Origin of the sequence: Acinetobacter sp. UBA2581, from assembly GCF_002339435.1 — a bacterium.
Taxonomy (GTDB): Bacteria; Pseudomonadota; Gammaproteobacteria; order Pseudomonadales; family Moraxellaceae; genus Acinetobacter; species Acinetobacter variabilis.
In genome coordinates this window covers 36,875-94,545 of sequence record NZ_DDLD01000119.1, presented here as the reverse complement: position 1 = coordinate 94,545, position 57,671 = coordinate 36,875, and the positions used below count along the sequence as shown (strand labels likewise).

General features: G+C 43.0%; 51 protein-coding genes (1 of these 51 cut by a window edge). 23 read left to right on the top strand and 28 right to left on the bottom strand.

Annotated elements, in window-relative coordinates:
• The 3 genes from rbtA to cxpE form a co-directional block, all read right to left on the bottom strand.
• On the bottom strand, positions 1-871 hold the beginning of the coding sequence (gene rbtA, locus B3Q46_RS15390; RefSeq protein WP_004784622.1) for a rhombotarget A. It extends 929 nt beyond the left edge of the window; 871 of the gene's 1,800 nt are visible here — the first part of the coding sequence; its start codon is at positions 869-871; its stop codon lies off the left edge, out of view.
• A 121-nt stretch (positions 872-992) separates the two neighbouring features.
• Entirely contained in the window at positions 993-1,697 is a 705-nt protein-coding gene (gene hda / locus B3Q46_RS15385) for a DnaA regulatory inactivator Hda (RefSeq protein WP_004784623.1), read from the bottom strand.
• Positions 1,698-1,712: 15 nt separating this feature from the next.
• Positions 1,713-2,933, bottom strand: a complete 1,221-nt coding sequence (gene cxpE, locus B3Q46_RS15380; protein WP_004784626.1) for a chloramphenicol efflux transporter CxpE — start codon at positions 2,931-2,933, stop codon at positions 1,713-1,715.
• A gap of 135 nt (positions 2,934-3,068) precedes the next feature.
• Here cxpE and purM point away from each other — a divergent pair, with 135 nt between their 5' ends.
• Positions 3,069-4,139 (top strand): phosphoribosylformylglycinamidine cyclo-ligase, encoded by a 1,071-nt coding sequence (gene purM / locus B3Q46_RS15375; protein ID WP_286716587.1) that lies wholly within the window; start codon positions 3,069-3,071, stop codon positions 4,137-4,139.
• A 6-nt stretch (positions 4,140-4,145) separates the two neighbouring features.
• Positions 4,146-4,775, top strand: a complete 630-nt coding sequence (gene purN / locus B3Q46_RS15370; protein WP_005236703.1) for a phosphoribosylglycinamide formyltransferase — start codon at positions 4,146-4,148, stop codon at positions 4,773-4,775.
• 64 nt (positions 4,776-4,839) lie between these two features.
• Here the strand turns inward: purN and B3Q46_RS15365 are convergent, their stop codons facing one another.
• On the bottom strand, positions 4,840-5,643 hold the full coding sequence (locus tag B3Q46_RS15365; RefSeq protein WP_005236704.1) for an alpha/beta fold hydrolase: 804 nt from the start codon (positions 5,641-5,643) through the stop codon (positions 4,840-4,842).
• On the bottom strand, positions 5,640-6,662 hold the full coding sequence (gene sppA / locus B3Q46_RS15360; protein ID WP_005236706.1) for a signal peptide peptidase SppA: 1,023 nt from the start codon (positions 6,660-6,662) through the stop codon (positions 5,640-5,642). Before sppA ends, B3Q46_RS15365 begins: the two co-directional genes overlap by 4 nt.
• A gap of 127 nt (positions 6,663-6,789) precedes the next feature.
• Between sppA and B3Q46_RS15355 the strand changes: the two genes are divergently transcribed.
• Positions 6,790-7,764 carry a lysophospholipid acyltransferase family protein gene (locus B3Q46_RS15355; protein WP_005236707.1) on the top strand — a complete coding sequence of 325 codons (975 nt, stop codon included), beginning with the start codon at positions 6,790-6,792 and terminating at the stop codon, positions 7,762-7,764.
• Here the strand turns inward: B3Q46_RS15355 and B3Q46_RS15350 are convergent.
• From B3Q46_RS15350 to B3Q46_RS15340, 3 genes are all read right to left on the bottom strand, one after another.
• Positions 7,753-10,215: a DNA internalization-related competence protein ComEC/Rec2 gene (locus B3Q46_RS15350; RefSeq protein ID WP_104425884.1), complete on the bottom strand. Its 2,463-nt coding sequence runs from the start codon at positions 10,213-10,215 to the stop codon at positions 7,753-7,755. The two genes, B3Q46_RS15355 and B3Q46_RS15350, sit on opposite strands and share 12 nt — an antisense overlap.
• Before the next feature lie 84 nt (positions 10,216-10,299).
• Positions 10,300-10,983: a lipoprotein-releasing ABC transporter ATP-binding protein LolD gene (gene lolD, locus B3Q46_RS15345; protein WP_004784640.1), complete on the bottom strand. Its 684-nt coding sequence runs from the start codon at positions 10,981-10,983 to the stop codon at positions 10,300-10,302.
• The gene (locus B3Q46_RS15340) at positions 10,976-12,211 is read right to left on the bottom strand and encodes a lipoprotein-releasing ABC transporter permease subunit (RefSeq protein WP_004784642.1); all 1,236 of its coding nucleotides are present in this window, start codon (positions 12,209-12,211) and stop codon (positions 10,976-10,978) included. Before B3Q46_RS15340 ends, lolD begins: the two co-directional genes overlap by 8 nt.
• A 26-nt stretch (positions 12,212-12,237) precedes the next feature.
• Between B3Q46_RS15340 and B3Q46_RS15335 the strand changes: the two genes are divergently transcribed.
• Positions 12,238-12,801 carry a PilZ domain-containing protein gene (locus tag B3Q46_RS15335; protein WP_004784643.1) on the top strand — a complete coding sequence of 188 codons (564 nt, stop codon included), beginning with the start codon at positions 12,238-12,240 and terminating at the stop codon, positions 12,799-12,801.
• Positions 12,802-12,821: 20 nt separating this feature from the next.
• Here B3Q46_RS15335 and B3Q46_RS15330 read toward each other — a convergent pair whose 3' ends face one another.
• Positions 12,822-13,715 carry a DMT family transporter gene (locus B3Q46_RS15330; RefSeq protein WP_004784646.1) on the bottom strand — a complete coding sequence of 298 codons (894 nt, stop codon included), beginning with the start codon at positions 13,713-13,715 and terminating at the stop codon, positions 12,822-12,824.
• Positions 13,716-13,730: 15 nt separating this feature from the next.
• Entirely contained in the window at positions 13,731-14,216 is a 486-nt protein-coding gene (locus B3Q46_RS15325) for a YaiI/YqxD family protein (protein ID WP_004784649.1), read from the bottom strand.
• Positions 14,217-14,464: 248 nt separating this feature from the next.
• On the opposite strand from B3Q46_RS15325, the gene B3Q46_RS15320 reads away from it, so the two are divergent.
• Together B3Q46_RS15320 and B3Q46_RS15315 are read left to right on the top strand one after the other, a co-directional pair.
• Complete coding sequence (locus B3Q46_RS15320) at positions 14,465-15,397, top strand: hypothetical protein (RefSeq protein ID WP_004784650.1); 933 nt, start codon at positions 14,465-14,467, stop codon at positions 15,395-15,397.
• Positions 15,398-15,798: 401 nt separating this feature from the next.
• Entirely contained in the window at positions 15,799-15,939 is a 141-nt protein-coding gene (locus B3Q46_RS15315; protein ID WP_004784652.1) for a hypothetical protein, read from the top strand.
• Between the two features lie 57 nt (positions 15,940-15,996).
• On the opposite strand, the gene serC is transcribed toward B3Q46_RS15315, so the two are convergent.
• A complete protein-coding gene (serC, locus tag B3Q46_RS15310; RefSeq protein ID WP_004784653.1) occupies positions 15,997-17,079 on the bottom strand; it encodes a 3-phosphoserine/phosphohydroxythreonine transaminase in 1,083 nt (360 codons plus the stop codon).
• Between the two features lie 358 nt (positions 17,080-17,437).
• On the opposite strand from serC, the gene B3Q46_RS15305 reads away from it, so the two are divergent.
• From B3Q46_RS15305 to B3Q46_RS15290, 4 genes are read left to right on the top strand one after another with little or no spacing between them, the layout of a single operon-like run.
• Positions 17,438-18,919, top strand: a complete 1,482-nt coding sequence (locus B3Q46_RS15305; protein ID WP_004784655.1) for a TolC family protein — start codon at positions 17,438-17,440, stop codon at positions 18,917-18,919.
• 11 nt (positions 18,920-18,930) lie between these two features.
• On the top strand, positions 18,931-20,010 hold the full coding sequence (locus tag B3Q46_RS15300) for an HlyD family secretion protein (protein WP_004784656.1): 1,080 nt from the start codon (positions 18,931-18,933) through the stop codon (positions 20,008-20,010).
• Positions 20,011-21,153 carry an ABC transporter permease gene (locus B3Q46_RS15295; RefSeq protein ID WP_004784659.1) on the top strand — a complete coding sequence of 381 codons (1,143 nt, stop codon included), beginning with the start codon at positions 20,011-20,013 and terminating at the stop codon, positions 21,151-21,153. It begins immediately after the preceding gene.
• Positions 21,150-22,241: an ABC transporter permease gene (locus B3Q46_RS15290; protein WP_286716581.1), complete on the top strand. Its 1,092-nt coding sequence runs from the start codon at positions 21,150-21,152 to the stop codon at positions 22,239-22,241. The genes B3Q46_RS15295 and B3Q46_RS15290 overlap by 4 nt, the downstream gene beginning before the upstream one ends.
• Positions 22,242-22,274: 33 nt before the next feature.
• Here the strand turns inward: B3Q46_RS15290 and B3Q46_RS15285 are convergent, their stop codons facing one another.
• The 6 genes from B3Q46_RS15285 to B3Q46_RS15260 form a co-directional block, all read right to left on the bottom strand.
• Positions 22,275-22,694, bottom strand: a complete 420-nt coding sequence (locus B3Q46_RS15285; RefSeq protein ID WP_004784665.1) for a hypothetical protein — start codon at positions 22,692-22,694, stop codon at positions 22,275-22,277.
• A gap of 69 nt (positions 22,695-22,763) precedes the next feature.
• On the bottom strand, positions 22,764-25,727 hold the full coding sequence (gene gyrA, locus B3Q46_RS15280) for a DNA gyrase subunit A (protein WP_004784667.1): 2,964 nt from the start codon (positions 25,725-25,727) through the stop codon (positions 22,764-22,766).
• Between the two features lie 256 nt (positions 25,728-25,983).
• Complete coding sequence (locus B3Q46_RS15275) at positions 25,984-26,649, bottom strand: hypothetical protein (RefSeq protein ID WP_004784669.1); 666 nt, start codon at positions 26,647-26,649, stop codon at positions 25,984-25,986.
• Between the two features lie 169 nt (positions 26,650-26,818).
• Positions 26,819-27,751, bottom strand: a complete 933-nt coding sequence (locus B3Q46_RS15270) for an electron transfer flavoprotein subunit alpha/FixB family protein (RefSeq protein ID WP_004784671.1) — start codon at positions 27,749-27,751, stop codon at positions 26,819-26,821.
• 18 nt (positions 27,752-27,769) lie between these two features.
• On the bottom strand, positions 27,770-28,522 hold the full coding sequence (locus B3Q46_RS15265) for an electron transfer flavoprotein subunit beta/FixA family protein (RefSeq protein ID WP_004784673.1): 753 nt from the start codon (positions 28,520-28,522) through the stop codon (positions 27,770-27,772).
• A 513-nt stretch (positions 28,523-29,035) separates the two neighbouring features.
• Positions 29,036-29,641, bottom strand: a complete 606-nt coding sequence (locus B3Q46_RS15260) for a LysE family translocator (RefSeq protein WP_004784676.1) — start codon at positions 29,639-29,641, stop codon at positions 29,036-29,038.
• Positions 29,642-29,753: 112 nt separating this feature from the next.
• Here B3Q46_RS15260 and B3Q46_RS15255 point away from each other — a divergent pair, with 112 nt between their 5' ends.
• A complete protein-coding gene (locus B3Q46_RS15255) occupies positions 29,754-30,248 on the top strand; it encodes an Lrp/AsnC family transcriptional regulator (protein ID WP_004784677.1) in 495 nt (164 codons plus the stop codon).
• Positions 30,249-30,296: 48 nt separating this feature from the next.
• Here the strand turns inward: B3Q46_RS15255 and B3Q46_RS15250 are convergent, their stop codons facing one another.
• From B3Q46_RS15250 to B3Q46_RS15220, 7 genes are all read right to left on the bottom strand, one after another.
• The gene (locus tag B3Q46_RS15250) at positions 30,297-30,671 is read right to left on the bottom strand and encodes a hypothetical protein (protein ID WP_004784679.1); all 375 of its coding nucleotides are present in this window, start codon (positions 30,669-30,671) and stop codon (positions 30,297-30,299) included.
• Between the two features lie 207 nt (positions 30,672-30,878).
• Positions 30,879-31,769, bottom strand: coding sequence for a site-specific tyrosine recombinase/integron integrase (gene xerA / locus B3Q46_RS15245; RefSeq protein ID WP_376745110.1), 891 nt, complete (start codon positions 31,767-31,769; stop codon positions 30,879-30,881).
• A gap of 26 nt (positions 31,770-31,795) precedes the next feature.
• Positions 31,796-32,413 (bottom strand): alpha/beta fold hydrolase, encoded by a 618-nt coding sequence (locus B3Q46_RS15240; protein ID WP_004784683.1) that lies wholly within the window; start codon positions 32,411-32,413, stop codon positions 31,796-31,798.
• 95 nt (positions 32,414-32,508) lie between these two features.
• Positions 32,509-33,354, bottom strand: coding sequence for a diaminopimelate epimerase (gene dapF / locus B3Q46_RS15235; protein ID WP_004784684.1), 846 nt, complete (start codon positions 33,352-33,354; stop codon positions 32,509-32,511).
• Positions 33,355-33,366: 12 nt separating this feature from the next.
• Complete coding sequence (lysA, locus tag B3Q46_RS15230; protein WP_004784686.1) at positions 33,367-34,611, bottom strand: diaminopimelate decarboxylase; 1,245 nt, start codon at positions 34,609-34,611, stop codon at positions 33,367-33,369.
• A 24-nt stretch (positions 34,612-34,635) separates the two neighbouring features.
• Positions 34,636-34,869, bottom strand: coding sequence for an LPS translocon maturation chaperone LptM (gene lptM, locus B3Q46_RS15225; protein ID WP_004784687.1), 234 nt, complete (start codon positions 34,867-34,869; stop codon positions 34,636-34,638).
• 131 nt (positions 34,870-35,000) lie between these two features.
• A complete protein-coding gene (locus B3Q46_RS15220; RefSeq protein ID WP_004784690.1) occupies positions 35,001-36,404 on the bottom strand; it encodes an amino acid permease in 1,404 nt (467 codons plus the stop codon).
• Positions 36,405-36,725: 321 nt separating this feature from the next.
• Here B3Q46_RS15220 and B3Q46_RS15215 point away from each other — a divergent pair, with 321 nt between their 5' ends.
• Positions 36,726-38,072, top strand: coding sequence for an alanine/glycine:cation symporter family protein (locus B3Q46_RS15215; RefSeq protein ID WP_004784691.1), 1,347 nt, complete (start codon positions 36,726-36,728; stop codon positions 38,070-38,072).
• Between the two features lie 72 nt (positions 38,073-38,144).
• Here the strand turns inward: B3Q46_RS15215 and B3Q46_RS15210 are convergent, their stop codons facing one another.
• A complete protein-coding gene (locus B3Q46_RS15210; protein ID WP_004784695.1) occupies positions 38,145-38,576 on the bottom strand; it encodes a hypothetical protein in 432 nt (143 codons plus the stop codon).
• 188 nt (positions 38,577-38,764) lie between these two features.
• Between B3Q46_RS15210 and radA the strand changes: the two genes are divergently transcribed.
• The 10 genes from radA to B3Q46_RS15160 all read left to right on the top strand — a co-directional run bounded on the left by radA (position 38,765) and on the right by B3Q46_RS15160 (position 52,921).
• On the top strand, positions 38,765-40,153 hold the full coding sequence (gene radA / locus B3Q46_RS15205) for a DNA repair protein RadA (protein WP_004784697.1): 1,389 nt from the start codon (positions 38,765-38,767) through the stop codon (positions 40,151-40,153).
• Positions 40,154-40,270: 117 nt separating this feature from the next.
• Positions 40,271-41,275 (top strand): Tim44 domain-containing protein, encoded by a 1,005-nt coding sequence (locus tag B3Q46_RS15200; protein WP_104425880.1) that lies wholly within the window; start codon positions 40,271-40,273, stop codon positions 41,273-41,275.
• A gap of 249 nt (positions 41,276-41,524) precedes the next feature.
• Positions 41,525-42,049 carry a tetratricopeptide repeat protein gene (locus B3Q46_RS15195; protein ID WP_004784704.1) on the top strand — a complete coding sequence of 175 codons (525 nt, stop codon included), beginning with the start codon at positions 41,525-41,527 and terminating at the stop codon, positions 42,047-42,049.
• Positions 42,050-42,355: 306 nt separating this feature from the next.
• Entirely contained in the window at positions 42,356-43,738 is a 1,383-nt protein-coding gene (ahcY, locus tag B3Q46_RS15190) for an adenosylhomocysteinase (RefSeq protein WP_004784706.1), read from the top strand.
• A gap of 193 nt (positions 43,739-43,931) precedes the next feature.
• Positions 43,932-44,768: a methylenetetrahydrofolate reductase [NAD(P)H] gene (gene metF / locus B3Q46_RS15185; protein ID WP_004784708.1), complete on the top strand. Its 837-nt coding sequence runs from the start codon at positions 43,932-43,934 to the stop codon at positions 44,766-44,768.
• A gap of 31 nt (positions 44,769-44,799) precedes the next feature.
• Positions 44,800-45,510, top strand: a complete 711-nt coding sequence (locus tag B3Q46_RS15180; RefSeq protein WP_004784710.1) for a 16S rRNA (uracil(1498)-N(3))-methyltransferase — start codon at positions 44,800-44,802, stop codon at positions 45,508-45,510.
• Between the two features lie 177 nt (positions 45,511-45,687).
• Positions 45,688-48,564 (top strand): putative bifunctional diguanylate cyclase/phosphodiesterase, encoded by a 2,877-nt coding sequence (locus B3Q46_RS15175; RefSeq protein WP_104425879.1) that lies wholly within the window; start codon positions 45,688-45,690, stop codon positions 48,562-48,564.
• A gap of 141 nt (positions 48,565-48,705) precedes the next feature.
• Positions 48,706-50,985, top strand: a complete 2,280-nt coding sequence (locus tag B3Q46_RS15170) for an NADP-dependent malic enzyme (RefSeq protein WP_286716568.1) — start codon at positions 48,706-48,708, stop codon at positions 50,983-50,985.
• Positions 50,986-51,068: 83 nt separating this feature from the next.
• Entirely contained in the window at positions 51,069-52,301 is a 1,233-nt protein-coding gene (locus B3Q46_RS15165; protein ID WP_004784716.1) for a multifunctional CCA addition/repair protein, read from the top strand.
• 161 nt (positions 52,302-52,462) lie between these two features.
• Complete coding sequence (locus B3Q46_RS15160; RefSeq protein WP_004784718.1) at positions 52,463-52,921, top strand: GNAT family N-acetyltransferase; 459 nt, start codon at positions 52,463-52,465, stop codon at positions 52,919-52,921.
• Between the two features lie 17 nt (positions 52,922-52,938).
• On the opposite strand, the gene epmA is transcribed toward B3Q46_RS15160, so the two are convergent.
• The 3 genes from epmA to B3Q46_RS15145 form a co-directional block, all read right to left on the bottom strand.
• Entirely contained in the window at positions 52,939-53,919 is a 981-nt protein-coding gene (gene epmA / locus B3Q46_RS15155) for an EF-P lysine aminoacylase EpmA (RefSeq protein WP_004784720.1), read from the bottom strand.
• Positions 53,916-54,983 (bottom strand): 4-phosphoerythronate dehydrogenase, encoded by a 1,068-nt coding sequence (locus B3Q46_RS15150; RefSeq protein ID WP_004784723.1) that lies wholly within the window; start codon positions 54,981-54,983, stop codon positions 53,916-53,918. The genes epmA and B3Q46_RS15150 overlap by 4 nt, the downstream gene beginning before the upstream one ends.
• A gap of 211 nt (positions 54,984-55,194) precedes the next feature.
• A complete protein-coding gene (locus B3Q46_RS15145) occupies positions 55,195-56,418 on the bottom strand; it encodes an acyl-CoA dehydrogenase (protein ID WP_004784725.1) in 1,224 nt (407 codons plus the stop codon).
• Positions 56,419-56,679: 261 nt separating this feature from the next.
• Between B3Q46_RS15145 and B3Q46_RS15140 the strand changes: the two genes are divergently transcribed.
• On the top strand, positions 56,680-57,651 hold the full coding sequence (locus tag B3Q46_RS15140; RefSeq protein WP_004784727.1) for a LysR substrate-binding domain-containing protein: 972 nt from the start codon (positions 56,680-56,682) through the stop codon (positions 57,649-57,651).
• Positions 57,652-57,671: the final 20 nt, after the last annotated feature.

The following is a 57,671-nucleotide window of genomic DNA, read 5'->3' as shown; positions in this document are numbered from 1 at the left end:
GTGCTGTACCCGTATTATCCACTATTGTCAGGTTATTGATTCCCACCCCATCAATCACATTGATCAGTGCTCCCTTATTTTTTAACAGGGTACTGCTTAGGACTTCAGCATTAATGGATTGAATATCGGCAGGATTATCGACTTGGCCCGCTGTATAAATATTGCTAGTATTATTATTAAGCGTCTGGTTATTCTTTAAAACGCTTTGATAGACCAGAAAGTATGGAAGCTGGCTATAGAGTATGCCACCCTGTTGCGCCTGATTATTTTCAATCAGGCTGGTTTTTATTTCGGCAAAAGCAATCAGATTCTGGCCAAATTTCCCCACATTATAAATGGCACCACCTTGACTCGCAGCCCCCTTGTATAAGCGGCTGTAATCAATTATCAATTTACCTTTATTATGAATTAGGCCACCTTGTTCGGCACAGCTGCTTTTACCGCAACCTTCAAGGTCGAGTTCTTTTAAATTGACTTGAATCAACTCTTCATCATTGCTAATACGAAAGAGATTATCTGTCCCTTTCATTTGAATATGAGCGTTATATAACCCCATTACCTTATCGGTACTACTAAATTCACCATCTACTTCTGCAATAGATTTAATCGTTACTGATTTCTTGATCGGGATATGCTTATTCAGTACATAGGTCGTTTTTTCTTTTAAGATAATGGTGCCAATAGCATTTTCGCCACCACAGCCCATATAACCTTCTTTAGCCAGGCCACGATTCACATATTCAACAGCTTCTCGAAGTGAACATTCCTTGTCATCTTTTTCAATGTCTTCTGTGGTAGTTACAATAATTTCTGCACTATATGCCTGCCCCGCCATACATAGCAAAGCCATGCCTATGCTCTTCTTGAGCATACCCTTCTCCTTAATTTTTTATTTCTTTCTTTTTCTTCTAAAGTTGCATCTTCCTTGCAACAGCGAATTATTTTGCCTTACTTTCGCATAGACTGAGTAATTACTCAAGATGTTTTATAATTTAACGATATTCATCAATTAATGCATAAATCTGCCGCAGGTTAGCATTGCTGACTTTCAGCTTTTCGCCTTTAAGTAATTGAATAATCTGTTCTAATGTTTGCAAAAGTACGGAAGTTTGATGTGGTCCGTGATTCAGCAAATAATCAAAAATCTGTGGGTCAAGATGAATACCACGTCGGTCCAATACCGAGGATACCAAGGCAAATCGGTCAGCATAAAGACTGCCATTTGGGACACGAACACTGACTGCCTGCGTGAGTCGGGACTGCAAATCAGGCAATTCAAGTTTTAATTCAATGGGCGCAAAACGGGAAGAAAATACCAACTGACCACCGCCTTCATCATTATAATTAATCAAGTGAAAAACGGCGCGTTGCCAGTGTGGAACCCCACTAATGGCTTCAATATCATCCAGTGCGATCAAGTCAAACTGGTCCAGTGAAGTAATCGCTTCAGTGGGTGCATCCAGAAGTTCCAGCAAAGACACCTGTATAGCGGTTTTGCCGATTTCCAGATAAGAATCACAAATGGCAGAGAGTAAGTGACTTTTCCCTGTTCCAGCTCCACCATACACATAAAAGCGGCTGATTAGGCCTGCATGCAGCTGTCGGACTGCGTCAATTACATGACCCCATCCCGGGCCCGAAAAATCACTAATTCGGGCATCGAGTTGAGGTTCTATATCTAGCTGCAATTGACGCATATGATTCTGATGGCCTTATGAGTCTTTATGAAGAGGTACATCCATCTTACTTGATTTCTCTCCCTCTTGCAGTGGTTTTGCTTCTGACTTTTTCATTTCAATATCAACATCTAAGTCTGAAGTTTCTACGCTTATGGAACCTGTAGCCGGATCATTCATAACGACTGCCTGATTGCCATAAAATGATGTGCATTCATAATATTCACGTGCATGTCTCAGCAGAACCACAATTACCGCTGCAACTGGTAGAGCAATCAGCATTCCCAGGAAGCCAGCCAGTTGTGCGCCCGCCAATACCGCAAAAACCACAGCAACTGGAGATAAACCTATTTTATCGCCGAGCAGGAATGGCTGTAATACATAGCCTTCTACTGCCTGACCGACCATAAATACGATACCCACCAGAACCAGTTGCCACCAGTCAATCCCGAATTGCAGAAAGGTCGCAATGACAGCTGCAATAATCCCGACCGCAAATCCCAGATAAGGAATAATACTGGCCAGACCTGCCACCATGCCAATAATCAGACCAACTTCAAGACCAATCAATTGCAAACCAATCGCATAAACGATCCCCAGCAGAATCATTACCAGAAATTGTCCTTTCACAAAGGCCCCAAGTACACTGTGACATTCACCGACGATTCTTAATGTACTTTGTTCATAAGGACGTGGAATCAGGCGACGTAAGCTTTCCAGCATACGATCCCAATCCAGCAGGAAATAGAATGCAATAATTGGAATCAGGACAATCGTACCGCCAATCTGCAGAAAGTTAATTCCAGATTGTGCAAGGCGTAGCAGGAAGGCCTGAATGCTGTCGGCACTATAATTGGTTTGCACATAGTCCATGACCACATCAGAAATCTGTGTGGTATCAATTTCCATTTCAACGACATTGAAGGTATTCGACAGCCACGGCAAAAAGGTTGAATTAATCCAGCCAATGACCGCAGGTATATTGTCACGCGCATAAATCAGCTGCTGCCAGATCAGCGGGACCAGATACCAGATCGCCAGAATCATAACGATCCCGATTCCAGTAAAAACGATACTAATAGAGAGCCAACGTGGCAGACCGATATCGTGCAGTTTATCTACCAGCGGGCTGAACAGATAAGCCATTAAAAACGCTGCAACAAATGGAATTACAACGGGTTTTAGTAAATATAGAATCCACAACAACAAAGCTATCCCAGCTAGGATAAACACGCGACGCAATGTGCGATCTACCATAAAGTTTCGCCTTCTCTCTATTAATCGTTATAAAAAGTAAAATATTTTAATAAAGATAGCATTTTAGGGCATAAATACCATAAGAGTTTTGCATATTCAGGTTATAATCCCCCGCGCGAATGCGGAGACTTCATTATGAGCAACTCAACTTCTACCCCAAACACTGGTTTAAGCTACAAAGATGCAGGTGTCGATATTGAAGCGGGAGACGCGTTAGTCGACCGAATCAAGTCCGTCGCTAAGCGTACTAAACGTCCTGAAGTAATGGGCGGATTAGGCGGTTTCGGCGCCCTTTGTAAAATCCCTAAAGGTTATGAAGAACCTGTTCTCGTATCAGGCACAGATGGTGTTGGTACAAAATTACGTCTGGCACTGAATTTGAACCGTCATGACACCATTGGTCAAGATCTGGTTGCAATGTGTGTGAACGACCTTCTCGTTTGTGGTGCTGAACCACTCTTCTTCCTGGACTATTATGCGACTGGTCACCTAAATGTGGACGTGGCTGCAAATGTCGTAACAGGAATCGGTGCTGGCTGTGAACTTGCTGGCTGTGCACTGGTTGGTGGTGAAACTGCTGAAATGCCAGGCATGTACGAAGGTGAAGATTACGATCTTGCAGGCTTCTGTGTCGGTGTAGTTGAGCAAAGCAAAATTATTGATGGCTCTAAAGTAAAAGCGGGTGATGTACTCATTGGTGTTGCATCTTCGGGTGCACATTCAAACGGTTATTCTTTGCTTCGTAAAATTCTTGAAGTTAAAAATGTTGACCTGAATCAAATCGTTGATGGTCGTCCACTTGCTGATGTTGCAATGGAGCCAACACGCATTTATGTAAAATCGATTCTTGAACTGCTAAAACAGGTTGATGTACATGCAATGGCACACATCACTGGTGGCGGTTTACCAGGCAACCTGCCTCGCGTATTACCAAACGGTGCTCAAGCAGTCGTAAATGAATCTTCTTGGGAGTGGCCTGAGCTGTTCAAACTTCTTCAAAGTGAAGGCGGTGTAGAGCAGTTCGAAATGTATCGTACCTTTAACTGTGGCATAGGTATGGTTCTTGTTGTTGATGCAGCAGAAGCAGACAAAACTGTAGAGTTACTCAACGGTTTGGGCGAGAAAGCATGGGCAATGGGTCACATTGCAGATAATGCCGAGTCTGTAGAAGGCACTGACGAAAAAATCCGTGTGATCTTCGCGTAATTTCGCATGATTAAAATTGCTGTACTTGTTTCAGGCAGTGGATCGAACCTGCAAGCCCTGATTGATGCCAATCTGTCAGGAGAAATTGTCGGGGTGCTTTCCAACAAGCCTGAAGCATTTGCTTTAGAGCGCGCTCATAAAGCAGGAATTCCGACTGCAGTCATTGAACATAAGCAGTATCCAAGCCGGGAAGCTTTTGATGATGTCATGCATCAGCAGCTTCTGGACTGGAATGTTGATCTAGTGGTACTTGCGGGCTTTATGCGAATTTTAAGTGAAAAATTTGTGAAAGCCTGGGAAGGGAAAATGCTGAATATTCACCCTTCCCTTTTGCCATATTACAAAGGCATGCATACCCATCAGCGCGTCCTGAATACCGGTGATGTTCTGCATGGTTGTACAGTGCATTATGTCACTCCCGAACTGGATGCTGGGCAAGCCTTAGCACAGGGTGTGTTAATAATATCGCATCAAGATACGACTCACACTTTAGCTCAGCGTGTACATGTACTGGAACATCTGATTTACCCACAAGTGGTAGAATGGATCTGTAATGGGACAATTCAGCATACTGAACAAGGTGTGTTGTACCGTAATGCAAAAATGCAGGAACCCGTTCAATTCTGCAAATTCTAAAAGTCCAAATATAAAAAAACGCATCCTCGGATGCGTTTTTTTATTTCTTTAGATGAGATGAACTTTAAGCAGACTGTTGCTGAATCAGTTGTTTGACCAGACTTGCGACTTGCTCAGGCTGCTCCAATGGGAACATATGCCCACCATCTACCACTGTAAATGGAATGCCAAATTTCTTTTGCACTTGCTGCGGAAATCTGCGCGCCAAAAATGGACCTTTCTTGGCAACCACCAGATGCACTGGTACTTTTGGTTTAGCCTGAGGTAACCACCATAGCGATGGATTAGTTCTAAAGATATTTACTTCATCCATTTTAGGAATGGTGAGTTCAACTCCACCTCGAACCGGATCATCCTTTAAGGCATAGTCAATATAAGCCTGGAAGCAATCTGCATCAAAATCCTGATAAAAGCCTTTTGGACGTAACAGTTCAGCTGCCTGTTCCCGAGACTCCCAATGATCACGACGGCGTTTCGACAAACCTGCAGGTGACATCTGGTCCAGTGCTTTTAAGCGGAAAGTTTTTGCAATATGCAACGCCAAGGCTTCTTTACCCATGATCATCGGTGGATCAAGCATAATCATTTGCGAAAAAAGTTCCGGACGCTGTAAGGAGGCCTGAAAACTCAGGACTGAACCTAATGAATGCCCCAAACCAATCACTGGACGTCCATGAGACTGACGTACAATACTGTCAATCACCTGCTGAGTCAGACTTTTCCAGTGATTATCAATCGGATAACGCTTATCAGGCCCTAATGGCGGCACATAGATAATATCGTAATCATCTTGCAGTCCTTCAAACAGCTTTTGATAGACTTTAGATGGCACACCATTGGCGTGCGCAAAATGAATCAATGGTTTCATTGTAATGTCGTTTTATTTTCTGACTGAAGTTTCTGTGACACTGAAGTTGCAATTCCTTCACCAATCGATGAGCCCATACGACCCAGTACTGACTCAAATGGGCTATATTCAATGGTGTAGTTAAGTGCTTTTTCAGTTTTTAGTTCGCGCTTCAAAGTATTTAAACTGCCAATACGGTCTGCAATACCCAATTTTACCGCCTGTTCACCAGTCCAGAACAGACCTGAGAAAATAGCAGGATCAGTCGATTTTAATTTCGCTCCACGCCCCTGCTTTACAGCATTAATAAAGTGACCATGCACATTATCCAGTACGCCTTGTACATGCGCTTTTTGCGCAGGATCAACCGGCTGTGTCATTGACAGTAAAGCTTTATTTTCACCTGAAGTCATGGTGCGGTCTTCAACTCCAAGTTTTTGCAGCAGGTTATTCACACCATAGTTCGGCATGATCACACCAATTGAACCGACCAGACTCGATGGATTGACAATGATTTCATCTGCAGCAGATGCAATATAGTAAGCACCAGAAGCTCCGGTATCACCAATTACGGCATAGAGTTTTTTCTCAGGATACTGTTTTTTCAGATACTGGATTTCCTGCCAGATTTCATCTGACTGGACTGGTGAACCACCCGGTGAATTAATATTTAGAACAACAGCCTTACTCTGCTTGTTTTCAAAGGCTTTTTTGAGTGATTTGATGGTATTGCTACTGTTTACGCTTTGCTTGTCTGCGGCAATCGTACCAATAATATCAACCACAGCAATGTGTGCACCTGCGCCTGCACTCGGATCAGAAGCACTCATGCTACAGCCTTTACCCAGCGCAAGAATGACAACCAGCAGATAAGCAAAGGTTAAAAATTTAAAGAAGATCCCCCAGCGACGTGCCCGTCGTTGCTCTTCTACTGAAGCTAAAACTGCTTTTTCCAGCAGTTTCCATTCGGGGCCAGTCGGTTGAACTGGTTGTTGCGTATTTTGTATTTGATTTTCAGGTTTTGGTGGCCAATCGGACATAAATAATCCAATAAATTAATTTATATTGAACCCATTATATACACCGAAAAGGGTAATTCTGTCTAAAGAAACCGTTTTCGCCTATAATAAATGCTATTCTTTTTTATTTTATCAATATTACAACTCAATGACTGAACGCAGCTCAAAGAATTCAGCTTACGGTTTACTCAAATATATTAGCCGCCAACCGCTTTCAGTTTCCCGATGGATTGCGCGGATTCTTGCCTTAATCGTTAATATTTTTAAGGTTTCTAAAACTTCTGATGTAATTCGCCTGAACCTTGAGATCAGTTTGTCTGAACTGTCGAACCAGGAAAGAGAACGGATTACCCGTGCTGCGATTCGCAATGAACTGATGTCTTATTTTGAATTTTTTAGTATTTGGGGTTCGAGTAATCAGAAAAATATTGAGAGAGTGCATAAAGTTATAGGCGAAGATTTACTACATGAAGCCTTAGCACAAAATAAAGGTCTGGTATTGATTGTGCCGCACTTTGGCACTTGGGAAATCATGAATGCCTATATTGCACAATTCACTTCAATGACCATCATGTATAAGCCTGTAAAAAATCAGGCAGCGGATCAGTTTGTACGTGCAGCTCGTAGCCGCGAACAGGCCAATCTGGTGCCGACAGATGAGTCTGGTGTACGACAGATTTTCAAGGCATTGAAGCAAGGTGGCACTACTGTCATTCTGCCGGATCATACACCCAACGTTGGCGGTGAATATATTCCTTACTTTGGTGTTCCTCTAGCTACCAGTAATCTGAGCGCCAAGCTAATCCAGAAAACTAAAGCTCGTGCCCTGTTCCTTTATGCCCTGCGTAATGAGGATGCTGGCTTTGATATTCATATCGAAGCCATAGATGAAGAAATTTATCAGGGAGATGCTAATCAGGGTACAGGCATCATCATCAACACGATTGAAAACCTAATTCAGCGTCATCCTGAACATTACCACTGGAGCTATAAACGCTTTAGAGCTCACGAAGATCTGGGAAATATTTATAAGCTTGATCATGACCAAGCTTTGTCCAAAGTGAACCAGTTAAGAACTTCTAATCCGGCTCCTGTTAAACTATCTGTAGAATCAGTCAGTTAGATTTTGTTTTTGTAACCATTTCCAGCGACTTCTTTCAGTTTCTAGAATGATTTGAGTTCCTTGCTGAGAGAAATGCAAACTACCATGCTCGGCTGTAGTCAATAAAGGAATATCCAATTCTTTGAGACGCTGTTGAGTCAACTGACTTGGATGACCATAACGGTTAAATCTTCCTGCAGACGCAATCGCCAGTTTAGGACGATAATGCTGCAAGAATTGATAAGCTGAACTGTGCTGACTGCCATGATGGCCTAATACCAAAACATCCACTTTTAAATCTGGATAGTCTTTGAGTAACTGATATTCAGTCTGCCAACCTGCATCTCCCATTAGCAGAAAACTTTGATAAGGCCAGGCATTTTTGAGCTGCAAATAGACCACACAAGACAGGTCATTTTTATTGAAATTAGCGGTATTTAATTGTTCTAGTTTTGGTGCAATGACCCTAATCTGCAGATCATTCTGCCATTGCCACTGCTGTCCCTGATAACATAATTGAAAGTTTGAAGCGGTTGCAGTGTCGGTCACTTCATTGGCATAGATATTCTGAATCTTGAGCTGGTCTTTAATGCTGTGATAAGCACCACTATGGTCCTGATCCAGATGCGTTAAAATTAGTTGATCCAGTTGAGAAACACCCTGTACCGACAGAAATGGCATGATTACCTGCTTTCCAATACTAAATTTTTCCTCATCATAATAACCGCCCATATCGATCATCATGTTATGGATTTCATGACGAAGGAATATCGCCTGTCCTTGACCGACGTCCAGCACTGAAAGCTGAAATGGTGGATGATAGAATTGAGGAATACAAATTGGTACCGCCGCGACAGCTATCCAGGATTTTGGTAATACTCCACGTGGTAAGCATAAAATCAGCAAAGACAGGATGCATAGACCAATCATCCAGAGATTCATCGCAACTGGTATTAACTGCGGTTTAAACCAGTGATCCAGCAGATTTAAGAAGCCCAATAGGATATTCAGCAACAGATCATTAAGCTGAAAAAGCATGCTTGACACCGGTTCAGCGATAAAAAATATCATCGCTGCCAGAATATCGGCCGGTACAATCAGCAGACCGATCCAAGGGATTGCGACCAGATTGCTGAACGGCGTGATCCAAGCAATCTGCTTAAAAAACAGCATCATTAAAGGAAATAAAGCGAGAAAGATTTTCCACTGTGATTCCACCAGCACTTTAGCTGCAAAATACAGTTTTTGTATTGCTGTCTGATTTTGCTCGGATGGTCGCTGTTGAATGGTCTGATAAATTCTGAGCAATACAAAACAAGCCCCATAGGACAGCCAGAAAGCCGCGGACAAGATACTAAAGGGATCAATGAATAACAGTAAGGCAGCGCTCAGAATCAGAAGTTTTAAAGCCTGCAGATTTTGTCGGAGCAGCATGAGAAGAACGCCAATCATACAGATCAGCAGAGTGCGGATTGCCGGGATTTCAAAACCCACAAAGGCACAGTACAGCACCACACAAAACAGAAAAGGCAAAGCCAGAAAATACTGGCGTGGCCATCTTAGATAAAGCTGAGGCATACTTCGAGCAATGAATAATCGAAGTACGGAGCAGACCATCAGGGCAAAGATCAGCACATGTGGGCCAGAAATCGCGAGTAAGTGACTCATCCCCATACGTCGAAATTGCTGCTCAGTTGCAGGATTTAAAAGGCTTTCATCTCCGGTGAGCAAAGCCAGAAGCAGACCTTTATTTTGTACAGGTTGCTTTGCTATGAACTCTCTTAATTGCAGCCGTTTTTGTTCTACCCAAAGTAGAAATTGCTGAGTTAAAGCTCTTTGCTCTCGAATATACTGACTATGCCCCAGTGTAGAAACAGTAGCTGAATCAAGTTGCTCTATCTGCTTGATCCGGAAACCGGCCATCACATTCTGTTGCAGTGCCCATTTTTCAGCATCAAAAGCACCGGGCGTTGCATAACTGTGATTAGGACGTACCTGACCTTGCAGCCGGTAATACTGACCCAGTTCAAGCGTATTTAAATTTTCATGATTCGCTGATAGTTGTGAAGTATTGAGAGGATTTACAGATAGAAAACCCATCCAGGTCACGGTGCGTCCATCGAGGTTTAATACTTCCAAAGGCTGCTGTATAGATTGATCACCGAGTTTATTCAAGCGTTTAACATAAACGATAATGTCTTTTTGCTGTACTTCATGCTCAACATTTAATAGCCGTTGGCTGAGCTGTTGATTGGCATAACCATGTCCCAAAAATATCCCGATTAGAATGCAGGTGCCTACCAGCAATCCTTTATGTAAGGGCTTTTTCAGAATCGCATTACATTTAAAACCACACAGATAGCAAAGTACTGTGAGAAATATGACTGTTATTGGATTTAAATGAATATTGAGGAAATTTTTTCCCATACAGGCCAGACCTAAAATCCAGCCCAGACACAGCCATTGCAACATGAAAATTTTCTTTTTTATTATTATGTGCAGGCAATAATAAAGCCCACCGGAGTGAGCTTCAATTAAAGAAGATTATTCCTGCAATTAGTCATTCATCCATAGACCATCACGCATATGTAGAATCCGGTCTGCCGAATGTGCCAATTGTTCATCATGGGTCACGATCAGCATAGCCATATTGAATTCACTACGTAATTCAGTCAGCAACTCAAAGATTTTATCGGCTGTTTTACGATCCAGGTTACCTGTTGGCTCATCTGCCATCATTAACTTCGGCTTGGTGACTACAGCACGTGCAAGCGCTACACGCTGACGCTCACCACCAGAGAGTTCACCAGGTTGATGGGTTAAACGATGCGTTAATCCAACACGTTCCAGCAAGTATTCTGCCTGCTGTTTGGCTTCTTTAAACTTGACGCTTTTACGCAGCATCAATGGCATCGCGACATTTTCCAGCGCAGTAAACTCTGGCAATAAATGGTGGAATTGATATACAAAGCCCAAATTTTCATTACGGACATAGCCACGGTCTGCTTCAGATAAATTGTCAAAACGGCGACCATTGACCATCACCTGTCCAGCAGAAGGACGATCCAACCCTCCGAGAATATGCAATAAGGTACTTTTACCGGAACCACTTGAACCGACAATAGAAACAAATTCCCCGGCCGTTACCTGTAATGAAATCCCTTTGATCACATCAACCGTAGATTTTCCATCTGTAAAAGATTTCTCGATATTTTGGGCATCTAAAACCAGATTACTCATAACGCAATGCCTCCGCCGGTTGAATTTTAGCAGCTCGGAATGCTGGATAAATAGTTGCCAGGAAACTTAAGGCAAGTGACAGGCCTACAATCACAACCACATCCTGCCAGCGCAGATAAGAAGGTAGGTAGTTGATGAAGTAAGCATCGAACATATTCAGGCCAAGTGAATTGTTTAACCAGCCAATAAAACTACTGATGCTAGTGGCGGCAATAATCCCGAGGATGGCGCCCGCACAGGTACCGATTACGCCAATCACAGTACCTTGAACCATAAAGATTCGGGTAATCGTGGTAGGTGAAGCACCCAAAGTACGTAAAATTGCGATGTCGGATTTTTTATCTGTGACCACCATCACCAGCGAAGATACGATATTAAATGCTGCAACCAGAACAATCAGGAATAGTAATAAGCTGACCATCGCTTTTTCCATCTGGATTGCACTGAACAGATTACCGTGGGTATAAGTCCAGTCAGAGGCATAGAAGTTACCCGGTAAATCACGCACAATTTCCTGAGAAACCTGAGGAGCAGCAAAAATGTCATCCAGCTTCATACGTACGCCTTGTGCACCATCTGGCAGACGTAACAAGGTTGAAGCATCATTCAGAGCAATATAGCCCATCATCGAATCAACTTCTGCACCAATACTGAAGATCCCGACCACTTTAAAGCGTTTAAAACGGGGTACGACACCCGCTGGTGAAGGCGTCGCTTCAGGCAGAACCAAGGTAATGTTATCGTTCAAGCCTACGCCCATGGCATCCGCCATCTGTTTGCCTAAAACAATCCCAAATTCACCTTTTTTCAGGTTATCAATACTACCCTCGACCATATGGTTCTGAATGATCGAAACTTTCTTCTCATACTTTGGTTCAATCCCGCTGACCATAATTCCGGCAACTTGCCCTTGAGCCGTGAGCATCCCTTGTAACTGGGTAAACGGAGCCACACCTTGAACGTGTTCATGCCGCTCAATCTGCTTTGCAAGTTCAGGCCAATTTGTTAGAATTTGCGTTGAAGAAACAGTGGCTTGAGGAACCATCCCCAAGACGCGATTTTTCAACTCTCGGTCAAAACCATTCATGACAGACAAAACTGTAATGAGGACTGCTACACCGAGCGTGAGACCGATCATTGAGACCAATGCGATAAAAGAAATGAAGTGGTTACTACGCCGTGCGCGAGTATATTTCAACCCTATATACAGCGAGATTGGTTTGAACATAACCATCTAGTCCGAGGTAATAAATTATGGAAAATGTACAGCATCCAAACGGATTCACTGAAAGACGAGTCATGTCTCGAATCGATGCTGCTTTACGAATCAATTATCAGATTATTTCCGATGATGTTGCCTTGAATGATCCTTACGATGCTAATTTCGTATTGCCCCGCTATTTTCTACTACTTGCAGAGCTAGATCAATTTGATCATGCTGTTAACTACGAATTAGAACAATTATCTGAAAAAGATCAACAAATTGCTCGAATCTTATCCTTATTCAACCAAAAATTAAACCTTATTACCGGTTCTTTGTATGACGCAATTGTACAAAGCATGTTACCTGTACCGGAACATGTGAATTTTTCAGAGACTGGTTTTAGCTTCTTGAGTGATCAGCCGATTAGTGAAGGAACCTATCTGCATGTGACTTTAAGTCACCCAGAAAACTTCTTCCACATCGCTGCAACCGCTCAGGTGGCCTACAGTCGTGCAGAAGAAAACGGAAAATATCGTACGGGCGCTTATTTTATTACCCTGCACCCTCAGGATCGCGTCAAACTGGGCGAATGTGTGAAAGCCAGCTTTGCTTAAGACTGGCATCTATCTTTTTATTAAAGGCGGGCTTTATAGCTCGCCTTAATTTCTTTAGCGAAATATACCACTAAGCCGAACAATAAAATTACTACACCCACCAAAGCAATAAGCGGCAATTTTTCATTATTCAATAATACGCCTACCAGCAAGGCCAGCATCGGTGTCAGAACTGTAGTTAAAGATAAGGTGGTTGGCTTAATTTTCTGTACCAGTTTGAAATAACAGAACATCGCAATCAGCGAAGCCATAATTACCGCATACACCAGACCAAATAAGGACTTGGCATGTGGCATAGCAGTGGGTGCGTATTGCCAGATAAATGGCAACATACCGATAGAGAAAACGACTGACAAACCAATCGAACCGGCCGCCTGTGCCATAGGATCAATAGGTGCATTGATTTTCTTCACCCAGAACATGGATACGCAATAAACTAACACCCCAACCAGAGCGATCACGATTCCAATTGGCTGTATATGCTGATCTGCATCGCCTAGACAGATCACCGAAAGTCCAGTTAAAGCGATTCCCATCCCCAGCCATTGATTCAGCGAAAGCTGCATCTGAAAAACAAAACGCCCAATCAGGCCTGAAATGAGGGGTGCCAAGCCGAACATTAAGGCAATGATGCCAGAACTTAAATAATCCGTAGACCAGTAAGTAAAAATTTGCGAGCCGATAAAACTGCATGCACCCGCCAAGTAACTATGTAGGGAAACACGATCAAGCGGTAATCTGGTTTTAAATAACCACAGCAATACTAAGGCTAAAGGAAGTGCTAGAAAAAACCGGATCGCCAATGCCCACATCGGATGCAAATCTTCCACACTCCAGACAATCGCCAGTGGTGTGGTGGACCAGATGAAAACCAGCAAGGCATAGGTCAACATCAGGTTACTTTTTGGGGGCATACTTGATCTCGTTCTTTATTTAATCGCAGTTTTACGTTTCTGTTTTTGAATGGTTTGATCTAGAGAGCTGGAAAACTCACGCTTATCACGTTCAGAAATCGGCGGTGGACCCCCGGTTTGTACACCAGCACCACGCAAGGTATCCATAAAATCACGTAAATGCAGACGTGCTTTGACATTGGCCACTGTATAGATTTCACCACGCGGGTGAATCGCTATACCGCCTTTCTCGATGACTTGAGCAGCCAAAGGAATATCCTGCGTCACCACAATGTCATGCTCTTTCATACGATCGATAATTTCCTGATCTGCCGCATCTGCCCCGCTCATGACCTGAATAGAATTGATGCGAATCGACGGGGTAATTCCTACCGGTTGATTGGCCACAAAAGTGACTTCAAGCTGATAACGATCGGAGGCACGAATAATCACATCTTTCAGAATACGAGGTAATGCATCTGCATCGACCCAAAGTTTGAATGGCAACACACATCTTTCCATAAGGGAGAAATTTGGACTAGTGTAGCAAATCAGAGGATGCAGGTTGATGCTTAAAACTGCTCTTTCTCTGAATATCCTAGTATTTAAATACTCAACTCAGCCGTATTAAATGAGTCAGCTATCCACAATCTAAAAAAATTTGACTTCACATGATTTGCATTTTAATTTTTAAATTCATTCGAGTGACTTGAAAAATCGAAATGACCCTCGATTAACTATAAATAAGTCATCCAAGATCAATTGTGCATATGAAAAAACAGAATAGCCCAGAGATCATCACTATTGATGATCAGAATTTCGGTAGTCATGTCGAACATTGGACCTTGCTTACTGAAAACCCAGGCACAGATGTTCCCCAATGGTTAGGCAAAGCCCTTGATGCACCTGTAATGCCGATGGGCCTGTGTACACAAGAATGCGATATGGATGAAACCACCTGGCTGATTCAGGGACCGAGCAAAGCTGCGGTACAATTAAGCCAAGTGATTGCCGTAGAAAATAACAAGCCGCAGGCTGTGAAAACTGCATTCCCAGGCTTTGACAGCCCCTACCAGGTAAAAGCCACGATTGACCGGATTATTTCTTGTAAATCCGATACCCAAGCTGTGTTGCGTCTCAATCTGGGTGCCAACAATATCATCTATGCCTTTGATACGCTGTACAGCGTCAACCGGTCGCATTATGAAAAAGACCAGTCTTATATCGTCAACTTAAATGCCTGGGCTTATGAACTGGAAGTGGTGACTGATCATGAACATTTAGTCGTGGATGATCCTGCCTCTATCAAACATCACCGTGCCCTGAATGCAATTCTTGCGGAAAATAATGGTGTTGCACCAGATAACTTACAGGAACAGATCGATGCCTGGGAGCCGAAATCTGAAGAAGACAAAGAACCGGTAACGGTCGATTTCTCCAAAATGGTCGCTTATCTGTATGGTGAGACCATGGGTCAGGAAGATGAAGCCTGGTTTCAGGGCAATATTGTCGGTAAAACTTCAATGCAGTTTATGGATCAAGACTACACGCTGTATGATGTCACCCTGATTCATGATGAAGGCCAGCCGGCTACCTTGATCCGTGTAGCCACCCGCAATGACAAGCATAAAGATTTCCAGATTGGTCAATATATTCGGGGCAATCTGTGGATTCAGGCCAATATCTATCGAAAAGCAGCTTAAGCTGAATATCCAGATCGGAGGCTCATATTTTTATATGAGCCTCCTGTTTTTTATTTATTTTACTGCGATATTCTTTCAATTCTGATTATTTTTTATCCAAAATTAAAATCAGAATTAATGGATTTTGAATTCATTGAAAATAGATTTATCCACAGATTTAAATTCAAACAAATTCATTTTCAATGTTATCTTCAACTGAATAATCATATTAAAAACATCATAAAAATAATGACTTAATATAATAGTCCTATTTTTCTGAATATATTGAGGCCAGTTATTTAAATAAAATTAATACTTTATGAAGTTTAGTTAAGAATGTACTTTATTTAATCAATTTTTTATGGTAAAAATACGATCAACAAATAATCATTTACGATAAATAGATCGGATAATAAATATCTATGAAAATCGTTCAAGAAGAAAATTTACAGCAGGTTGAGCATCATCTTGGCTCGCGTTATCAGCTTGATATGATGTCATGCCTATTTTTCGTATTGGGTATGCTCATTTGCGGCTATATCTTACATAACTTTGTTTTTTAACCCGAATTAAATGATAAAAAAACCCGGCCAATTGCCGGGTTTTTTAATTCTCAAGGATTAAGCATTGCGTTTAGCAAAGTCATCCATGAAGTTTACCAATGCCTGTACACCTTCTAACGGTACGGCATTGTAAATGCTGGCACGCATACCACCTACTGAACGGTGGCCGGCAAGGTTAAGTAAATGGTTTTCTTTTGCGTCTTGCAGGAACTGTTTTTCAAGTTCAGGATTTGCCAGAGTAAATGGAACATTCATGATTGAACGGTTTTCTTTGGCAATCGGATTTGCATAGAAGTCGCTAGAATCGATATAGCCATAGAGCAATTCAGCTTTTTGCAGGTTCACTTTGTGAATCGCTTCTACACCGCCCTGTTCCAGTAACCATTCGAATACCAAACCAGATAAATACCACGCATAAGTTGATGGTGTGTTGACCATCGAACCGTTTTTCGCTTGATCTGCATATTTCAGGATGCTTGGAATTTCAGGTTTTGACTGATCAAGCAAATCTTCACGAATAATGACCAGTGTCAAACCTGCAGGGCCAATATTCTTTTGTGCACCGGCATAGATCAGACCGAATTTAGAAACATCAATCGGTGCAGACAAAATGCTTGAAGAGAAATCACATACAAGTGGCTTATCAGTTTCTGGCACATGGGCAAATTGCAGACCGCCAATGGTTTCATTATCTGCATAATGCACATAAGCGGCATCATCAGAAAGATTCCAAGTGCTTTGATCAGCAATCGCCAATTTACCATCTTCAGTTTTAATGCCTGCTTCAACCACATTGATGTCGCCATAGCGTTTAGCTTCTTTCAATGCTTTTTCAGACCAGATACCGGTACGGATATAGTCAGCTTTGTTGTTTTTACCCAGCAGGTTCAATGGAATTGCCGAGAATTGCAAAGATGCGCCACCCTGCAAGAACAGTACTTTATAGTTCTCAGGAATATTCATGAGCTTGCGAAGGTCTGCTTCTGCCTTTTCCGCAACTGCAACATAGTCTGCACTACGGTGGCTCATTTCCATGATCGAAAGACCTTTGCCCTGCCAGTCAAGCATTTCAGCTTGAGCCTTTTCAAGTACGGCAGTAGGTAATGCAGCAGGACCAGCACAGAAGTTGTACGCGCGCATGATTTTTCCTTTCAGAGTGAAACACAATAAAATGATGGCATTTAACCATATCTGGACGCCGCTTGCACAAAATTATTTCTATCCAAGAATGAAGATAGAGTCAAAAAACCAATCTAGATTCGGAGGATAATTTGAATACCTTTGATTTTTTACCCTAACCTTGTGATTTCATTTATGAGAAATTGCCTAGGTAAAAATATTCAATCTCATTCAATGCTTAGAACTATCAACTTGAAACTGGAGAAGTAAATCGCTTCGAATTACAACAATACTACAACTTAACCCATCCCTGCACTGCAAGCACTTGATTTATAATGCAGCTTAGACTGAATTAATGTGACTTTTACATTACCACTTTATGAATATGAAGAAAAATAAACAATGTGTCTGCTGGGGTCTGACTGTGCTTGCATCCATGATGTATGGCAGTTTTGCTTATGCACAAAGCATCAGCTTTCAGGATGCAGAACAACAATTGTTGCAACGTTCCTATAGTAGCCAGGCTTTTCAAAGTCTGGAGCAAGCGTCAAAACTTGAAGCAGAAGCGGTTAAAGGTATTGGCCTACCTCGTGTTGACCTGAATGTTCGTGCCTATGCCTTTCATAGTAAAGTCGATATTCCATTAAAGCAGTTTAAAAATAATCTGGAAAATTCACTCTCTCAAGGTGTAAATGGCCGGCTTAATGAGTGGGAAGCCAGTAATGGTGTGGATCTACCCGCAGGTATTACCGATCCACTGCGGGAAGGACTCAACAATACTATTCATAGCGGAGTAGGTCTGATTCCGGATACGTCTAATGTAGTCCTTGAAGATCAGGTGATTCGTCCCACTGTTTCCGTGATGATGCCACTATATACCGGAGGCCTCACCCGTAGTGCCAAAGAAATTGCCAATATTCAGTCAGGACGTAGCAAACTTAGCAATCAGCAGCAACAGGATACGCAGCGTTTTGAGCTGATTCAGTCTTACTTTAATGTTCAACTACAAAAACAGTTACTGGATTCGGCACTTTTTAATTCAAATGCCATGCAACAACATTATCGTAATGCCCTAAAACTGGAACAGCAGGGTTTTATTAGCAAAGGCCAGCGCATGCAGTTTGAAGTAGCACGCAATAATGCTGAACGCGCACAACAAAATGCCCAAGCCAATCTGAATGCTGCCCTATTTCAGCTGAATAACCTGTTGCTGGATAGCAATATCACCGAGCTAAGCACACCTTTGTTTGTGAATCGTGCTGAACCACAAAATGTGAATATTCTGCTCAGCAGTTTTAGCCAGAACTCTCCTCTGATCAAAAAAATGCAGATGGATACCGAGCTGGCCAAAGCCAATGTCAAAGCTCAGCAGGCCGCTAAAAAGCCAAATGTTTTTGCGTTTGGTGAATATAGTCTGGATCAACATCAAAACTGGATTGTAGGGGTTGCAGCACGTTATAATCTGTTCTCAGGTATTGATAAAAACAAGAATATTCAGGCTGCTGAACTAAAACGCTATGCCGCTGAACTCATGACGGCGCGTACCCAGCAGGAGATTGAAAACCTGATTTATAAATCATTTAGTGAAGCAGTCAGCGCCCAGCAAAGTGATGCTCTACTTCAGCAGAATCTGAAAGCAGCTCAGGAAAATCTGCGTATTCAGGAATTATCCTTTAAGGAAGATGTCGGGACAGCCACTCAGGTCATCGATGCCCAAAACATGCTCAGCAGTTTAAAGGCAGAAATGGCATTAAACGCTTATAAATATGTAGTATCTCTCGCGACCTTATTACAGAGCCATGGCTCAATTGTTGAATTTCCAAACTATATGCAACACGCCAACACCCACTATATTCGTTAATGGAGCCAGACATGACAGATGAGCAAAAGCCAGAACATCCTGTTGATGAACCGGCTTCAGAAATCAATTACAGTGAATCAGAGCCAGATAATCCTGCAAGCACAGAAAAAAAATCGCGCAAAAAATATCTGCTTTTAGCTTTAATTCCAGTGATTCTTGCTTTGATTGGGTTTGGCCTATGGAAAACCTATCAACCCAAAGAAATCGAGCTACAAGGCCGGGTTGAGGCAGAGACGGTTCAAGTGGCCACTAAAGTTCCAAGCCGGATTGAAAAGATTTATGTGCAGGAAGGCGATGACGTCAAGAAAGGCCAGGCGCTGGTGAAATTGCATAGTCCTGAAATTGAGGCGAAAAAGCAGCAGGCTTTAGCTACTTTACAGTCTGCATTAGCACTTCAGTCCACCGCAGAACGTGGTTCTCAGGAAGAAAATATCGCTTCTCTGTATGCCAACTGGCAGTCACTAAAAGCACAGGAGCAACTCGCTAAGACTTCCTATCAACGTGGAGCCAATCTATTTAAGGAAGGCGTTATTTCCCGCCAGCGCCGAGATGAACTGTTTGCAGCTTCACAATCTGCGTCGCAAATGACAGAAGCTGCGTATCAACAATATGCCCGGGCTAAACGCGGCAGTACACCAGAACAGAAAAGTTCTGCAGATGCTCAGGTCGATATAGCCCGTGCAGCAGTCGCTGAAGCCAATGCACTAGAAGCAGAAACTGAATTATTGGCACCGATTGATGGTACCGTCTCCAAAACCTATGGCAATGCCACTGAACTGGTGGCAACCGCAGTGCCAGTGGTCAGCCTGATCTCGGCAGAACGCTGGATTAGCCTGAATATTCGTGAAGACCAATATGCCGCTTTAGGTAAACAGCAACAGCTTGAAGGTTTTATTCCGGCACTGAATCAATCAGCCACTTTTAAAGTAAAAAATATTAGTGCTGAAGGTGAATTTGCCACCATTAAAACCACGCGCCAAACCGGCGGTTATGATGTCCGCAGTTTTAAATTTCATCTTGTGCCAGTCACTGAAATGCCTGAGTTAAAAGTCGGCATGAGCGTGCTGTTTAAATTGAAAGAGCCAAAATAAATGGCTTCTGGATTCTGGGCGGGTATTCAGCGTGAAATACGCTATTTATGCAGAGAGAAATGGGATCTGGCTCTAGTCCTGCTCGCCCCTGCCTGTATTCTGATTTTACTTGGTAGCATGTTTGCCAAAGGCAAACCGGATCATCTACCAATCGCCATTATTGATCAGGATCAAAGTAGCCTGAGCAGCAAGATTTATGATCATTTATCTTTGAATCATACCCTACACGTGCATACCGTTTCTGATCAAACGGTCGAAATCGAAAAATTATTAAACGAAAATAAAATCTGGGGCTATATTCATATTCCTACCGGAGCCGAGCAACGACTGGTCAAAGCTCAGGATGCTGAAATTAGTATTGCTTTTAATCAGAGTTATTTTAGTATCGGTAATACCATTTCTTCGGCTATGCTACTTAGCACCTTGCAGGCTCTGGCTGAGTTTACCGGTAAGCAGTATCTAGGCAACACGCTCCCCTATCTGGATGCACCTACACCGAATATTAAAATTTCCCCATTGTATAACCCACAGCTGAATTATGAATTTTATCTGGAGCCTTATATGGTGCCGGCAATTTTGCACTTGCTGTTATGTTGCTGTGTGGCTTTTGCTGTGGGTCAGGAAATTAAACGGCATACTGTTAGTCATTGGATTGCCCAACAAAACTTGTGGTCGGCACTGCTGTCTAAAAATCTGGTTTATGTAGCAATCTTTTGTTTATGGACCTGGGCTTGGATGTTTTGGCTGGTCGAAATTCGCGGCTGGTTTATTGCCGGGTCATTATGGCTAATTCTTCTGGCTCAAATACTGTTCTATAGTGCCTATGCCTTTATCAGTAGTGCTGTGGTTCTGGCTACTCAGGACCTAACCAAATCTTTTGGTCTACTAGCAGTTTATGGTGGTTCATCGCTCAGTTTTGCTGGGGTAACTTTACCTCTTAATAATGCTCCACTATTCACCCAGTTCTGGTCCAATATTATTCCTTATACACCCTATGCCAAATTACAGGCGGAGCAGTGGGTGATTGGCAGTCCGCTCTATCTTTCACTGCAACCGATATTCGTACTCATCATTTATGTCTTGCTTTATGCTGTACTGGCCTATGTCTTTCTCAAAAAAACAGCCAAAGGAGTGTCAGCATGAAATCACTTTGGAAAGCTTATTGCCAAACTTTCAAAGACATTATTAGCAATACCAGTATTTTTACCACGCTGATTTTATCAGTTCTGTTTTACAGCTTTTTCTATCCGACCGCATATAAGGCAGAACAGGCAGAAGCCTTGCCGATTATTATTGTTGACGAAGAGCAAAGTGCTTTAACCAATACCATTATCAGTCATGTCAGCCAAAGCCCTAATGTACAAATCAAGGCGGTGACTGGAAATTTTGCTGAAGCTAAACACTGGATGGAAACTCAAAAAGCCGATGGGATTTTATTATTACCAGATAATCTTTCACAATCTATCCGGCACGGTGAAAATGGCGGGATTGGGCTGTATTTAAGTGCTGCTAACTTTTTAATTACCAAACAGATTGGTTTGGGCTTGGTCTCTTCAGTAGAAAATACCTTAAGCGAATATGCGGAACGCTTTAGCGAGATTTCACACTTCTCTCCTGCACTCTCCATTCACCAGATTCCATTATTTAATACACTCTCTGGCTATGGTAGCTATGTGTTTCCCGCTGTTGCACCGTTGATCATTCATCAGACGATCTTTCTTGGCCTCAGTATGCTGATTGCGCTGTATCGGGAAAGTAGACAGAGGATTAATTTAACCACCTTATTCGGAATCAGTTTGGCGATTCTGACCATTGGATGTTTGGGCTGTTATTACCTGTTTGGTTTTACTTTCTGGTATTTTGATTATCCCCGTGGCGGAAATTTTTGGGGCATGCTGCTCGCTGTACCCATCTTTGTATTCTGCATGATTGGGATTACTACCTTGTTTGCCAGCTTTCTGGACATGCCAGAACGCGCCGGTCATATCATTGTTTTTACTTCGATTCCGCTCTTTATGCTTTCAGGAGTCGCCTGGCCGCATGCTGCCATGCCAGTCTGGGTCCAACTCATTGGGCAAGCCTTACCTTCGACCCAAATCGTGCAGATGTTTATTCAACTCAATCAGATGGGGGTGCCTACTTATATGGTTCTAGGAAAGCTTGCTTATCTATTGGTGATCAGCATCATCTGTATGAGCTTAGGCTATTATCGGCTACGCCCACGTTCTTAAATCCGGATTTACTCAGGCTATTCGCATTGAAAATTATTCACCAAATACCTGAATATTAAAGTTGCGGATTTTAGTACTGCCATTCGGCTGGTCAAAACTCACATCATACTGAACCAGGTTTTTTGGATAGGCAATTTCATAGCTGACCTTGTATTCACTCGGTTTGCCGTTATTTTCCTCGAAGCTCTTTCTCATGATAGTCTTGGACTTATATTCACCTTGCGGAATTGATCGTGAAAAACGCTTCATGATTTTTTCATTGTTTTGAAACTCTGCCTGCAACTTCGGCTCAAGCTGAGCTAAAAACTCGTCATATTTTCCATCACGCAAATCTTCATAAGCTACTTGCGCAGCCTTTTCCTGCCCAGGGCTCGGATCGGGCATACTGTCCATTGCATTATTACAGCCGCTAAGTGCAATAGCTGCGGTCAAAAGCATCAATCTGGTCTTCATTATTTATCTCTCATTTAGTCGATGTGTAAAAAAGGACGCCGAAGCGCCCTTTTTCATCAGTAGCAGAACTTATTCCTCTACTGTATTGTCATCATCTTTTTCAGCTTCTTGTGCATCAGTTACATCATCAGCTGCAGATTCAGTATTTTCCAATATTTCCAACTCATCTTCAACTGCTTCAATCGCTTCTACACCGACCAGTTTTTCATCTTCAGCCAGACGGATCAGACGAACACCTTGTGCATTACGACCAGTCTGTGCCACTTCAGAAGCACGGGTACGAACCAGTGTGCCACCATCAGAAATTAGCATCAGTTCTTTAGATGCGTCAATCGCAACTGCACCGACCAGTTCGCCATTACGCTCTGAGGTCTTGATAGCAATCACACCCTTACCGCCACGTTTCTTGGTTGGGAAGTCATCCACTGGGGTACGTTTACCATAACCATTTGCAGAAGCACACAGCACTTCACCGGTTTCAGGTACAACCACTAGAGATACGATACGACTAATGAAGTTAGCTTCAGTTGCATCTTCATCATCAGATTCAACATCTACATCTTCGACATCTTCAACTTGAGAAGCACCGATGGTCACGCGCATACCGCGTACACCTTTGGCTGAACGACCCATTGAACGTACGTCAGTCTCTGCGAAACGAATTGCTTTACCTTCGTTCGAGAACAACATGATTTGTTGTTCACCATCAGTAATCGCAACACCAATTAAGGTGTCATCGCCATTCAGTTCAATCGCACGTAAACCGTTTGAACGAACATTCGAGAATTGTTCCAGTTCTACACGTTTAATCGTGCCGTACTCAGTCGCCATAAACACATAGAAGTTCTTACGAACAGCTTCAGCCTGCTGAGCAAAGTCATTGATGATGTCATCATCAAGATCAGTGGTTGAAAGCGCTAAGCCCAATTCTTTCAACTGAACACGCAGTGCATCAGAAATATCATCTGCACCATCTTCAGATTCAGCAAGTGCAGATTCTAATGCAGCAAAGTGACTGTTAATCACTTCATTGGTTTGAAGCTGAGCAGCATTGGTCTTCACGAATGCTTTGAAGTCAGCCAGACGTTCTTTGAATTTCTTCGGTGCATCAATTACTGGCAAGATAGCAGTAATGGTTTCATTGTCATCCAATGGCAACAAGTTCACCATTGGGCGACCTTTAGCACCACGCGAAGCTTGTGGCACTTCATAAACTTTCAGACGATAAACCTTACCGACATTGGTGAAGCAAAGCACAGTGGCATGATTCGACGTCACCACCATATGCTGAATGTAATCATCTTCTTTCATGCTGGTTGCAGACTTACCACGACCACCACGACGCTGAGCAGCATAGTCAGATAATGGTTGAGTTTTCGCATAGCCTGTTTTTGAAACCGTAAGAACCATTTGCTCTTCAGGAATCAGATCTTCACGAGAGAAGTCGATACGAGACTCAACGATATCTGTTTTACGTGCATCGCCATATTGCTGAAGAATCAATGCTAGCTCTTCTTTAATGACGTTCATCAATAAGTTGAAGTCATTTAAAATGGCTGTGTATTCAGCAATTTGACCCAAGATTTCAGAGTATTCAGCTTGCAGTTTATCCTGCTCAAGACCGGTCAAGCGGTGCAAACGCAGTTCCATGATCGCGTTAACTTGAGTCGGAGATAAACGATACACATCGCCATCAATACCAAATGGACGCTCTGGATCTTCACCTTCAATTTCGTCCGGACGTACAGAAACAGCACCTGCTTTTTCGAGCAAGGCTGCCACACCGCCTGCTGCCCACTCACCTGCCTGTAAACGCTCACGCGCTTCAGCCGGGTTGGCAGAAGTTTTGATGGTTTCGATGATGGCATCAATATTTGCCAGAGCAACGGTTAAACCTTCTAAAATATGACCACGTTCACGTGCTTTGCGCAGTTCGTACATGGTACGACGTGTCACGACTTCTTGACGATGACGGATGAATGCCGCAATGATGTCTTTCAGGTTCATCAACTTCGGCTGGCCGTTGTCCAGACACACCATATTGATGCTGAAAGAATTTTCTAACTGTGTATTCTGGAACAGGTTATTGACGATGACTTCAGCATTTTCACCACGCTTCAGGTCAATCGCAATACGCATCCCTTCCTTGTCCGATTCATCACGGAGTTCAGAAATACCTTCAAGTTTTTTCTCTTTGACCAGCTCGGCAATACGTTCAATCGTTTTCGCTTTGTTAACCTGATAAGGAATTTCCGTGAAGACAATCGTAGTACGGCCAGATTTAGCATCTTCTTCAAAGTGATATTTACCACGAATATGTAAACGGCCTTTACCGGTGCGATAGGCATCCACGATGCCTGACTTACCGTAAATAATGCCACCTGTCGGGAAATCTGGACCGGAAATATATTCCATCAATCCTTCGATGCTGATATTCGGATTATCTGCATAAGCCAGACATGCATTCACTACTTCAGTCATGTTGTGTGGCGCCATATTGGTCGCCATACCGACTGCAATACCAGCCGCACCATTCACCAACAGGTTTGGAATACGGGTTGGCATGACTTGCGGAATACGCTCAGAACCGTCGTAGTTATCTTCCCAGTCAACTGTATCTTTTTCCAGATCAGCCAATAATTCATGGGTCAGCTTACGCATACGAACTTCGGTATAACGCATTGCCGCAGCGCTATCGCCATCGATCGAACCAAAGTTCCCTTGACCATCAACCAATTGGTAGCGCAGACTAAAGTCCTGAGCCATACGGACAATGGTTTCATAAACAGCAGAATCACCATGTGGGTGATATTTACCGATGACATCACCTACAACACGGGCAGACTTCTTGTAAGCTTTGTTGTAGTCATTGCCCAATTCGTGCATTGCGAAAAGCACACGACGATGAACAGGTTTTAGACCATCTCGTACATCCGGCAAGGCACGTGAAACAATCACGCTCATTGCATAGTCTAAATACGAGTGCTTGAGTTCATCCTCAATGGCAATCGGTCTAATTTCCGATACGCTCATGCATACTCCTTATTCTACAAGCCAAATTTGGCTTGCATTTATATGTCGTAAATCCAGCTATAAATCGGCTCAAAAAAAGCTGAACCAATATTAAAATTTAGTCGTACAGTATAGCATAATCTAGGCTAAATTTACCTGTTTCAGCCCCAACTATCCACAGGATTTTTAGTAGAAATTTTAATCACTTCACAATATTTTGATATTAAAAAACCTCTGCTTGCAGAGGTTCATTTTTTTCTTTAAAAAAGCAAGTCACTTAAATATGAAGTTTAGAATCTATATCGGACAAATCATCTTCAGCTATGACCTGACTAGTTGATTTTGTCACAGTACAATCTTGCTTCATTAATGGATAAGCGACCAGGAATAAGCCGATAATAAGCGGAAATTCGTATAGTTCTTCCATCAAATCTTTATAGATAAAATCTGTAAAAATAAAATGAATAAAAAACCGATTATGTTCAATGCCATCAGACATCAGCAAGCCAATGAAAGCTAATATGAGTGCCCAAATTGGAAGTGATACATGCTTAAACTTATAAGCAATTTCTTGACGCAAAGGTGCTAAAAACAGCATAAACACCACGGGTGCAATCACAAGAACCGAAATACCACGGAAATAGATTTTTGGCACTTCCGGGAAATAGTCACGTCCCCAGCTGGTACTTCTACCAAACAGCATAATCCACCATGCAACTGACCAGAGCCAAAATTGTTTTTGACCTTTACTTAATTCAAATGGACGGATATAGAAAAAACTAAATACGGCAAAACCAAACAACATTAATGCTTGAATTGACTCAACTGCTGTAACCGTCATACCTCCTAACAAAGGAAGGTGCAGACTCGGGAGAAAAGGGAAAATCAAACAGCAGATCATCATTACCAAAATACTGACTGGTAACTGAAAATCAAATTTCACGAACACTCCGCCAAATGGCAAGCTTAATAAAAGCTTAATATTAACACAAAATATACAATAGCCAAAATTTCGAGTCAGAAATGGACGACTTGTTAGTTAGATTAATTATTTAGATTAAAAAAAAGAAAAACGCTCCTAAAGGAGCGTTTTTTTGAAACTGATTCAGAAATTAGATTTTAGAAACCAATTCAGGAATTACAGTGTTCAGGTCACCTACTAACCAGTAGTCTGCTACTGCATTAATTGGAGCTTCTTCATCTTTGTTGATCGCAACGATCACTTTAGATTCTTTCATACCTGCCAAGTGCTGGATCGCACCAGAGATACCTACAGCGATGTACAGGTCAGGTGCAACGATCTTACCAGTTTGACCAACCTGCATATCGTTAGGAACGAAACCAGCATCAACTGCAGCACGTGAAGCACCTTGAGCAGCGCCAAGTTTGTCAGCTAGTGGATCAAGGATTTTGTGGTAGTTCTCACCAGAACCTACACCACGACCACCAGAAACCACGATACGAGCAGCTGTCAATTCAGGACGTTCAGATTTAACGATTTCTTCATTAATGAACTTAGAAATACCAGCATCACCAGTAGAAGCAGCAGCTTCAACCGCAGCAGAACCACCTTCAGCAGCAACCGCATCAAATGCAGTACCACGAACAGTTGCAACGATTACTGATTCAGAAGACTCAACAGTTGCAATCGCGTTACCTGCATAGATCGGACGCTTGAATGTATTTGCAGAATCAACAGCGATGATGTCTGTGATCATGCTGACATCAAGAAGTGCAGCAGCGCGTGGCAGAATGTTTTTGCCAGTTGTAGTAGAAGCAGCAAGGATATGGTTGTAGCCTTTACCTAATTCTGCAACCAGTTTTGCTACGTTTTCAGCCAGTTGGTTTGCATAAGCAGCGTCGTCAGCAAGTAAAACTTTGCTTACACCCGCAACTTTAGCTGCCTGATCAGCAACTGCTTGAGCGCCAGAACCAGCAACCAATACAGTGATATCACCACCGATTTTTTGCGCCGCAGCAACAACGTTTAAAGTAGCAGCGTTAAGTGCTTTGTTGTCGTGCTCAGCGATTACTAAAATACTCATGATTTTTATCCTTCTGTATTAGATCACTTTCGCTTCGTTTTTCAATTTTTCTACAAGTTCGTCTACAGACTTCACTTGTACGCCAGCTTTACGCTCTGCAGGAGATTCAACTTTTACTGTTTTCAGTTTAGTTGTAGTAGTTACACCGAAATCTGCAGGTGACTTAGTATCAAGCGGTTTTTTACGCGCTTTCATGATGTTTGGAAGAGCTGCATAACGTGGCTCGTTCAAACGTAAGTCAGTAGTTACGATCGCTGGAAGTGATAATTCAACAGTTTGTAGACCACCGTCGACTTCACGAGTCACTTGTACTTTGTCGCCTTCAACTTTAACTTCTGAAGCGAATGTACCTTGACCTGCACCTAGAAGTGCACCAAGCATCTGGCCAACCTGGTTAGAGTCGTCATCAATTGCTTGTTTACCAAGAAGGATCAATTGTGGTTGTTCAGCTTCAACAACACCTTTTAGAATTTTAGCAACTTCTAGCGCACCTAATTGGCTGTCATCAGCTTCAACCAGAATACCGCGGTCAGCACCAAGCGCCATTGCAGAACGGATTTGTTCTTGAGCTTCTTTAGGACCAATAGAAACAACAACGATTTCTGAAACAGTTCCTTTTTCTTTTAAACGAACCGCTTCTTCCACCGCGATTTCACAGAATGGGTTAATTGACATTTTAACGTTTGTTAAGTCAACACCACTGTTGTCCGGCTTAACGCGAACCTTAACGTTGGCATCAACCACACGTTTTACAGCAACAAGAGCCTTCATGTAATCCTCGGCTGTTTTAGCAAATGTAAATGTTGAGAAAAGTTATAATAACTCTTCACTTAAATTTTTTAGGTGCCCTATCTTGCAATGTGCACGGCATTTCGGTCAAGTCACAATTCAACAAAGAGCTGTAAAAATGCGTAATTTTCCTTGAACGATGCGTTCACAATTAATCCGTATCGATTTATTACAATGAATTTTATTAATATTTAATAAAATTTAACCTTTGATTTTTATTATGTTTTTATTTGATGAAACACATCAGAACTTTTGATTTCTGCTTATTAAATGTACAAATCTGTCCTTAGATTTGTGGAAAATGACTTATATTTAAAAATGACCGCTTTGGTCAGTTTGGACATAAAGCGAAATTAGTCAGGATTTATTCTGCATATCTGCTCAATTTACTCCGCTTTATTTTGCTGGGCAAGTCTAAAAATTGGGTTGTCATCAATCTATAAATATAAAAAAAGCATACTGGGAGCAGTATGCTTTTTTAAAATACACCATTGCTTAATTAATAATTAACCAGCTTGCAGCAAGGGCAAGTAAACCACCTGAGGTGCCATCAACCCATTTCTGTTTACGTTCATCAATTTGTGTATTGCGGGTAATTCTGCTGAACAGAATGCTGAGAGCACAATAAACAATGAAAATCATGCCGATAAAAATAAAAGAGAGAATTAAGCCTTGGCTCACTGTATTTCCGCTTTTATCAATAAACTGCGGCAAGATCGCAAAATAGATCAGCATGCCTTTAGGATTGAGTAAGGCCGTAAAGAAGCCTTTTTTCACTGGATTAGCAGCAGATTTTTTCTCAATTTTCATTGAGTTTTTACTAAATACTGATTTCAACAGACTACAAGCCAGATAGAGCAAATAAGCAATACCCAACCAGCGAATCGCTTCAAACAATACCGGAAAAGACACGATAATCGCTGCGATTCCTATTGCTACGAAAATGGAATGTACCAGATAGCCTGAACAGATCCCGATGGTTGCCATCATGCCTGCTTTTGCATCTTTACCCATCACTTGAGACAGGATAAACAGCATATCTGGTCCAGGTGTAAAAATCAGGGGAAGCACGGTTAGTGCAAAAAGTGCAAATACAGACATTTCCTTTTCCTTTAAATCTTCGGAAAGTGGAATTAGTATCTGCGAATTTTTACAAAATAGGCTTTCAATTTATTTTATAATAAGTATTATTTTTCGAATTATATTCTAATTTATGAAAATATCTTCCAAGTCTGTGCGAGTAAAACTTGATCGAATTGATAAAAATATCATTCATCACTTGCAAGCCAATGGTCGTATTCAGAACAACGATCTGGCACGTGAAATTGGACTATCCCCTTCTTCCTGTCTGCGCCGGGTAAAGTTGCTTGAAGATGCGGGCGTGATCCAGAATTACACCACCATTGTCGATTCACAGAAAATCGGTTTTCAGTTGATTCTGTTTTCACGGATTTGGCTGGTGGGTCAGGATGCAGAGACGATTGATACCTTTATTGAAGCAATGAAGGAACTACCGCAAGTGATGGAGTGTTATATCATTCTAGGCGAATGTGATGCGATGTTAAAAGTTGTAGTGCCTGATCTGGAAAGTTACCGCCAATTTCAGTCCACACATTTGACCAAGAAAAATGGCATTACCAGTGTCAAAACAGATTTACCCAGCCAGATCATCAAGCAAAGTTTTCAGTTACCGCTGGATGACTTATAAAATATTTTAGCAATAAAAAAGGATGACCTTGGTCATCCTTCATATTTATTAAACTTGCAAAAAGTCACGATGTACATGACTCAGTTCAATCAGTTCATAAGACTTCAGATCGAAAATATTCCAGATTTCGAGCGCATCTTCTTTCAGGTCAACAGCTTGACTGGCTCGCTGCGTGGTCTGCCATTGCAGATCAGAAATCCATAGATAATACTGGTCTGCCTCAGGATTATAAGCCTGCATTTTCCCTTCTGCATTAATCCCCTGCACGATTGCGCCTTCAGGCAAAACGGCTTCAATGGTGGGCAAGCTAATCTCAACAAAATGTTTAATCTGGCGTAAACCATAACCCGCAAACATATCTTTTTGGGCTGGGCTTAACTGCGCATACTTTTGTTGTATATCCGGGATAATTGCTGTGTCCATAAAAATTCCAGTATCGAGATCGCTGATTTTCTTTTAAAAATTGATTACTATTTATACTTATATCCGAAAACAGCCATTTGAAAAATAAGACAATAGTGAAATATCTTTCAAACAGTCTGTTCAAGTCATATTTTGAGCATGATACATGACAGTTTTATGCCATGAATCCTAATCATCCGACAAGCGGAAGAAAACTTTAAATTTTTCCTATTCTTTATGCTGTGCCCGCGGATGCGCCTGATCATAAATCTGCGCAAGTCGATCAAAATCAATATGAGTATAAATTTGTGTAGTACTCAAATTGCTATGCCCCAACATTTCCTGAACGGCACGAAGATCACCACTATTCGACAGCATATGGCTGGCAAAACAATGCCGTAACAAATGCGGATGCAGGTCAACATTAACCCCTGCACGCTGTGCCTGAAACTTGACCCGGTTTTCAATTTGCCGTGCACCGAGCGGATTGCCTTTTTGGGTGATAAATACATTCGCGTCAGGTACAAAATCGCCATTCCAGAGCGGATAAATTTTTAGCCATTCCATCAGACTATCTTTGGCTCTTGAACCAAAAGGCACCACCCGGGTTTTATTGCCTTTACCGGTAATACGGAGGAGCTGACGATTAAAATCAACATCCTTGATTCTTAAGCTCTGAATTTCTGCCAAACGTAAACCACTGGAATAGAGTAATTCCAGAATTGCCTTATCTCTCAACCACATTTGTTGCTGCGCTTCGGTTTCTGGAGCAGGCTGGTCCAGAATCTGGTTCACAGTTTCAATATCGACCATACCCGGTAAAGGACGTGACTGACGTTTCAACTGAAAATCATCAGCCGGATTAAACGCCAGATACTGCGCCTGCTCTGCCCATTTCATGAACTGGCGAATCGAAGAGAGCATCCGCTGCAAGCTACTCGAACTTAATCCGTGCTGCTCGACTTTTTCAGCCAGAAATTGACGTAAATCTGTGGCTTCCACATCATTGAGTGCAAGTTGTTGTACTGCGCAGAATTCCAGAAAATCAGCCACATCACGTTCATAGGCCTGCAAGGTATGTTTAGACTGATTCTGGATCTCACGTTCTTTGAGCCAGATTTCGAGCAAGTCTTTTGCAGAAAGCTTTACTTGCTCCATTCAATTGACTCCAGCCAGGCTTCAATCAGTTCTGCGGTCTGTACTGGATGAGTCGCCGCAAAGAAATGTTCCCCGCCTTGAATTACATGCAAATTTGCATGTTTAAAATTTTGCTTTAAGCATTGCCCCACCTGAACGGTACTTAAAGCGTCTTGGTCACCCCAGATCAGTAGAACTGGAATCTCAAGATTGCTTAACTGTTTCAGGCTAAATATTGTTTGATCTTGTAAAAACCAGTCAGGAACATCTTTAAACTGCTCGCGATAATCTATCCGCCAGTCACCATAACCGAACTGGGATAGATCCAGACCACCTGAAGTTGCCAATAAAACCAGTCCTTTGACTTTCTGTGGATGATGCAGTGCAATTGCAACTGCCAATACTCCACCCATAGATTGAGCAACCAGAATTGAATCATCTTCAATCTGCTCTGTGATGAATTCCTGCAGATCATGAAGATTTTGAATAGTCGAATCTGGTTCTACCCCATCGAAGCCCGGATATGCCAATATTTTTGTAGATTGATCTGTTTTTAAATGAGCCAACAAGGGTTGCCAAAAGTCTCGGCTGCCTGATGCACCCGGTAAAAACACAAGCTGATTCATAGCAGTGTTGTGATATCAATTAAATATGGAATTCATCCTATCATAAAAAAGCACCGTACTATGTGCGGTGCTTTTTAGAGAAATAAATGTTGAGATTAACCCTGGAAGTAGCGCAAGTCCAGTCGACCTTCATAAACATTGGCGGTTGGACCTGTCATCCAGACCACATCACCTTCTTTCCATTCAATCTGCAATTTACCACCCGCAAGTTCAATTTCGACCTTGCTAGATAACAAACCACGGCGCATACCAGACACTGCTGCAGCACAGGCACCTGTACCACAAGCCAGTGTTTCGCCTACACCACGCTCATAAACACGTAAACGAGCATGCTTTTCATCAATGATCTGCATAAATCCAGCATTAACGCGTGCCGGGAAACGCACATGGGATTCCACCTGTGGACCAATCTTAGCCACATCGGCAGTCAATACATCCGGAACAATCGTCACTGCATGTGGATTCCCCATATTGACCACATCAATCGTCAGCTTCTCTCCACCCGCCAGATCGATGTCATACAGATTTTCCGGTTCTTCTGCCACAAATGGAATTTCCTGAGGCAGGAATTTTGGATAACCCATATTCACTCGCACCCAGCCATTGGCACCGAGTTCAGGTTCCACGATTCCAGCTTTGGTCTGTACCTTGATTTTGGTTTTAGTGGTCAATTGACGTTCATGCACGAAACGGGCAAAACAGCGTACACCATTGCCGCACTGCTCAACCTCAGAACCATCCGCATTAAAAATACGGTATTTAAAATCTGCACTTGGAATATCAGGCGGTTCAACAATCAAGAGCTGGTCAAAACCCACACCAAAGTTACGATTTGCCAAGCGCTGAATAGTGAGAGTATCCAGATAAGCACGCTGGCTAATCAGGTCTACCACCATAAAGTCATTGCCCAGACCATGCATCTTGGTAAATTCAAGCAACATTACTCAGTCTCCTTAAGGCAATAAACGCTCACGTTCCCAAAGTGATTCAACCGTTTCACGCTCACGAATCAGATGAGCCTGATCACCATCCACCATCACTTCAGCAGCACGGCCACGGCTGTTATAGTTCGAACTCATTACGAAACCATATGCACCAGCACCCAGTACTGCCAGCACATCATTTTCTTTAATGGCAAGCTCACGTTCCTTACCCAGAAAATCGCCAGTTTCACAGATTGCGCCCACCACATCCCATTCTTTTGTTTCCATATCCGTATGCGGTGTCACGGATTGAATATCCATCCATGCTTCATATAAAGCTGGACGAATCAGGTCATTCATCGCGGCATCAATGATGGCAAAGTTACGGTGATTGGTTGGTTTCAGTAGATCCACTTTGGTCAGTAAAACACCTGCATTGGCAGAGATACTACGACCCGGCTCCATATAAACTTTCAGGCCCAGTTTTTCTAAAGCCGGACGCATGGCATTGGCATATTCTTCAACCGATGGCGGTGTTTCATCTTTATATGTCACACCTAGACCACCACCGATATCGATGTGTTTCAAGTTGATGCCCATGTCTTTCAGCTTGTCGATCATAACAATGACACGATCCAGCGCATCAACAAAAGGTTGAGTTTCAGTCAACTGCGAACCGATATGACAGTCAATCCCGACCACTTCAAGATTTGGCAATGATGCTGCATAAGCATAGGTATCAAATACGCTATCTGATGGAATACCAAATTTGTTTTCTTTTAAGCCTGTTGAAATATATGGATGGGTTTTGGCATCGACATCCGGATTCACACGTAGTGAAATTGGCGCTTTAACATTAAGTTCAGCCGCTACTTTCTGAATACGGTCCAGTTCGGCATATGACTCGACATTAAAACAGGCGATGCCTACTTCCAATGCCTTTTTAATATCTGCTTCTGATTTACCCAGACCTGAGAATACGATTTTTGAAGGTTCACCACCGGCTTTCAATACACGAGCCAGTTCACCACCAGTCACGATATCAAAACCAGCACCCTGCTTGGCTAATACATTCAATACCGCAAGATTAGAGTTTGACTTTACCGCAAAACAGATTTGATGATCGATAAAGCTAAAAGCACGGTCCATATCCAGATAATGCTTTTCAAAAGTTGCTTTTGAATAAACATAAAGTGGTGTGCCAAATTGCTCTGCGAGCTGTTGCAGTGAACATTGCTCAGCATGCAATACCCCATTAATGCGGGTGAAACTCATGAATGTATCCTTTCTCTGAAAGTCTTAAGGAGATGGTGTTGAATCGGATTCAGCGAGCGCTTCAAACTGCTGCTTGACTGGCGCATCCTGTTGTTCATCTGATACTTGCGGTGCAGATTCAGTATTTTTATAGAGTAAATACTTGGCACGTTTATCGTAGTTTGGATCATTGGGAAGATGTAAAGCTCCCGACTGCCCACAACCGACCAAGGCAAAACCGACTGTAATTAAACTGATGTAGCAAATGATCTGACGCATCTGACCACCTATATGAGTATTTTCGATGAAGTATAACGCGATCATCCGCATGACCAAAGCGCTAAACGCTAGAGAGTATATTCAGACATAAAAAAACGCCAGCAGATCGCTGACGTTTTTATTGATATGGATTATTTATGTTTCTGTTTATAGAAGCCTAAATATCCAATAATCAGTAAAATGAACCAGACCGGGCTGACCATCAAGGCACGACGGGTATCATCTTCCAGCGATAACACACCAATCATGCCGACAAAGAAAATAATCACGATCCAGCAAGTCACCAATCCACCAGGCAGCTTGAATATGGATTGAGCATGCAATTCTGGACGAGTACGGTAATAGATCATGTAGCTCCAGATAATGATCAGCCATACACAGATAAAAAAAATGGTCGATAGAGTCGTTGCTAAGGTAAATGCTTCAACCGTATTCGGCACGAAGTACTGTAATGCTGCACCGAGCAATAAACAGATCGCAGAGAAATACAATGCATTCGCTGGAACGGCGCGCGAATTCAAACGACCAAAGGCTTTAGGTGCCTGTTCTTCCCGAGACAAACCAAACAGCATACGGCTGGTCGAGAACACCCCACTGTTCATTGATGACATTACTGATGACAGCACCACCAGGTTCATGATGATTGCTGCCGCCGCAATACCGGCCTGACTGAACAGATTCACGAACGGAGAAACATTTGGATTGATCTGATCCCATGGTGTCACTGACATCACAATGATCAGAGCAAGCACATAGAAAATAATGATACGGATCGGAATCGAGTTCACCGCTTTCGGCAGGTTACGCTCTGGATCTTTGGTTTCAGCAGCCGTAGTACCAACCAGCTCTACACCTACAAAGGCGAAAATCGCAATTTGGAAACCAGCCAGGAAACCCATAGTCCCAGTCGGAAATAAACCGCCATGATCCCAGATATGGGCAAATGAAGCGACCGTACCTGCATCATTTGTGAAGCCAGTAAAGATCATCCATAAACCTACAGCGATCAGTACAATAATGGCGATAATCTTGATCAGGGCAAACCAGAACTCCATTTCACCAAACAGTTTCACGGTTGCCAGGTTCAATCCCATGATGAAGACAATAGAGGCAATACTGATCAGCACACCTTCGCCCGGAGTAAATGGCAGACCGTTATTAAAGAATTGCAAGTAATAGATAATGGCTGACAAATCCGCGATACCAATCGTGATCCAGCATAACCAGTACGTCCAGCCGACAAAATAACCTGCCCATGGCCCGATCAGATCGGTGGCAAAATCGATAAAAGATTTATATTGCAGATTGGATAATAATAATTCACCCAAAGCGCGCATGACCAGAAACACCATAAAACCGATGATCATATAAATCACCAGAATAGATGGTCCTGCCAAGCTAATGGTTTTCCCTGAACCCATAAACAGGCCGGTGCCAATCGCACCCCCAATGGCAATTAACTGCAGGTGCCGGTTGGATAAACTACGCTGTAGCTCACCATCTTCCGATGATGAGTGACTATATTTTTCTGACATTATTTCATTTCAACTTTGAGTTTTAATCGCGACAAATTAACGTAAAAAACCCGGAATACAAAAAGAAAATTCGCATCATTTGTATTTTCCAACTAATCTTGCAAGTTAATTTATTTTTCTTATATCAATATTCATTTATCTTTAGTCTTAGTTTTAAGGCGCGATGAATACAGGATTTTTCTTGTCAAAGCGCTGAAACTATGTAAAAAATAGAATACAAATCCGCCAATATTCGCGTTTAGGATGAGCGCGCATGGCATAGCAATTGCTTTTCAATCAACATCTCAAATAAAGCTGACACGGATAAATAAGAAGAAATTTATGCAAAATTTACAAAGCATCATGGAAACCGTCAGTGGCTGGGTCTGGGGCCCTTATATGCTGGTCCTCATTGTCGGGACCGGTATATTCCTGACCTTCCGCCTGCTGTTCTGGCAGTTCCGCATGTTGCCACTGGCCTTTAAACAGGTTTTTGGCAAACACCCTTCGCATGAAGGTGATATTTCCCAGTTTGGCTCACTCATGACCGCACTGTCAGCTACCATCGGTACCGGTAATATTGCCGGTGTGGCAACTGCCTGTGTACTGGGCGGCCCAGGGGCCGTATTCTGGATGTGGATGACTGCCCTGTTCGGAATGGCAACCAAATATGGCGAAGGCGTACTGGCCGTCAAATACAGGGTTAAAAATGAACGCGGTGAAATGTCTGGCGGTCCAATGTATTACATTGAGCGCGGCCTGAAATGGAAATGGCTGGCACTAATCTTTGCATTCTTTGGTGCTGTAGCGTCTTTTGGAATTGGTAGTTCTGTTCAATCTAATACCGTTGCACTTGCGGTAGAAAATGGTTTCGGTCTGGAAACCTGGGTTACAGGTATCGTGATTACTGCGTTTTCTGCACTGGTGATTCTGGGCGGGATTAAGTGGATTTCTAGGGCTGCCTCTTTCATCGTTCCAATTATGGCGATTGGCTATGTAGTGGGCGGTCTGATCATTATTTTCACCCATCTCGATTTAGTGGGCCCTGCACTGAAAATGATTTTCACCTATGCCTTTACTGGTGAAGCTGCTGTAGGTGGTGCAATTGGTGCGGCAATTCGTTATGGTGTCGCGCGTGGTGTCTTCTCGAATGAAGCTGGTATGGGTTCGGCACCGATTGCCGCTGCTGCTGCAAAAACCGATCATCCTGCGCGCCAAGGTCTAGTGTCTATGACCGGAACTTTTATTGACACGATTATTGTCTGTTCGATTACGGGTATTGTCCTGGTGATGGGCTTCATCATGGCCGGCAGTGATTTTGGTGGACAAACCGGTGCTGTTCTGACCGTTTCTACATTTAACAAACTGCTGCCAGGTGTTGGTGGCTGGATCGTGACCTTCGGTATTATCTTCTTCGCCTATTCTACCATTTTAGGCTGGAGCTACTACGGGGAAAAATGTGCAACTTATCTGCTCGGTGAGAAATTTGTATTCCCTTATCGCATCATCTATATCCTGTCAGTATTTATTGGCTGTGTCGCGACACTGGATCTGGTGTGGCTGTTTGCAGATACCTTCAACGGTTTGATGGCAATTCCAAACTTGATCGGCCTGTTACTGCTGTCTGGGGTGATCGTGAAAGAATCCAAAGATTTTATTGCTCGCCGTAAATCAGGTGAACTGTATTAATAAAATTTAAAACCCTTAATAAAAAAGCCACGTTCATCGTGGCTTTTTTATTAGTTAAGTTTGCTAAAAATATCAGTTCAAACGGCCAGAAAATCCATCGTCATCATCATGAGCTTGATTTAGATTTAAGAACTCTTCACGATCGGCTTCAATTTCCAGCGCAGTTTCTAGAGATAATACAAAGAACAGCACTCCCGGAATCCTCATTTCCCCTTCGGCATCTTCCAGATGCTCACTGACCATTTGGTAAATTGGATTAGCTTCATCAAATGGCACATCGATATAAAGATCACCTGAATAACTTTCAATCACACCAGGCTGTTCTATACCCATACAGGGTGCAAAGTTAATTTGGCGTTGCTTCAGCCATTCCACTAGGTTCTGCCGCAAATGATAGGACTCAGCATCTGCATTTTCATGTTCGTAATTTTCAAAATGTACAAATAATACATCACGGTCTTTTTCACGTGCGATTGCATCGATATGTTTTAAAAGTTGTGGCATGTCAGGCTTCCTGTACCCGTGATGAATTTTCTCATTATAGGAGGTATTTCACTTTCATGTAGGATGGTGAATTCATAAGCGTCATATGCTGACGTAAATCACTGACTTTTTCAGCCAAAGGTCTTGGTTTTCAGTCTCATTCACCGCTATGCTGTAGCCCCTATTCCCAATATTTATTTTCGGAAATTATGGCTAAAGCAAAAAGTGTGTATCGTTGTGAACAATGTGGAGCAGACCATCCCAAATGGGCGGGTCAGTGTTCTGAATGTGGGGAATGGAACAGTCTGGTAGAAGTCAGTATTGTGCCAGCAACGACACATCGTGCTCAGCCAAAAATTGGCGGATATGCCGGTCAGGCAGCTGCGATTACCACTTTAAATAAAGTCTCCGTTTCACATGAAACCCGGTTGCAAACAGGGATTGGTGAGTTTGACCGAGTCTTAGGCGGTGGTCTGGTCACAGGTTCTGTGGTGCTGATTGGTGGTGACCCGGGGATTGGTAAGTCAACTATCTTATTGCAAACCGCAACTCACATGGCAGCGGGTAATAGCTCAGCCCTGTATGTCACAGGTGAAGAATCCCTGTCTCAGGTGGCATTACGCGCCCAGCGTCTGGACTTGCCAACCGACCAGCTGAAAGTCATGGCAGAAACCTGTGTGGAACGCATTTGCGAGGTGCTTGCACAGGAACGTCCTGCTGTTGCGATTCTGGACTCGATTCAGACTTTATATACCGAAACCTTGCAGTCTGCGCCAGGTGGAGTCTCACAGATCCGTGAGTCTGCCGCCCTATTGACCCGTTTCGCCAAAAATAGCGGCACTGCCCTGTTTATTGTCGGTCATGTAACTAAAGAAGGTGCCTTAGCAGGTCCACGTGTACTGGAACATATGGTGGACTGTGTGCTGTATTTTGAAGGCCAGTCGGATTCTCGTTATCGCATGATCCGCGCAGTCAAAAACCGTTTCGGTGCAGTCAATGAACTTGGCGTCTTTGGCATGACCGATAAAGGTCTGCGTGAAGTGGCCAATCCATCTGCCATATTCCTCAGTCGTTATGATGAAGCGATTCCAGGTTCCATCGTCATGATTAGCCGCGAAGGGACTCGCCCACTCCTGGTTGAAGTTCAGGCGTTGGTCGATGATGCCCATGGCCAGCCACGCCGTGTAGCCTTGGGTCTAGAACAAAACCGTCTGAATATGCTGCTTGCCGTAATGCACCGTCATGGTGGCGTACAAACTTCTGGTCAGGATGTCTATGTCAATATCGTCGGTGGTTTAAAGATTACTGAAACCGGTTCTGACTTGGCTGTACTTTTAGCCTGTGCATCCAGTATCCGGACCAAAGCCTTGCCTCAGCAACTGGCTGTTTTTGGTGAAGTTGGCCTATCTGGCGAAATTCGTCCGGTACCGAATGGTCAGGAACGTCTGAAAGAAGCCGTCAAACACGGTTTTAAATATATTATTTTGCCGCGTGCCAATGCACCGCAAAAACCGATTCCCGGCGTGCAGGTCATTGCTGTAGCCCGATTGCATGAAGCCCTGAGTGAAGCTATGAGCCTAAGTGACGAACTCAATTAGTTTTAATCGATAAATCTTGCGAAAAGCCTAAAAAAATACACATTTTTGATTGAAATCCCCTATAAAGCCTATATAAATAGAGTATTCAAATAAGTTTTTTTCACATAGGAAAATTGAATGGAAGTTCGACAGCGTGGTTTGATTGCAGGTCTTTTAACAGCAGCATTACTGGTTGCTCCTTTAACTGCTGAAGCAAAGCGTGCCGGTGGCGGTAAAAGCCATGGTATGCAACGTTCTGCTGCGCCTACTCAATCTTATCAACAACCTCGTCAAGCTGCGCCAGCACAACAGGCTCCAGCCGCTGGTGCTGCAACTCAGCAAAGATCTGGCCCAGGCGTAGGTAGTATGGTTGCTGCCGGTGTAGCCGGTGCTGCCGTGGGTGCAGTTGCTGCCAATGCGCTGGCTGATGACAAAGAAGTACAAGCGGCTTCTGAAGCTCAAGCAGCTCAACAGCAACAAGAGGAAAAAGGTGGTATTCCTGGCTGGATCTGGATTTTACTTGCTGCCGCTGTTGCCTTCTTCATTTTCCGTAAGATGGGCGCAAAAAAAAAAGTAGCTTCTAATCCATACGCTCCAAATAGTGGTGCTGGTCATTCAGCACCATTTGGTCAGACACCTCCTCGCGGTGGTGACAATACCAATATTTTTGGCCAGAACGTGGGTGGTAGCACGCCAAGCACAAATGCTCCGTTTGGTTCAGCTCCGGTAAATAACGCGCCATTTGGTGCAGCCTATACCAATAGCGGCAACCAGCTTCCAGATGGTACAGAACCTGCGACTTTCTTACGTGTGGCACGTCAACGTTTCAACCACATTCAGTCAATGAATACGGCGAGCAACATTTCAGAAATTAAACGTTACTTGACCCCTGATCTTTACCAGTCGATGTATAACGACATTATGGCAAATCAGGATCAGGACGTAGCTGAGTTCTCTAACCTGAATGCAATGGTGGTAGATTCATCGAATGAGAATGGTCAATATGTAGTAAGCGTACGCTTCACTGGCACTGTAAGTGAAGACCTGAATAGCCAACCTCAACCGTTTGCTGAAATCTGGCACTTTGTCAAACCTGCCGGTTCTCAGCAAGATTGGATGGTTGCAGGAATCCAGCAAGACTAAGTTTTTATCTCATAAATCGTATATCAACAGCGGCTTTCGGGCCGCTGTTTTGCTTTCTGAAACATTGAAAACTATTTAAATTTATTCTTGTTCTCTTTCTATTTGTTTTATTGTTATTCCTCTAAACAAATAGCTTAGTTTGTGTATTTTAATCGCTATCAGTCGTATTTTATAAAAAAGTCAATTTTCGGATTGGCTTTTTTATTTTGAACCTTTTAATCTAGATACAAAGATATTTGAGATACTGACATGACTGAGCGTGTTTCTCCCCCTGCCACGCTGGCAAACCGCGCACTGGCAGGCAATGCCGAAGCCCAATTTGAGCTTGCCGAACTCTATATGCAAAGCGAGCATGATGATGACATCATGCTGGCCGAAGAGTGGGCATTGAAAGCAGCCAATGGTGGCTGGGTTGAAGCCATGTACTGGCTCGGTGAGGGTTATACGGTTTATGCCAAAGAGATCGCTGAGGAAGACCCTGACGATTCCAAAGCTCACTTTGAGTTAGCCTATTACTGGTTGAGCAAAGCCAATTTCGAGAAACACCCAGCGGCAACTTTAGAACTGGCTGGCTTTTACCGACGTGGTGATGTGGTCGAAAAAGATGTCGAAAAATCCATTGCTCTTGTAAAGCAAGCAGCTGAATGGGGCGAAGTTCAAGCCATGCGTGATCTTGCCTTTATTTATGCCAATGGTCTTGGTGTGGTCGTTGATGACATACAGGCAGATTACTGGACACAAAAAGCAGACAAAGCTGAGCAGGAAATAGAATAAAGAAAAAGCCCATCGGATGATGGGCTTTTTTTACGAGAATAAAACTTTATTTCAGTTTTTAAATACTAGATTATTTTTCAAAATATTTTCAAAATTTTCTTATTAGTCAGATATTAAACAATTTCGGATTGGAACCAAATTAATTTCCAAGTACAATACCCCGCTAGTCGAGGGATGCTGCGACGTTTTACAGGTACGAAATGTAAAAGCGCCAGGCTCGACGATCGGTCCAACTTTTTCTAGACAGACCAACAACGGCATCCGCGAACTGAATGATCAATTATTGTTTTTTATAAGGAGATCGTGATGAACGCGGTTAATGCTTCATTTACAGATTATAAAGTTGCCGATATTTCCCTGGCTGACTACGGCCGTAAAGAAATCAAACTTGCAGAAGCTGAAATGCCAGCCCTAATGGGTCTGCGTAAGCGTTACTCTGCTGCTAAACCACTTGCTGGCGCGAAAATTTTGGGTTGTATCCACATGACAATCCAAACAGCTGTTCTTATCGAAACTTTGGTAGAACTGGGCGCTGAAGTTCGTTGGACATCTTGTAACATCTTCTCAACTCAAGACCACGCTGCTGCTGCGATTGCTGCGTCTGGTGTTCCAGTATTTGCTTGGAAAGGCGAAACTGAAGAAGAATACATGTGGTGTCTTGAACAACAAATCAATGTAAACGGCACACCTTGGGATGCCAACATGATTCTGGATGATGGCGGTGACTTAACTGCACTTGTTCATGAAAAATACCCAGAAGTTCTTGCAAAAATTCACGGGATTACTGAAGAAACCACTACAGGTGTAGCACGTCTTCTGGAAATGTGGAAAGACGGCTCTCTGAAAGTTCCTGCGATCAACGTCAACGATTCAGTAACCAAGTCTAAAAACGACAATAAATACGGTTGCCGTCACTCTCTAAATGATGCGATCAAACGTGCAACTGACATGCTGCTTTCTGGCCGTCGTGCATTAGTGATCGGCTATGGTGACGTAGGTAAAGGTTCTGCTCAGTCTCTTCGTCAAGAAGGCATGATCGTACGTGTTTCTGAAATCGATCCAATCTGTGCGATGCAAGCATGCATGGACGGTTACGAAGTGGTTTCTCCGTACAAAAACGGCGTTCAAACAGGCAAAAAAGAAGATGTAAATATTGATCTTCTTCAAAATACCGACCTGATCGTGACTACAACTGGTAACTACCATGTATGTGACGCTGCAATGTTAGATACACTGAAAGCTGGCGCAGTGGTTTGTAACATTGGTCACTTCGATACTGAAATCGATACCAACTACCTACGTGGTTACAAATGGGTTGAAGTGAAACCTCAAGTACACCAAGTGTATCGTTCAGATAATGAAAATGATTACCTGATCCTGCTTTCTGAAGGTCGTCTGGTGAACCTGGGTAACGCAACTGGTCACCCATCACGTGTGATGGACGGTTCTTTTGCAAACCAGGTTCTAGGTCAAATGCACCTGTTCGCTGAAAAATTTGCGGATCTTCCAGAAGACCAAAAACAAGCAGCGATTCGTGTAGAACTACTTCCTAAGAAATTAGACGAAGAAGTTGCTGCTGCAATGGTTGCCGGTTTTGGTGGTGTTCTGACTCAATTGACTCCAGAACAAGCAGACTACCTAGGCGTACCTGTTGAAGGTCCATTCAAGTCTGATGCTTATAAATATTAATACCCCTCACCCCATCCCTCTCCCTTAGGGAGAGGGTAACCATCCAAATTATTTTCAATGAAGTTTTAATGACTTCAAGTGAAAAAAATATGGGCTTAAACCCTGCATAATTCAGTAATGAATTCTCCTCTCCCTTTGGGAGAGGTCAGGGAGAGGGTGATAAGTAAAAGGTATTTATAAAAAGGATTTGAACATGTCTAAACAGATTCCAATTTCTTTTGAGTTTTTCCCGACCAAAACTGATGCGGGTGCAGAAAAACTTAAAACCGTACATCAAGAACTACAACTGCTGAATCCAGAATTCTTTTCTGTGACGTATGGCGCGGGTGGTTCAACACGCGAACGCACTTTATCTACGATCAATGATTTTAACGGTAAAGGCACACCTGTTGCCCCTCACCTGTCTTGTATCGGCGATGATAAAGCGCGTATTGCTGAATTGCTTGATTTGTATAAATCTCAAGGGATTGATCGTATTGTCGCGCTGCGTGGTGACTTGCCATCTGGTCAGGTGGGCCTAGGTGAATTGCCTTATGCACAGGATCTGGTTCGCTTTATCCGTGAACATTCTGGTGACCATTTTCATATTGAAGTTGCGGCTTATCCTGAAATGCATCCACAAGCAGACAGCTTTGATAAAGACATTCAGCACTTTGTGGATAAAGTAAATGCTGGCGCTAATGCTGCATTGACCCAGTTCTTCTTTAATCCAGATGCATACTTCTACTTTGTAGACCGTATCCAGAAAGCTGGAATCGATATTCCTGTTGCGCCGGGTATTATGCCGATTACCAATGCCAGTAACCTGATTCGCTTCGCAGATGGTACAGGCGCAGAAATTCCACGCTGGATTCGCAAGCAACTGGCAACTTATGGGGATGACACTGCAAGCATTAAAGCCTTTGGTCATGAAGTCGTGGTGAAATTCTGCGAACGCCTAATTGCTGGCGGTGCACCAAGCTTGCACTTCTATACCATGAATACCACTGATCCAACCCGTCAACTTGTTAAAGACCTCGGTCTTGCATAAGTAAAATACCTGATTTGAGAGTAAAACTTTAATGCCGCGTTTTTTTATTGAAGCTGATTTAGCAGTAGATACCACTGTAGAACTGACTGAAACAGTGTTTCATCATTGGGTTAAAGTTTTACGTGCTCAAGTCAGCGAAAAAGCCACCCTGTTTAATGGACAAGGTGGTGAATATGAAGTTGAACTGGTTGAAGTTTCCAAAAAGTCGGCTGCTGTACAGGTCAATAGCTATAACCCTACTGATCGCACACCAAAATTTCAAGCCTTGCTTGGTCAGGTCATGAGTAAAGGTGACCGCATGGATTATGCGATCCAGAAAGCGGTCGAACTGGGTGTATCTGAAATTCAGCTTTTAACCTCTGAACGCTGTGAGATGCGACTGAAATACGATCGTGATCAAAAGAAACTGGATCACTGGCAAGGTGTAGCCATTGCCGCCTGTGAACAGTGTGGTCTGAATATTGTTCCTAAAATTTTAGCGCCAATGTCACTTGAAAAATGGCTGGAAACCGATCTTCCTACTACCAAACTAGTCCTAGCACCAAACAAAGAAGAAATTGATGTTCTGGCGAATGCCACACCAGATATTGCTTTGCTAATTGGCCCTGAAGGCGGCTTGAGTGAAGTAGAAATCCTAGCGGCGAATGCTCAAGGCTTTGTCAATTGGTGTATTGGTGAGCGTGTCCTGCGTACCGAAACTGCTCCTGTCGTTGCTCTCTCAATTTTGAATTACACTATTTAAGCGATCAAAATTGTAAAATTTGGTTATTAATTTTATTGATTTTTATTTATAAGCACTCTACTCTTGAGTCAATAATAATGAAACACATATTGATTGATTTAAGAATCATTCAGGCTTGAATAAAAATTAAAATCTAGGATAAAAACCGTTCAGGACGAATACAAGGCACTTAATTATATGATTGATAATCAAGAGGCTTATATCAAAGAGCACTTGCATCGTGCTCAGATTGCGAACACGCTTCGACATAGCCGATATTTTCTGTTAAGTATCATGATTATTTGCCTCTATATTTTCTGTGTTTATCACATTCAATATAGCTCATCGAATAGTTACTTTAATCTCTGGTTTATCCTGACTGAAATTACCGTTAGTATGTGCTGGCTCATCAATACTCTGTATTTTAAGCCTGAACAATATCAACTGAAAAATGCACATTACTGGTTACAGATTCAAAGCCTTGCGGTAGGTTGCTGTATCGCTTCCGGTATTTCTCTGATTTATTATTACCTACCACAGGCCAATATCAATTTTGATGAAATAGAAGCACTCACCCTTTCGGCTTTGCTATTAATCGTGACTCAAGCTTTTGGTCTGACTTATTTAACCCAGAAGCTCAGTTACTTTTCACTGGTATTTTTACCTTCATTGGTACCCTTTTTACTCTTTCAGTTTTTTCATATCTCGGGTGCCAATCCGGTCTTTGGCCTGGCACTAAATTTTGCAGTCATTGTGATCCTGCTCTGTGCCAATAGTACCTATCGTATTCATACCCGTACTTCCCGCCTTTATGCAGAAAATGAATTGCTGGTGAGTAATGCCGAACAGCAGGTCGCCTGGACTGATGAGCTATGCAAACAGCTACAAACTGAAGTCAATAAATCCAAAGATATTAAACTGGAGCTACAACTCAGCAACCAGCTACTGGAACAGAAAGTTCGTGAACGTACCTATGATATTGAACAGATTAATATTGATCTGAAAAACCAGCAGCAAAACCTTGAACTGACTCATGAAATCGCCGGTATCCGTCCATGGGACTGGAATATCAAAGACCGCAGTATTTTGCTGACCAATCATAAAGATGAGAAAGTACAACGGAAATCCAGCGAACATCATTTACAGTTACAGCATATGATTCATCCTGATGATCTGGCTGCGTTCAAAAGCAATATGAAACAGCATTTGCGTGGGAAAACTGAGCGCTATGAAGTAACTTACCGGATTCAGCAAGCACCGGGAGTCTGGAGCTGGGTACATGATGTAGGCCGGGTGATCAGTCGCGATCCTGAAACTCACCGCCCTTTACGCATGGTCGGAATTTTGCGTGATATTCAGCAGGAACGTAGCTCTCAAGAACGCTTGAAACTGGCAGCCAGTGTGATCGAGCAGGCGGCTGAAGGAATCTTCATTTTAAATGATGAATTACGTTATATCGAAGTGAATCCTTATTTCGAGAATTTGTCCGGTTTTGAACGTAATGACATCTTGGGTAAATATCTGTTTGATATCACTGCAAGTCATAAGTCACAGCAGCGCACTATTCATTCCAACATCATCAAGCAAGTCGTGAAAATCGGATCCTTTGATGGCGAACTGAGTGAAAAATTCCTGTCCAGCAAAGAAATGCCACTCTGGTTGCATATCAATGCGATTACTGATGATGAAGGTCGTATCACCCACTATATCGGCATTGTTTCTGATCTGACTGAGCGTAAATTACAGGAACAGCGCCTGTCTTATCTGGAAAATTATGACACGCTGACTGATTTGCCAAACCGTTTTTACTATAACTACCAGCTGCATCAGTATCTGATGACGCAAAAAGATTCCATCAAGAAAATGGCTGTGATTCGACTCAATATCGACCGTTTCCGTCCATTGAATGAATACCTGTCTAATAATGGCGGTGATGAGCTGTTGCGTCAGGTGGCACAACGCTTACGTCTGACCAATGCTGAAGCCCTGTTTGTGGCCCACCTAAATGGCGATGACTTTGCAATTTTGTATGAAATCTCGCATATTCGCCCGTCTGTACAAGAACACTGTCAACGAGTTGCTGAAGCCTTCCAGGCTCCTTTCCATATTTTTGGACAAGATTATGTGATTACCCTATCGATGGGCGTGGCTTTCTATCCGGATCATGGCCGTCAGTTAGATTATTTGAATAACTGTGCTGAACAGGCGCTGAGTGAAGCCAAAAATCTCGGTGGTAATACAATCCATTTCTACTCCAATGAAAATACGGCCTTACTGGAACAGGGAATTTTCATTGAACGCGATCTGCGTAAAGCCATCCAGAATGGTGAACTAGTAGTCTACTATCAACCAAAAATTAATTTCAATGACCAGCACATTTATGGCTTTGAAGCTTTAGTGCGCTGGAAACATCCAGAGAAAGGTATTATCCCACCTGACCTGTTTATTCCTTTAGCCGAACAGACCAGCCTGATTTCCGAGATCGGCCGTCTGGTGATTCAGCAAACTGCTAGACAGATTCGTGAATGGAATGACCTTGGCTTTCATAATATCTGTGTCTCTGTGAATATCGTGGCACAGCAACTGCGTCGTGGTCAGTTACTCGATGATCTGGATCAGGCCATTACCGAAAACCAGATTTCTGGCACCAGTCTGGAACTGGAAATTACTGAATCTTCACTGATTGAAAACTCTGAATCTGTCAAAAATCTGCTGAACCAGATCAAACAGCGCCAGATTAATATCTCGCTGGATGACTTCGGAACCGGTTATTCTTCTTTATCCTATCTTGCCGATTTTCCTATTGACATTCTCAAAATTGACCGCAGTTTTGTCTCTAAAATTGGTGAACATAAACAGGAAGCGATTGTCAGTGCCATGGTCGCGATGGGTAAAGCCATGGGTATGACTGTCGTCGCTGAAGGTATTGAAACTGAAGAACAGCTGCAATATCTACGTGATTTAGATTGTGATATTGCCCAAGGCTACTTCTTCTCCAAGCCATTGCCTGAACTGGAAGCAACTGCATATTTAGAACAGAATCGCATCGCTGAAACTTATATATATCAAGTCTAAGTCTATATCTACCTCGAATAAGATTGTCGCAAAAATAGTCGACTTTGACTGGGCTAAGTGCTTAACAAATGTTATATTCAGAGCCATAAATGCAATTTTTTACCCGCTTTCTGGGTAATCTTTACAACGATAGAGATACAGATGGACGAACAATCTTTAAAGCAGCAGGCTCTTTACTATCACGAATTCCCTACTCCAGGAAAAATCAGCGTTACACCAAGCAAACAATTGGTCAACCAACGTGACTTAGCCCTTGCTTACTCGCCTGGCGTTGCCGCACCATGTCTTGAGATTGAACGTGATCCTTCAACAGCTGCACTGTATACCGCACGCGGTAACCTGGTTGCAGTGGTCAGTAACGGTACAGCAGTTCTTGGTTTGGGTAATATTGGCCCACTGGCGTCTAAACCAGTCATGGAAGGTAAAGGCGTACTGTTCAAAAAATTTGCGGGTGTTGATGTATTCGATATCGAAATTGCTGAAAATGATCCCGACAAGATTGTTGATATTGTCGCTTCTCTAGAACCCACTTTTGGCGGGATCAACCTGGAAGATATCAAGGCTCCAGAATGTTTCTATATTGAACAGAAACTTCGTGAACGCATGAAAATTCCTGTGTTCCACGATGACCAGCATGGTACTTCAATCATTGTAGGTTCTGCTCTTCTTAATGCTTTGCAATTAAACGGCAAAAAAATTGATGAAATCAAGATCATTGCTTCAGGTGCCGGCGCTGCTGCCCTGTCTTGCTTGAACTTGCTTTGTGCCCTTGGCGCGAAAAAAGAAAATATCATCGTTGCTGACTCACGTGGTTTATTAACAACTAAACGTGAAGGTCTGGACGAATCTAAAAGAGCATATGTACAAGATATTGACGCCTCTCAGATCGGTGACGTGATTGCAGGTGCAGACATGTTCCTGGGTCTTTCAGCAGCCGGTATTCTCACCAAAGAAATGGTGAAATTGATGGCCAAAGATCCAATTATCTTTGCCTTGGCGAACCCAGATCCAGAAATTCTGCCTGAACATGCACACGAAGTTCGTGATGACGTGATCATGGCAACTGGCCGTTCTGACTATCCAAACCAGGTAAACAATGCACTGTGCTTCCCTTATATCTTCCGTGGTGCATTAGACGTTGGTGCAACCACCATTAATGAAGAGATGAAAATTGCCTGCGTACACGCGATTGCACGTATGGCACACGTAGAAGCAGATGCTGCATCTTATGGTGAAAAATCAGCTTCTTTCGGCCGTGATTACTTGATTCCTGGTCCACTGGATCAACGTCTGATTCTGGAAATTGCGCCTGCAGTTGCACAAGCTGCAATGGATTCTGGCGTAGCGACTCGTCCGATTCAAGATTTTTCGGCATATCGTCAACGTCTGTCTGAGTTTGTTTACAACTCAGCCTTCATGATGAAACCAATCTTTGCACAAGCTAAAACAGATCCTAAACGTATCGCTTATGCAGAAGGTGAAGACCTGCGCGTACTTCGTGCTGCACAAATTGCAGTGGATGAAGGCTTGGCAAAACCGATTCTGGTGGGCCGTCCAGCAGTCATCGAAGCGAATATCAAGAAATTGGGCTTACGTCTTGAAGATGGTGTCAACATCACCATCGTGGATCAGGAAAAGAACCCGGATTACGAAAAATTTGCAGACGACTATTATAACCTGATGCAACGTAAAGGTGTAACGCCTGAATATGCACACCGTGAAGCGCGTCGCCGTTCTACCCTGATCGCTGCGATGCTGGTACGTCATGGCATGGCGGACGGTATGTTATGTGGTACGTACTCAAGCTACGACATCCATCTGGACTTTGTCAGCAATGTCATCGGCAAACAGGATGGCCATAATACCTTCTTCACCTTAAACGCATTAATGCTTGAAGAGCGTAACCTGTTCATCGCAGATACCTACATCAACCGTAATCCAACGGCTGAACAGCTTGCTGAGATGACGATTCTGGCTGCTGAAGAAGTACGTCGTTTCGGTATTACACCACGTGTTGCCCTACTTTCTCACTCTAGCTTCGGTTCAGACCAGCACGATGCCAGCGCACAAAAAATGCGCCGTGTATATGAAATCCTTTCTGAAACTGCACCTGAGCTTGAAGTTGAAGGTGAAATACATGGTGATGCAGCATTAGACGAAAATATCCGTCAGTTTGCATTCCCGAACTCTCGCTTCAAAGGTTCTGCAAACTTACTGATCATGCCAAATCTGGATGCAGCCAATATTTCGTTTAACCTGTTAAAAGCAACTTCAGGTAACAACGTGACCATTGGTCCTATCCTGCTTGGTGCTGCGAAACCTGTTCATATCTTGACACCAACTGCAACGACTCGTCGCGTAGTGAATATGACTGCGTTAACTGTCGCTGAAATTCAGGAAGCAGAAAAAAACGCGCTCTAAGGAATGTACGCATTAGCGTAACTTCTTGACTTGAGAAAACCTCTATTCTGTAGCATGATGCTTGTAAGAATAGAGGTTTTTTCATGCAAGTTTATTTAGTAGGCGGTGCAGTTCGGGATCATTTACTTGGACACCCCTATCACGAAAAAGATTATGTGGTTGTCGGCGCGACGCCGGAACAATTGCTTGCTGAAGGTTTTCAACCTGTTGGCAAGGACTTTCCTGTTTTTCTTCACCCTGAAACCAAAGACGAATATGCTCTGGCACGTACCGAACGCAAGTCTGGCTATGGTTATCATGGTTTCGAATTTTATACCGATATTAATGTTACCTTGGAAGAGGATCTGATCCGCCGTGACTTGACCATCAATGCCATGGCCATGGATGATTCAGGCAAGATTTATGATCCTTATGGCGGTCAAAAAGATCTGGCTGATCGTGTACTGCGTCATGTATCAGAAGCTTTTGTCGAAGATCCTTTACGTGTTTTAAGGATTGCCCGCTTTGCTGCGCGTTATCAACATCAGGGTTTTAGCATTGCAGAAGAAACGTTGGTGCTGATGAAGCAGCTGGCGGAATCGGGCGAGCTTAATGCATTGACACCTGAGCGGGTCTGGAAAGAAACCACACGCGCACTAATGGAACAAGATGCAGATGTGTATTTTGAAGTATTACGTAGTTGTGGTGCTTTAAAAGTACTGTTCCCGGAACTGGATGCCTTATATGGCATTCCGCAACGTCCTGAATATCATCCGGAAATTGACTGTGGTATTCATACCATGATGTCTTTACAGCAAGCCTGTCGCCAAAATTATAGTCTGGATGTGCGTTTTGCGGTTCTGGTTCATGACCTGGGTAAGGCATTAACCCCTGTGGAAGAATTGCCACGCCATATCATGCATGAAGAACGTGGGATTAAACCGGTAAATGAGCTGTGTGAACGTTTAAGAGTTCCGACTCATACCAAACAACTGGCATTGGCAGTTTGTAAGGAACACTTAAAATGCCATCAGGCTTTTAACTTAAAACCTGGCACTTTATGGCGTTTATTACAGCGTCTAGATGTATTGCGTCGTCCTGAACGTGTTGAAGCTTTTGTACAGGCCTGTGAATGTGACTCTCGCGGCCGCTTAGGGTTGGAAAATCGTGCTTATCCTCAGGCTCAATATGTGCTGGATGCCATGCAGGTGGTTCGCAGTATTAAAGCTCAAGATTTGCCACCAGAAATTCAAGGTCCGGATATTGGTGAGATGCTAATTGAACGACGGATTGCCGCTCTGGCAGAACTGAAAGAACAGCATAGTGCCATACTTTAAACATCAGGCTCCTTCGGGAGCCTTTTAATATCTTAAATCTTACTCATCTCGATTTTCTATATAAATAGCAATAATTCTTTGAAGCTATCGTGTAATTTCAACACTTAAGCAAAGTAAATATTGATTATGATTGATATTATTTTTAGCTAAGACCATGTCCAATGACTTATCTCATCCGTCAACTGGATCTTGAAAGAGACCTGCATGATGTTCATCAACTCACGATTCAGCTTGGCTATCCCTCTACGCTGGAAAATATCAAACAGCGTTGGGAGCATCTCCATCAAGACAGTCATTATCAGACACTGGTTATAGAACAGAATTCACATGTGATCGGCTATGCCGATTTTATTCAGGAATACACTTGGGAATTTGACGGTGGATATTTAAGGATTCAGGCTTTTGTAATTGATCAGGCCCATCGTGGAAAAGGTATTGGCAAGCAACTGATGGCTGCTATTGAACAGATTGCAAAAGAGCAAGGCTTCAAGATGATTCAGCTCAACAGCGGAAAACGCGAAGAACGCCATCCTGCGCATGCCTTTTATCAAGGACTGGGCTTTGACAGTTATAGTATTGGATTTCGTAAGCATCTGGATCAGCCAGTCATGACCAGCTGATCAATCGTGGATTTAATTTATGAAATTTCAGCAGGGAAAGTAATCACTTTTTCCAATTTCATCTGATTGGTTGCAATCATCAGCAAGCGATCAAGACCTAGGGCAATACCTGAACATTCCGGCATTTGTGGCAATGCCGCCAGCAAATACTCATCAATCGGCATGACATGCAAGCCAAGCGCTGCCCGTTCTGCATTATCTGCTTCAAAGCGGGAACGTAAAACTTCAGCATCAATCAGCTCATCATAAGCATTGGCCAGTTCCAGCCCTTCGATATACAGCTCAAAACGGGCTGCAACCAGCTCCCCATCTTCATCGATTCTGGTTTTAGCCAATGATGCCAGTTCCGGTGGAAAATCTGTCAGAAATACAGCCGTATCGAACCCCAGGCTTGGCTCGACCATATGTGAGAATAAAAGGTCGATATATCCTAAACGGTCATCACCCAAGTCCAGATTGAGACCTACCCGGCGACAACAATCTTTGAGTTGCTGCAAAGTGGCCTGTAAAGGATTGAGATCCAAGCGATCCATAAAGGCATGTTTATAGCTAAGGACAGTGGGACGGATTTCCCCAAAACGGGCCTTAAGCGTCACATTTAACAGATCTGTCACTTCAAACATCAGATCTTTCAGACTAAAGCCCGGTCGATACCATTCCAGCATACTGAATTCACTGTTATGCTTGCGGCCGTGTTCATCATCCCGAAACACTTTACAGATCTGGTAAATTGGTCCACTACCACTGGCCAATAAACGTTTCATGGCAAATTCAGGCGACGTCTGTAGATAATGTGTGCTGAGCTTACCCATGACATGACGCTGGGCCTGAATCGAAGCCAGATGCACATCGGTCACACCAGCTTGAGATAAAATCGGGGTTTCCACTTCCAGCACGTCACGTTCAGCAAAAAACTGACGAAGCTGGGCATACATGTTGGCACGTGCTTTAATGGCTTTTAAGTCGCAGGTCGGTTGATAAGATACTGTTTGCCTCATGCCTTTGGCCCTCCATGAGCGGCCCATTCACGTCGTAGTGGATACGTTTTACGTAAATAATCAAATGCTTTCTGATCGACTTTACCATCTTTTAAACATGCACGCAGATTGGCATCATCACGGGCGATATCATAGATCTGGGTTAAATGCTGTTGTAGCGCCAGTTTTAAATCCTGATTCTGGAAAAACTGTTCACAGACAGGCAATTGGCTTTCAAACTGCTTATTAATCTCAAAACCAAAAGTCTGGCAAAATGCCTCGTAAATCATTTGAGTACCGCGTGCCTTACCTTCCAGACTATAACCTGCAATATGCGGCGTCACCAAGGTAATCAGATTCAGCAGCTGTTCAGAAATTTCCGGTTCATGCTCAAAGACATCAAGTACAACCTGACGTTGAGTTGTCTGAATATCAGCAATTAATGCCGCTTCTTCAACAACTGGCCCACGCGCTGAATTAATTAAAATGGCTTCTGGCTTCATTTGTCCAAGAGCATTAGCATTAATTAAATGATAAGTCGGATGCTGACCTGTTTTGGTTAAAGGCACATGAATGGAAATGGCATCTGCTGCTTTTAGCAATTCTTCAAATTCAACCTGATGAACCTGATCACGCTGCACAAAGGGATCGTAGGCAATCACATTCCAACCCAGCAATTTGGCCATTGTTGCCAAACGTGAACCGACATTTCCTAGACCCACAATACCCAAGGTGAATTCTTTATTTGCATTGATCAATTGGAGTTGTAAATGCAATAAAGCCGTAATCACATATTCAGCCACCGCCTGTGCATTACAACCGGGTGCATTGCTCCAGCGAATGTTCTGTTGTTCTAGTGCAGCAATGTCCAGATGATCTGTACCAATAGTGGCACTGCCAACAAATTTAATCTGACTGTCCTGTACGAGTGCTGCATTGACTTTGGTCACGGAACGAACCAATAAAGCCTCGGCATCTTTTACATCTTCCGCAGTGAGAGTTCTTCCTGCACGATGCTGAATATCGCCAAATTCTGCAAAGAAATAATCGGTAAATGCCAGATTTTCATCTGCGACAATTTTCATAATCTGTTCCAATGACTGAATCTGTCTATCATACCGCGTCAACCAGGATGTGACTATTTTCACTCAAGCTTTAGATGAATTCTTGCAAACATAGAGATATAAAAAATGCCAAAGTCAAACATCACTTCGGCAAAGGAGTGTAATTGGAGTAAGAAAATGACGCAGGGTTAGGCTATTGAAAGCCATACCCTGCACTAAAAAGTTTCCTCTTTTAATGGGAGAATGCAGCAATACCCGTTTGCGCACGACCTAGAATCAAGGCGTGTACATCATGGGTACCTTCATAAGTATTGACCACTTCCAGGTTTACCAGATGACGAGCTACACCGAATTCATCAGAGATCCCGTTACCGCCCATCATGTCACGCGCTAAACGGGCAATGTCTAAAGCTTTACCACAGTTATTACGTTTGATCAGTGAAGTACCCTCGACTGAAGCAATACCTTCATCTTTCATGCGACCAAAACGTAATGCCACTTGCAGACCCAGCGCAATTTCAGTTTGCATGTCTGCCAGTTTTTTCTGAATTAACTGATTGGCAGCCAATGGACGACCAAACTGTTTACGGTCCATGGTGTACTGATGAGCCGTGTGCCAGCAAAATTCAGCTGCACCCATCGCACCCCAGGCAATACCATAACGCGCACTGTTCAGACAGGTAAATGGACCTTTTAGACCACGAATTTCGGGGAATGCGTTTTCTTCTGGAACGAAAACATTGTCCATCACGATTTCACCGGTGATCGAAGCACATAAGCCAACTTTACCGTGAATCGCTGGTGCAGAAAGCCCTTCCCAGCCTTTTTCTAAAATAAAGCCGCGAATATCACCGACATTGCCTTCAGGAGACACTTCTTTTGCCCAAACCACAAAGACATCAGCAATCGGACTGTTGGTAATCCACATTTTGGCGCCCGTCAGACGGTAACCACCATCCACCTTTTTCGCACGGGTAATCATGCTGCCCGGATCTGAACCATGATCTGGTTCAGTCAGACCGAAACAGCCGATATATTCACCGGTCGCCAGTTTTGGCAAATATTTCTGTTTCTGTTCTTCAGAACCAAATTCATTGATTGGCACCATCACAAGAGAACTTTGCACACTGGCCATTGAACGGTAACCGGAATCCACACGTTCTACTTCACGTGCAATCAGACCATAGCTGACATAGTTTAAACCTGCACCACCGTATTGTTCTGGGATGGTTGGACCCAGCAGACCTAGCTCACCCATTTCACGGAAAATGGTGGGATCGGTTTTTTCATGACGGAACTGTTCTAATACACGTGGCATTAGCTTGCCCTGACAGTATGCATGTGCGCTGTCACGGATCATGCGTTCTTCTTCGGTCAGTTGCTGCTCCAGTAAGAATGGATCCTGCCAGTTAAAATAGACTTTGCTGGTTTTTTTCGTATCGACCATTTGATTCATAGTATTCCCTGCCAATCCTTCATCTATCTATTAGATGATGTTGTTTTATCCTTCAGATTGACTCTAGGCATGAATCATGACTTGTTCAAACAATAAATTTGCATGCAGCTATGCAATTTACGCATACCTTATATAAGTTGCTATTTCTAGAAATTATTTGTTTAGCCAATTTGCCTGTTTTTTATACCAAAGTCGTATAGTAGTATAAGAGTGATATACCATTTATTGATATCTGACCATTTTAAGTTCAAGGATGAACAGGTGCGTAGAAAAATACCCTCCCTGCAAGCGCTGATCTGTTTCGAATCTGCTGCACGTCATGCCAGTTATACCTATGCTGCGCAGGAACTGTTTTTAACCCAAAGTGCAGTTTCACGTCAGATCCAGCAACTGGAAGAGTATTTAGGTACAGCTTTATTTACTCGTACGCGGCATGGTGTAGAACTCAATCATGCTGGACAACAATATTTAAAGAGTATCACTCCGCATCTCAAAGGACTGGAACAGTCAACACTAGACGTCATTACGCATCAAGGCCGCGGCGGTACTTTAAAACTGGGCGTAGTGCCTACGTTTGCGACTCGCTGGCTATTACCTAAACTCCAGAGCTTTAATCGACTGTATCCTGAAATTACGGTACATCTAGAAACCAGCACCCGCCCTTTTCTGTTTCAGGAACAGATTTTCGATGCTGCCATTTATGCAGGAACTCCTCAACAGGTTGAACAATGGCCTGGTACGCATAGCCATTTTCTAATGCATGAAGATGTAGTTGCTGTCTGTGCGCCTGATCTGATTCAACAGTATTTTCCCGATGCACAGAAGATTAATGACTACAGCTATGACTTAAGTGCTGAACAACTGGTTCAACTCCCTTTATTACAGCAAACTACCCGGCCGAACATCTGGGAAGACTGGTTCAAGCTGCATCAGATCCAGCATCCGAATCCTTTTCAGGGGCAACGACATGAACTTTTTTCCATGCTCGCTGTAGTGGCTAGTCATGGCATAGGAATGGCCTTGATCCCACAAATGCTGATTGAAAAAGAATTAAAGCGACAGGAATTGGTACTGGTGTCCAGCAAGACCTTAGAAAGGAAACGAGGCTATTATCTGGTTCATTCCAGTCAGGAAAGCTCACCGCTGATTGAAAAATTTGTTGACTGGATACAACAGGAAATTCAAGGCAGCCTTCCATCTGAGTCTGAGCTATCCCCCATGAATAGACAATAAAAAACCCCGATCAATGATCG

Excerpts from the sequence above, each read along its gene's own strand:
- hda (WP_004784623.1), bottom strand. The coding sequence starts at position 1,697 with ATGCGTCAATTGCAGCTAGATATAGAACCTCAACTCGATGCCCGAATT.
- purN (WP_005236703.1), top strand. The coding sequence starts at position 4,146 with ATGATTAAAATTGCTGTACTTGTTTCAGGCAGTGGATCGAACCTGCAA.
- B3Q46_RS15320 (WP_004784650.1), top strand. The coding sequence starts at position 14,465 with ATGAAAAAACAGAATAGCCCAGAGATCATCACTATTGATGATCAGAAT.
- B3Q46_RS15330 (WP_004784646.1), bottom strand. The coding sequence starts at position 13,715 with ATGCCCCCAAAAAGTAACCTGATGTTGACCTATGCCTTGCTGGTTTTC.
- B3Q46_RS15300 (WP_004784656.1), top strand. The coding sequence starts at position 18,931 with ATGACAGATGAGCAAAAGCCAGAACATCCTGTTGATGAACCGGCTTCA.
- B3Q46_RS15355 (WP_005236707.1), top strand. The coding sequence starts at position 6,790 with ATGACTGAACGCAGCTCAAAGAATTCAGCTTACGGTTTACTCAAATAT.
- B3Q46_RS15255 (WP_004784677.1), top strand. The coding sequence starts at position 29,754 with ATGAAAATATCTTCCAAGTCTGTGCGAGTAAAACTTGATCGAATTGAT.
- lptM (WP_004784687.1), bottom strand. The coding sequence starts at position 34,869 with ATGCGTCAGATCATTTGCTACATCAGTTTAATTACAGTCGGTTTTGCC.
- B3Q46_RS15175 (WP_104425879.1), top strand. The coding sequence starts at position 45,688 with ATGATTGATAATCAAGAGGCTTATATCAAAGAGCACTTGCATCGTGCT.
- B3Q46_RS15285 (WP_004784665.1), bottom strand. The coding sequence starts at position 22,694 with ATGAAGACCAGATTGATGCTTTTGACCGCAGCTATTGCACTTAGCGGC.
- B3Q46_RS15265 (WP_004784673.1), bottom strand. The coding sequence starts at position 28,522 with ATGAAGGCTCTTGTTGCTGTAAAACGTGTGGTTGATGCCAACGTTAAG.
- B3Q46_RS15335 (WP_004784643.1), top strand. The coding sequence starts at position 12,238 with ATGGAAAATGTACAGCATCCAAACGGATTCACTGAAAGACGAGTCATG.
- cxpE (WP_004784626.1), bottom strand. The coding sequence starts at position 2,933 with ATGGTAGATCGCACATTGCGTCGCGTGTTTATCCTAGCTGGGATAGCT.
- B3Q46_RS15220 (WP_004784690.1), bottom strand. The coding sequence starts at position 36,404 with ATGTCAGAAAAATATAGTCACTCATCATCGGAAGATGGTGAGCTACAG.
- B3Q46_RS15340 (WP_004784642.1), bottom strand. The coding sequence starts at position 12,211 with ATGTTCAAACCAATCTCGCTGTATATAGGGTTGAAATATACTCGCGCA.
- radA (WP_004784697.1), top strand. The coding sequence starts at position 38,765 with ATGGCTAAAGCAAAAAGTGTGTATCGTTGTGAACAATGTGGAGCAGAC.
- B3Q46_RS15145 (WP_004784725.1), bottom strand. The coding sequence starts at position 56,418 with ATGAATCAAATGGTCGATACGAAAAAAACCAGCAAAGTCTATTTTAAC.
- B3Q46_RS15315 (WP_004784652.1), top strand. The coding sequence starts at position 15,799 with ATGAAAATCGTTCAAGAAGAAAATTTACAGCAGGTTGAGCATCATCTT.
- sppA (WP_005236706.1), bottom strand. The coding sequence starts at position 6,662 with ATGTCCGATTGGCCACCAAAACCTGAAAATCAAATACAAAATACGCAA.
- B3Q46_RS15165 (WP_004784716.1), top strand. The coding sequence starts at position 51,069 with ATGCAAGTTTATTTAGTAGGCGGTGCAGTTCGGGATCATTTACTTGGA.
- B3Q46_RS15295 (WP_004784659.1), top strand. The coding sequence starts at position 20,011 with ATGGCTTCTGGATTCTGGGCGGGTATTCAGCGTGAAATACGCTATTTA.
- B3Q46_RS15240 (WP_004784683.1), bottom strand. The coding sequence starts at position 32,413 with ATGAATCAGCTTGTGTTTTTACCGGGTGCATCAGGCAGCCGAGACTTT.
- B3Q46_RS15350 (WP_104425884.1), bottom strand. The coding sequence starts at position 10,215 with ATGTTGCAATGGCTGTGTCTGGGCTGGATTTTAGGTCTGGCCTGTATG.
- B3Q46_RS15260 (WP_004784676.1), bottom strand. The coding sequence starts at position 29,641 with ATGTCTGTATTTGCACTTTTTGCACTAACCGTGCTTCCCCTGATTTTT.
- B3Q46_RS15305 (WP_004784655.1), top strand. The coding sequence starts at position 17,438 with ATGAATATGAAGAAAAATAAACAATGTGTCTGCTGGGGTCTGACTGTG.
- lysA (WP_004784686.1), bottom strand. The coding sequence starts at position 34,611 with ATGAGTTTCACCCGCATTAATGGGGTATTGCATGCTGAGCAATGTTCA.
- B3Q46_RS15180 (WP_004784710.1), top strand. The coding sequence starts at position 44,800 with ATGCCGCGTTTTTTTATTGAAGCTGATTTAGCAGTAGATACCACTGTA.
- B3Q46_RS15250 (WP_004784679.1), bottom strand. The coding sequence starts at position 30,671 with ATGGACACAGCAATTATCCCGGATATACAACAAAAGTATGCGCAGTTA.
- lolD (WP_004784640.1), bottom strand. The coding sequence starts at position 10,983 with ATGAGTAATCTGGTTTTAGATGCCCAAAATATCGAGAAATCTTTTACA.
- metF (WP_004784708.1), top strand. The coding sequence starts at position 43,932 with ATGTCTAAACAGATTCCAATTTCTTTTGAGTTTTTCCCGACCAAAACT.
- B3Q46_RS15200 (WP_104425880.1), top strand. The coding sequence starts at position 40,271 with ATGGAAGTTCGACAGCGTGGTTTGATTGCAGGTCTTTTAACAGCAGCA.
- B3Q46_RS15195 (WP_004784704.1), top strand. The coding sequence starts at position 41,525 with ATGACTGAGCGTGTTTCTCCCCCTGCCACGCTGGCAAACCGCGCACTG.
- B3Q46_RS15160 (WP_004784718.1), top strand. The coding sequence starts at position 52,463 with ATGACTTATCTCATCCGTCAACTGGATCTTGAAAGAGACCTGCATGAT.
- B3Q46_RS15210 (WP_004784695.1), bottom strand. The coding sequence starts at position 38,576 with ATGCCACAACTTTTAAAACATATCGATGCAATCGCACGTGAAAAAGAC.
- epmA (WP_004784720.1), bottom strand. The coding sequence starts at position 53,919 with ATGAGGCAAACAGTATCTTATCAACCGACCTGCGACTTAAAAGCCATT.
- dapF (WP_004784684.1), bottom strand. The coding sequence starts at position 33,354 with ATGTTGCTTGAATTTACCAAGATGCATGGTCTGGGCAATGACTTTATG.
- purM (WP_286716587.1), top strand. The coding sequence starts at position 3,069 with ATGAGCAACTCAACTTCTACCCCAAACACTGGTTTAAGCTACAAAGAT.
- B3Q46_RS15325 (WP_004784649.1), bottom strand. The coding sequence starts at position 14,216 with ATGGAAAGATGTGTGTTGCCATTCAAACTTTGGGTCGATGCAGATGCA.
- ahcY (WP_004784706.1), top strand. The coding sequence starts at position 42,356 with ATGAACGCGGTTAATGCTTCATTTACAGATTATAAAGTTGCCGATATT.
- gyrA (WP_004784667.1), bottom strand. The coding sequence starts at position 25,727 with ATGAGCGTATCGGAAATTAGACCGATTGCCATTGAGGATGAACTCAAG.
- B3Q46_RS15290 (WP_286716581.1), top strand. The coding sequence starts at position 21,150 with ATGAAATCACTTTGGAAAGCTTATTGCCAAACTTTCAAAGACATTATT.
- B3Q46_RS15270 (WP_004784671.1), bottom strand. The coding sequence starts at position 27,751 with ATGAGTATTTTAGTAATCGCTGAGCACGACAACAAAGCACTTAACGCT.
- serC (WP_004784653.1), bottom strand. The coding sequence starts at position 17,079 with ATGCGCGCGTACAACTTCTGTGCTGGTCCTGCTGCATTACCTACTGCC.
- B3Q46_RS15170 (WP_286716568.1), top strand. The coding sequence starts at position 48,706 with ATGGACGAACAATCTTTAAAGCAGCAGGCTCTTTACTATCACGAATTC.
- B3Q46_RS15215 (WP_004784691.1), top strand. The coding sequence starts at position 36,726 with ATGCAAAATTTACAAAGCATCATGGAAACCGTCAGTGGCTGGGTCTGG.
- B3Q46_RS15150 (WP_004784723.1), bottom strand. The coding sequence starts at position 54,983 with ATGAAAATTGTCGCAGATGAAAATCTGGCATTTACCGATTATTTCTTT.
- B3Q46_RS15365 (WP_005236704.1), bottom strand. The coding sequence starts at position 5,643 with ATGAAACCATTGATTCATTTTGCGCACGCCAATGGTGTGCCATCTAAA.